This window comes from Sphingomonas sp. 1185, from assembly GCF_040544655.1.
In the GTDB taxonomy this organism is placed as follows: Bacteria; Pseudomonadota; Alphaproteobacteria; order Sphingomonadales; family Sphingomonadaceae; genus Sphingomonas.
Genome location: NZ_JBEPKL010000011.1, coordinates 1 through 57,671 on the forward strand (window position 1 = coordinate 1; position 57,671 = coordinate 57,671).

Consider the following 57,671-nt stretch of genomic DNA (forward strand, 5'->3'; position numbering starts at 1 on the left):
ACCCTGTACGCAAGCAGGTCAGGAACGGGATGCTGTCGCCCGTCGCGTTCGAACGGCAGCAGGTTTTGAAGGCAGAAGGCGTCTAGAAAACTAGGGGCTACTCAGGGGTACGATCTGCAGGATGCGACGACGGAGGTCGTGACGTTCGTGCCTCATGACGCGATCGGTCCACAGGCCCATGGTCCATTGCGGTTCCGTGTCGTTGGGAGCAGCGGCGCCAGCCGCTGGGCACCCCTTGGCACCGCCGTTCGCCTGCCGAACTTACAGGGCGTCCCCTGTGCCCCTGCGGCCGGCCGCAGTGCACGCTGAAAGGGAATAGCTGTTCCTGCTTCAGGCCATCGCCGCCAACGACCGCTACGAAGGGGCGCAGACGATCCCGGACGGCTGCACCGCATCGACCCTCGATACCGCCTTGCCGGAATCCTCAGCTCAGGTCTTATTCCGGAGGCTGCGGGATGCGACCGACGCAACGGGCATCGTGGCCATTCCACAGGATAAGGAAAAGTAAGTCGAACGGTTTGCGACGCCCCCAATCGCGCCATTACCCCGACAGGAACCGATGATCTATCGCCACATCACCACTACCAGCAGGATCAGCCCGACCATTCCGAGATCGCCTCATGGCGTCGTATTTATTACGCCGGACTGCCGCAACAAAACCTCTACCGCCATGGCGAGTTGTCGATCCCGATCGGTCCCGGTTTCACCCAGCGGGCGATCGACGGCGATGTCGACGGGGCGCGGGGCCATCTCCATATCTCGACCGGCAGCGTCCTGAATGCGGGTGTGCGGAACGCGCAACACCGATCCGTCAAGCAGCGTGATCCCGCTGGTGTAGATGATCCAGCCCGCCGTCGGCTGTCCGACCACCTTGCCGAGTCCGAGTTTGCGATACCCCTCGGTGAAATCCTCAGCATCCGACAGCGAGGATTCGTCGATGACGAGGATCGTCGGCTTGCCCAGCGCACGCTGCCCGAGCGCCTGACGGCTCGGCACGGGGAACAGGCCGCGCGGCGTCATGGTCAGGTAATTGGGACGGCTGAATACGTCGAGCGCATAGCCGTTGACAAAGCCGCCGTCATTGTGGCGGATATCGACGACGACCCCCGCCTTCGCCTGATTTGCCGCGTCGAGATCGAGATAGAGCTGACTGAGGGATTCCTCCGACATGTCCGCGATATGGACATAGCCGAGCCGCCCGCCGGACCAGCGATCGACCAGCGCGCGGCGGCTCGCCACCCACTGTCGATAGAGCAGGCCTCCCGCGACCGCCGTGGAGACGGGACGCAACGTCACGTCGCGCCGGCCGGTCGGCCCCGAAACCGTGACGCGGATACGGTCGCCGACCTGATGCTCGAGCAGCGCGTCGAGATTGGTGTCCGCCACGATCGGGACGTCGTTGACCGCCAGCAGCCGGTCGCCGACCCTGATGCCCTGCTCCACGGCCGCCGGACCGAGCGTCACGATCTCGCGCACGATCAGGCCACGCCCGGCCTCATAGGCCGCGCGATCGAACCGCAGGCCGAGGTCGCCGACCCGATCGGTCGGCGTGGCACCGGGACCACGCCACGGCCGGTTGATACCCGAATGGGAGGCGTTCAACTCGCCGATCATCAGGTTGATGATCCGCCGCAGCTCGTCCGGCGTACGCGCCCCGGCGGCATAGGGGCGGAAACGAGCGCGCAACGCCTTCCAGTCGTGCCCGGTGAAGGCCGGGTCGAAGAAATGGCGGTCCAGCGCGTTCCACGCCTCATCGAACACGACCAGCTTCTCGACGTCGAAATCCACATCCATCTCGGCGGTGACGGCGACGGGCTTCGGCTTGGGCGTGTCGATCGGTGTCGACACGGGCGTGCCACCGTCTAGATAGACCAGCGCCTTGCCATCCGCCGACAGCGCGGCGTCCCCCTTGGACTTGCCGGTGGCGGTCAACTGGCGCGCGACGGGCGGCTCGGTGGCGAGTTCGTCGAGGTCATAGCTATAGAAATTTTCTTGACCACGTTCGGCGGCGCGGAACACCAGCGTCTTGCCGTCCGGGGTGATGAGCGGGGACCGCGCGTTGAGGCCCAGCGGCAACGTCGTCGCCCGATCGCGCAGCCCGTCCCAATCGATGCGCGTGACCGGCACGACCGGCGTCGCGGCGAGTGTCGGACGGGCGGTGGAGCGACGCGTCGGCAGCGGCGTCGACGGCGCCTCCGTCGCCGGTGCAGGGGCCGGTGGCGCGGCGGGAGCGCCGGGCGGAGTACTCGGCTGGAATAGGCCGTTGAACACATCCTCGCGATATTTCGGGACATGCGGCAGCAGGTCGACGCGCACGATCCGCGACTCCTCGGACCGCTGCGACGTATCGAACAGGATGTAGCGGCCATCGGGCGACCAGGCGATCGCCCCCATCAGCCCATTGGCGAGGAAGCTGACCGGACGCGCCTCGCCGCCGGCGACGGGCACGACATGAACGTTGACGAAGGAGCGCTGGTCGCGGACCGGCACGGCGATCATCCGGCCATCGGGCGACCAAACCGGGTGCGCGGCATCCTCGTCCACCGCCAGCGCGCCGGTGAAGAGCGTATGGTCGACGGGCGCCCCCGTCCCGACCGTGACGACGTGCAACTCGCGATCGTCGAGCACATAGGCAGCGGAGCGGCCGTCGGGGGCATAGACCGGCACCGAAACGACACCACGCAGCGTCAGCGATACCTCTTTCCCGCTCGCCACGTCGCGCTCGGCCAGCAGCTGGTCGTCGCCGCGTTCGGTGACGTAGAGCAGGCGGCGCGAATCCGGCGACCAGACGACGTCGCTTTCCGCACCCGGACTGGTGGTGATCCGCTGCGCGACGCCGCCGTCCTTCGCGGGCGCGGCGAACACCTCGCCATGCGCGATCAGCGCCAGCTTCAGGCCGTCGGACGAGAGAGCTAGCTCGGTGAAGTCACTCAGGCTGCGATGCTCCCGCCCCGCCGAGGTGGTGGCGCCGCGCAGCGTGATCGGCACCGGCGCCGCCACGCCCGTCGCCGGATCGAACCGCCAGATGCCCAGATCACGCTCGAACACCGCCTGCCCGTTCGGCGCGTACGAGGGATAGAGCAGGCGCCCGTCGGTGAAGCGCGTCAGGGCACGCGGCGCGGCGCCACCCGCGACGTCGATGCGCCACAGATTCTCGGTGCCGCCCCTGTCGCTCATGACGGTGAGCGAACGACCGTCCGCGCTCCAGCTGGGCCAGGCATATTTAGCCGAAGCTGTCGCCAGCCGGCGATAGGCGCTTCCCTCCGCCACCGGCTTCAGCCAGATTTCGGTTTCGTCGATATGCGAATGGCCGTTGCGCCACCATTGTGTGTTGCTGATCCCGCGCGCGACGAGGGCGATCGTGCCGCCATCGGGTGAAGGGCTGGCCTGGAATTCGGAAAGATAGCGTTCGCGGCTGACCTCCAGCGGGGTGCCGCCGGTCGCCGCGACACGGAAGATGTCGGGCTGGCGCGCGACGTCGTTCACCGCGGAGGCGAAATAGAGCCATTTGCCGTCGCGGCTCCACGCATCGAGTTCCTCGTTCGCATCGGCGTAGGTGATGCGGGTGACGTGCCCGGTATCGAGGTCGAGCACGTAGATGTTGGCGGTGCCGCCGCGCGTGGAGGTGAAGGCGAGCCGATGGCCATCGGGCGAATAGAGCGGCCGCCCCTCGGTCGCCGGATCGCTGACCAGTGGACGGGCGACGCCGCCGACAGAGGACACTTCCCAGATATCGCCGCCGGAGACGAAGGCGATCTGCCGCCCGTCGGCCGACAGCGAAGGCTCGCCCATCGCGATCCTCGCCGCCGGAGCCGCAGGACCTTGCGCGCAGATCCCGGAGGCGAGCGCCGTGGCGCCAAACAGCCCGAGGGTGCGCAGGATCGTCTTCATCGTCGGTGTCTCCGGGAACGGAAAAAGGCGGCCGGGGCGGCGCGTCGCCACCCCGGCGCTTGGCACGTTGGTTAGAATTTGTAAGTCAACGCCGCGGCGAAGCTGGTCCCCAGATTGGGGTAGATCGACGCGTCGTAGATGCCCGAATGGATCAGGAAGCCGCGCGCCGGCGGCTTCGTGTCGAACAGGTTCATCACATTGACCTGCAGCCCCATGCGATCGCTGATGTCATAACCGATCGACAGGTCGTGATAGGTCTTCACGCCGGTGAACGGCAGGTCGAAGCGGCCGGGCGTAATGCCCTTATAATAAGTGATCCACTGCGAACCGAGGTAGCGCGCCTGCCAGGTGATCGAGAAGCGTGGCAGGCTGTAGGTCGCCGAGCCCAGCATGCTCCAGTTGGGATTGCCCAGCACCCCGTCCTGTCGCGTGACCGAGGACGGATCGTTCGCATCGGTGAAATAGCGCAGCCGGCTGAGATAGGTGCCGGTCAGGTTGAGCGTGATCCGGCCGGGCAGCGACGCGGCGATCGCCGAGAGGTTCCACCCGTAGTTGACGTTGAAGTCGATCCCGTCGGTGAGCAGCCGACCGATGTTCAGGTTCACCGCACTGACACTGGTCACCGCCTTGGTCGTAGGATCGCGGGTGATCGCGGCGCAATTGGGGTTGCTGGCGACGGATACCGCCTGATCGACGCAATTGTTGAGGATGGTCTGCGCCGGCACGTTGCCGATGGCGTTGCGGATGTCGACGTTGAAATAGTCGACCGAGATCGACAAGCCAGGAATACGCGGCGGGGTCAGCGTCATGCCGACCGTCCACGTCATCGCCGTTTCGGGATCGAGCTTCGGGTTGCCACCAAAGCGGCCAAGGATCGTCTTGCCGTTGGTGGGCGCATTATAGTTGGCGGGCACGCCCAGCGCGGCGCAATTGGTCGCGCGGTTCGGCGACAGCGACACCTGCAACGCGTCGCAGGGATCGTCGCCGAAGAAATAGCCCGCATTCGCCGGCGAGAACAATTCGCCAATATTGGGCGCCCGCACCGACTTCGACCGCATTGCACGGAAGCGCATCCCCTCGAACGGCGTGTACGATCCGCCCGCATTCCACGACCATTGCGTGCCGTTGGTGTTATAGTCCGACACGCGGAACGCCCCCTGCGCCGATAGTTCGCGACCGAGGACGAAGTCATTGAGCAGCGGCACGCGCAGCTCGCCGAACACTTCCTTCGTCACCACGACGCCGCTGACCGGGCTTTCCTGCGGATAGAAGGAATTGCCCGCCTGCACCTGCGCCGAGGGGAAGGTGCGCGCAGTATCGCGGCGATATTCGATGCCGGCGGCGGTCTGCACCGGCCCGGCAGGCAGCGTGAACAGCGTACCGGTGATGCTGGCGCCCCCATTCACCAGCGTCGAGGTCTTGCGATAGCGATCGTTGAAGCTGCTGTAGGCGATCGCCTTCGGATCGGCGGTGGTCAGGCCGAGAAGGTTAAGCGGCAGACAGCCGTTGGCGCGCGCCGTCGCGCTGGCGCATTGCGGGCCGTTCGGCCCTTGCACGACGTCGACCGATTCGAGGAAACGGTCCTGCAACCGGCCATTGAGCAGGCCGATATTGTCAATGTTGCTTCCGTACGCGCCGAACACGTTATACGACCAGCCGCCGCCCAGATCGCCGTCGAAGCCGGTGGTGAATTGCATCAGGTCGCGCTGGCTGTCGCTGCCGCGTCGCCCGAAATCATTGTTGTTGCGCGACAGGTAAAGCCCGTTCTGCCCCGCCTGTGCCAGCGCCGTACGAAGCGCGGTAGAGACATAAGGGTTGTTGATCGAGATGAAGGGCGGATCGTACTGGACGGGATCCTCCGGCGGCTGCCAGAAGCCCAGAACCTTGGTCTTCGCATAGCGCCCCTCGAAGAAGAAATGCGCCGCCGGGCTGAATTCGTAATTGACCAGCAGGTTCGCCACATAGCGCGCCGTCGGCAGCGAGAGATTGTCGTACTTCTCGAAGAAGCCGCCATCACCGCCGATCGACCGGCCGCCACGATTGCCGACAGCCCCGAAATCGTAAGGACGGAAGCTGCTGCCGTCATTCGCGAAGGTGTAGGGCGTGTTGCCGATGTAGAAGGTGCCGGGATCGTTGATCCCGTTGAAGCGGATGTTCGGTGCGTGGATGAAGGCCGGCCCCTTCGGATCGGGATTGGAGATCGTGTTCAGGCCGTTGCTGGCGTAGCTGCGGTCGACTGCCTGTACGCCCTCCACCCGGTCGTAGAAGCCCGCGAACGTCACGTTACCGCGCCCGCCGTCGAAGCTCTTGCCTGCGGTCAACGTCCCACCATAGGATTCGCCGTCACCGCGCGAGGTGATGCCACCGCGAGCCCGCACTTCCAGCCCCTCGTAGTTCTTCTTCAGGATCAGGTTGACGACGCCGCTGACCGCATCCGCGCCATAGACCGCCGAGGCACCGCCCAGCGATACGTCGGCGCGTTCGATCAGCGTCGCGGGGATGGTGTTGAGATCGACCGAGGAGGTCAGCGGCTCGCCCGGCACCTGGCGGCGGCCGTTGACCAGCACGAGCGTGCGGTTGGTGCCGAGGCGGCGCAGGTTGACGAGGTTCAGCCCCTGGCTGGCGGCATTGCCCTGCGAATTGGCGTCATTGAAGCCGACGCCCATCGACGGCAGGTTGTTGAGCGCGCGGCCAATATTCTCCTGCCCGCTGATCGCGATCTGATCGGCGGTCAGCGTCGTGACCGGCGCGATCGTATCTTCGCGTGTCTGCTTCAGGCGCGATCCGGTGACGACAATGTCGGGATCGGCGGCGGGACCGTCCTGCGCGGCGGCGGGCGCGGCGGTTTGCGCGGCCGCGGGTTGCGCCAGCCAGCCGGCCGCGAGCGCGGCCGCCGCAGCGGAGCGCAGCAAGATTGTGCATGCGGACGAGCGCGTCCGCGACGTGATACCGGAAATCATGGCTTCCCCCTTTTTCAGAATGCCGACGATTTCCTCCTGCAGATCGGATGCGGGCCATGTCTGCGCTGCCCCGTCGAGCCGATCGTGATGCAAGGACGTCGCAGCCCCGCGATCCGGGAATGCGATGACGAAAAAAAGTCAGAAGGTGGCGGTGGCACCCAGCCGGACGATGCGACCAAGATTGGGATAGAGCGCGGCGGCGCCGATCCCCTGGCTGGTCTGATAGCCGCGACGCGGCGGTGCAGCGTCGAACACATTGGCGACATCGAGCCGCAGTGTCGCTGACGCCAACCGCAGCGCCGCGCCCAGATCGTGATAGCTGCGCAACCCCGTGGCCGGACGGTCGATGGGAATCGTCTCGTCCCCGGTGATGCGCGCGCTGCCGATCAGCCGCGCCTGCCAGTCGAGGGTCAGGCGCTGGCTGCTCCATCGCGCGCCAAGGCTTGCGCGCAGGCGCGGATTGGGGAGGATGCCGTCGAGCCGCACGGCGGCCCCCGAAGCGGCATCGGCGGTGACGGCCAGCCGGCCGACCCAGGTCGCGGTGGCCGACAGGTCGACCGCACCGCCCGCTATGGCCGGGGTCACGCGCCAGTCCGCGGCGAGATCAATCCCGGCGGTGTCGATACGACCGATGTTGGTATAGAGCGCGCGCAGCCCGACGATCTGCCCGGAGGCGGCGTCCCGGCTGATCGCACCGCACGCCGCGGTCCGGCGTGGAGCGTCGGCGGCATCGACGCAATCGTTCAGCGTCGCCTGCTCGATCGGAAAGCCGATCGCGCGATCAACCCGGATATGCCAGCCGTCCAGCGTCACCCGCGCACCGCCCCGCTCCCAGCTGACGCCCAGGGTGCTGGTATCGGCGAGTTCGGCACGCAGCGCCGGGTTGCCGTCATAGGTGACGGGCTTGGCGATGCCGTTCTGCCCGTCGAGCGCGGCGGACAGGCCAAGCGCGTCGCAGCGGGCCGCGCGCACCGCCACCGCGTCCCGCCGAGTCGCGTCGCACGGGTCGGTGACGAAAGCATAGCCCTGCGCCGGCCCGCTGTAGAGTTCGCCGATATTGGGCGCCCGCACCGCACGCGAGCGCATCGCACGGAACCGCAGTGCGGCAACCGGCGCATAGTCCAGCCCGGCATGCCACGCCCCGGCCCAGCCCACGGTGGAATAATGGGACAGGCGCCATGCAGCGGTGACGGTCAGCCGGTCCACGCCAGCGCGGTGCATCAACAGCGGTGCGCTGATCTCACCCAGCGCTTCCGCGACGCCATAGCGCCCGGCGTAGGAGGGCACCTGCGGCAGATAGGTACCGCCGCGCTGCTGGATCGCGCTGGAACGGCGGTCGCTGATCTCCCGGCGTGCTTCCCAGCCGATCGTCACCTCGACCGGGCCCGCCGGCAGCGTCCACGGGCACCCGGTCATCTGGCCACCGAGGATCACCTGCGTCAGCGTCTCGCCGGATTGCGGCGCGATCGCACTCCACGCCACCGCGGCGGGATCGACCGGGCCGCTGCCGACGATATCGAGCGGGACGCAGCCTGCCGCCCGCGCGGTGGCATCGCGGCAGCGGATCGCGCCGGTGACGGGGTCGCGGACCGCGTCGATCGACTGGCGCAGGCGATCCACGTCGGCCAAGCCGATCGTCGTGATCGCGTCATGGCTGCGCCCCCAGCCGGCGTCGAGCGTGTAGCGCCAGCGATCCCCGACCGGCCCGCCCGCCCCTGCCCGCGCGGTCGTAATCAGGCGATGATTGACCGAGCCGACCCGCCCGAAAGCGTCCAGCACCTTGGCGACGTCGATCTGCCCGATCCTCGCGGCCCGCATCGCGGCGACTGTCGCATCGGGCAGGAAGGGATTGGCGGCCGTCAGCGACAGCGCGGCGCGATCACTGGGGAAGATCATCGGCTGCCATAGTGATCGCGTGGTGGTGGCCACGATCCGCAGCGAAGCGGCAAGACGATGCGCTCCCGCGTTGCGCCGCAGCGACAGGTCGGCGGCCGTGCGCACCAGACCCAGTCGCAACTGGTCGTAGCGTTGCGGCGCCAACCCGTCGCCGCCGATCTGCCGCCCGTCGCGCGCGCCGATCGCCCCGGTGTCATAGGGGCGTGCCGTGCTGCCATTGGCGGCGAAGACCGAACGCGCGCCGCCGATCGTATAGCTGCCCGCCGCATCAGCCGGAAGGAAGTGGATGCCGGGCAACGTCACCAGCCCCTCGCCCGACGCCGCACGGATCACGTCCAGCCCGTCGCTGGCATAGCCGCGGGCGCCGGCATTCACCGCCGCGATGCTGTCATGATAGAGGCCGCCCGAAAGGTCCCAGCCCGATCCGGCGACGTCGCTCCGCCCCCAGCGCAGCGACACGCCGCGCGTCGGGGCGTCGCCATAGCTCGACAGCGCGCTGGTGGCGTTCAGATCGATGCCGTCGACCGGACCATGGCGCAAGATGATGTTGACCACCCCGGCGACCGCATCCGCGCCATAGACCGCCGAGCCGCCGCCGGTCGTCACCTCGATCCGCTCAACCATCTGTGGCGGGACCGTGTTAAGGTCGACCGCAGACAGGCCACGGCGCGCGCCCACCTGACGCTGCCCGTCGACAAGAACTAGCGTTCGGGCGACCCCCAGCCCGCGCAGGTCGATCAGGCTGAGCCCCGCCCCACCCGACGTCTGGTTCTGGCTGCTCTGCAGGCCGAGGCCCGGCTGGATCGCGCCGATCCGCAGCAGGGAGGTGGCGAGATCGGCTTGCGCGGCTCCGTCCAGCTCGGCACGGCCCATGGTGCGGACCGGCATGATGGCATTGTTCGACAGCGCACCCAGGCGCGTGCCCGTGACGACGATATCCTGTGGCCGCTCGTCTGGCGTGACGGACGGCGGCGCGGGAGCCGGCGCCACGCGCAGCAACGCGACGGTATGTGCGCCGAGGAAGCGGGCTTCGTAGCCGGTGCCCTCCAACAGCCGCCGCAGTGCCGCCTGCGCCGACAGGCGGCCACGCACCCGGTGGCTGCGCACGCTGCGCGTGTCGGCCGCCATCACCACTTGGATACCGGTGCGCGCCGACCAGAGCGCCAGCGCGCGATCGAGCGGCTGCGCCTCGATCGCGGCGTCGCGGACCTGCGCATGGGCCGCCGATCCGGTGGCGGGCGAGAGCGCTGCCAGCATCACGCCGGAAACCGCCCACCGCATCATCCTGCGCGAATCGGCTCCGGCGCGTGCCGGGGGATGCCGCCGCCGCGGATGGTCACCGCCCAGACGCGGCAGCAACGCGGGGCGCGATCTCTACGCCGTCGCGCCGATACCGCACCTTTACCGGAAACGCATAGGGCAGCGCGCTCACCCATTCGCCGATCGCATCGGTGCGCACCGTGCCGCTATAGGGCAAGTGTGCGATCGCGGGATCGGCAAGGCGCAGCGGCGTGGCGGCATAGCGGTTGATGTCCGCGACCACATCTGACAGCGGTGCCCGGTTATAGCGCAAGAGGCCCGTCTGCCACCCGGTCGCCATGCCGGGTTCGATCGCACCCACCGTGCCGTGTCCGGCTCGATCGAACCGCACCTGTTGCCCCGCGCCCAGCCGCATCGCCGCCGCGCCGGGCACCGTCGCCTCCACCACGCCCTCCGTGACACCGATGGTGGTGGCGTCGGCGTGGCGGGTGACGGCGAAGACGGTGCCGATGTCACGGATCTCGGTGGTGCCCGCCTCCACGACGAAGGGCCGCGAGGCATTATGCGCGACCGTGAACAGCGCCTGCCCCGATACCAGCCGCACCGTGCGCCGGTCGTCAGCGATACTGGCGGATATTCGGCTGTCGGCGCCGAGCAAGATGCGCGATCCGTCCTCGAGCCGGACCGATCGCGTCTGCCCAAGTGCGGTCGCATAGACCTGCGCGACCGGCGCGCGGGGCGGCGCGGTCGGTATCAGTACGATGGCGACACCCGCCGCAACAGCCGCCGCCGCGACGACGCCCACCCTCCGACGGATAGGGTCCGATCGACGCAGCCACCCCGCGCGTGCACGACGCGCCAAAGCGACATCGGGCAACGAGGGTACATCATCGCCCAGCGGGATCGCAGCGGGATCGATCGCGCCGACGACGTGCCAAGCATGGATCACACGGGCCAGCGCGGCGCGATGATCGTCGGACCGCGCCTCGAACGCCACCAGCGCAAGCATCGCGTCGAGCGGCGCGTCATCAGCATGGACGTGCCCGAGCAACGACAGCGCCTCCGCCTCGAGCGATATGGCCATGCCCTCCTCATCCTCGTTCGCATGGCTCATGACGCGGCCCTCGCTTCCATCGCGCGGTATAGACGTATCCACGCCCGGTTCCGGGAATCCCGGTCAATCATGCGCGCGATCCTCCGCCGCGAGCGCCGCCATGCAATGCCGCATTGCGCGCAGCACATATTTGCGGACCATGCTTTCGGTCACCGTCATCTCGGCCGCGATCTCCGTATAGGACCGTGCCTCGAACCGGTGCTGGATGAAGGCGTGGCGGCAGCGTTCGGGCAGATCGGCGAGCGCTGCGCGCACCCGCGCAACCTCCTGCCGCGACGCGATATGGCGGTCGGCGGCGGGATCGCCATCGGGCAGGTCAATCACGGTCACATCGACTCGCTCCCGCTCGCGCCGCCGCTGCCGCTCGCGCAAGCGGTCCGACGCCAGATTGCTGGCGGTACGGAAAAGATAACCGCGCAGATCGTCGATCGGATCGATCCCGGCACGGGAGAACAGACGCGCAAACGCCTCCTGCGCGACATCCTGCGCCTCTTCCACCACCCCCAGCTTCAGGGTCAACATCCGCACCAGCAACGCCCCGTCGTCACGGAAAATCGATTCCAGCGTCGCAATCACGTGTCGGGATTTGTCCGGTTTCGTCGCCAACCTGCCTACTCTTGCCTCGCGCGATACGACACCATGAGCCGCCAGCCTGTCAATCGGCCGTCATAAGATGTCGGTCACCAGCGTTACATTCGCTGGTCGAAATAGAGGACGCGGCGTTGGTCGGTGATCTTCGCAGCACCCTTCCCGCCTCTAATTTCCAGCATTCGTATATCTCGGCTGAGGGGTGGTCTTTGACGTCCTCCCTGTTTTTCATCCAAGCTGAGTGAGAGTTTTCCGGCCCTTTTGAAGCTCGCAGGCAAGAAGCTGGGACATGAAGAAGAGGATGCGCAGTGTTTGGGCAGACCTCGCTCGCCTGACCGCCATCCAGCCCGCCAATCTGATCGCGTTACTCCAGGGACAGTATCCGGAGTAGCGCGGCCACGTTCGACGTAAAAACGTTTTCAATCTGGGGCGTGGCGATCTGATACAAACCAATCCGGTCGGAATGAAAAATCGAGAGGCCCAGCCTTAGAATTAACTCGCCCGAAACGAAAATGTGAGAAAACGTTTTCCAATGGGGCGTAAAGAGAAATGCATATGAGAAGAGCTCGTTTCAAATTATGCGTCGCCTTCGGGGCGGCGATACTGCCCCTATCCCCCGGTTGGTCGCGCGCGGTTGCGTCGGCGCCGCTAATGATCGCGCATGATCCGTCTGCGGTCGTGTCAGATCCGGCAGCGCCGCAGGTATCGCAACAAGCGACGAAGACGGTGCCTGTGGTCCTGGGGCAGAAGAAGAAGGGCGTCGAGACTTATCAACCCCTGGCCGATGACGGCGTCACCCTGGCGCTGAGCTATACCGGCGAGGCGGCGGCCAATGCGACCGGCGGTTTTGCACAGAAGGCGGCCTATACCGGCCAGATCTATGTCGGCGCCGATCTCGACTTCGAGAAGATCGCCGGGATTTCGGGCGGCGGCTTGCATCTGGCGATCACCAATCGCCACGGCCAGAGCCTGTCGCAGATCGCGATCGGCAACAACACCTCGGTCCAGGAGGTGTGGGGCACCCAGAACACGCATCTCGCCATCCTGACCTGGGAGCAGAAGCTGCTGGGCGGCGCGCTCGATATCGAGGCGGGCAAGAGTCAGGCGAACATCCATTTCCTGAACTCGCCCTATTACTGTAATTTCCAGACGAACTCGGCCTGCGGCAATCCGACCTTCGTCTTCAAGAACAGCAACTTCACCTATTTCCCGGCGTCGAGCTGGATGGCCAGGGCCAAGGTGACGGTGGCCGACCACTGGTTCGCCCATGCGGGCATCTATGAGGTCAATCCCAACCGCAAGCGCGCCGACGACCATGGCTTCAGCCTGAGCTTCAAGGGCGGCACCGGCTTCATCGTGCCGTACGAGCTGGGCTATGCGTCGGACTATCAGACCGACCGGCTGCCGCGCCACTATATCCTGGGCGGCTGGGTCGACCGGGGCGACTATGCCGATCCGCTGCGCGACGACCGGGGCGGCGTCGCGATCCTGAGCGGGCGTCCGGCGGCGACGCTGAAGGGGCGCAGCGGCATCTATGCGCGGTTCGACCAGATGCTGACCCGGCCGGACATGAACTCGCATCGCGGGCTGGGCGTGTTCGGCGTTGCGATGACCAACCTGTCGGGGCGCGTCGAGGAGCGGCATTTCCTGGAGCTGGGACTGCTCCAGACCGGCACGTTCCCGGGCCGCGACCAGGATACGATCGGCTTCGTCATCAACCAGCAGAGCTTCTCCGACCTGGCGATGACGCGAATGCGCGCGGCGCGGGTGGCCGCTGGGGGCGATGCGAACATCCGCCGCAACCAGTATATGATGGAGCTGGCCTACGGCGCGCAGTTCGGCCCGGCCGTCCGCATCTCGCCCAACGTCCAGTATATCCTGCATCCCGACCAGACCGGACTGCCCTTCCGCCGGACCAACATCCCAAACGCCCTGGTCTTCGGCTTCAAGTTCACCGTCGACGCGCCGACGCTGATCGGCCTGGCGCGGCGCGATTGACCGATGCGGCGTGATTTCCGTCCTCGATTACTTGCAGCGACCTGACGCATCAAAGTCCTGACTTCAGGCTCATCTACTGCATACCGTCAGCTAGCATCCCCCGTTTGTCCGGGTATTTTTACACATCCAAAAATCATTGCCGTGCGCGATCCATGATTGATCGCCGGTCACCCACTTCACCTGCTTATCAAGCAATATTTTCAACATATTCACTCAAGGGATTTGGTCATGCGGTTTACGATCAAGAACAAATTATCCCTGGCATTCGGCGTCAGCATCATGATGCTGACCGGAAGCACAATCTACAGCTACGTCAACCTTTCCGGTTTCAACCAGACGGTCAAGGCATTGCTGGACGGCCCCGCCGCGCGCAAGGAACATATTCAGATGATTACTGAATATGAGGTCCGGCCGACCCGTGGCCTTTATGACCTCATCAATGCCGCGACGCCGGAGGAGCGGCGCAGCTTGAAGGCCAAGAACGACGATTTCATCGCAAAGCTGATGACGGAAGCGAAGTGGCTTCAGGAGCATGCCGTCACCGGCGCGGAGCGGGAAAGCTGGGGCGGCGTCATCGCCGATGTGCAGAAGTTCAAGATCGCCGCCGATGGAATCTATGACCGTCTCGCATCGGGTGACGTCGCCGGCGCCGCGCAGATGAACGTGCAACAGGCACGGCCTCTGACCGACGATATCGAGAGGCTGATCACGCCCATCTTCTTCGACCAGCGCGATCAGATCGCCGCCGGCAAGGCGGCGGCCGATCAAGGCTATTCGTCGGCGGTCATCATGCTGACCATCATCGGCATCATTTCGGCGATCATCTCGCTGGCGGCCGCGGCCTGGATCGCGATCGGGATCGGTCGCGGGTTGAAGCGTCTGACCGAGGCGACGGATGCGGTGTCCGTCGGCGACCTCGATACCGAGGTTCGCGTCGACACCGACGACGAGATCAAGGACCTGGTCGACACCGTCAACCGAATGACCGCCAATCTTCGCAAGACCGCGGCCCTGGCCGACACGATCGCGACAGGCGATCTCAGCGCCGATCATCAGGCCCTGTCGGACAAGGACATGCTGGGTCATGCGTTGACCCGGATGACGGTCAATCTGCGCAAGACGGCGCAACTGGCCGATACGATCGCGGCAGGCGATCTCAGCGTCGATCACCAGGCGTTGTCGGACAAGGACATACTGGGCCATGCGCTGATCCGCATGACGGTGAACCTGCGCAAGACGGCGGGATTGGCGGGAACGATCGCCGAGGGCGACCTGACCGTCGATCACCAGCCGCTGTCGGACAAGGACGTCCTCGGCCAGGCGCTGGTCACGATGGTCGAGCGTTTGCGCGGGGTCGTCGGCAATACGACGCAGGCCGCCCAGAACGTCGCGGCGGGTACGCAGCAACTCTCGGCGACGGCGGAGCAGGTGTCGCAGGGGGCCACCGAGCAGGCGGCCGCCGCAGAAGAAGCGTCCGCGTCGATGGAGCAGATGGCCGCCAACATCAAGCAGAATGCCGAAAATGCCTCGCAGACCGAAAAGATCGCGCGTCAGTCCTCAGTGGATGCCGAGGCGAGCGGCGTGGCGGTCGACAAGGCGGTCGTCGCGATGCGGACCATCGCCGAAAGAATCTGTATCGTTCAGGAAATCGCGCGTCAGACCGATCTGCTGGCCCTGAACGCCGCGGTCGAGGCGGCGCGCGCCGGCGAACATGGCAGGGGCTTTGCCGTCGTCGCGGCAGAAGTCCGCAAACTTGCCGAACGCAGCCAGACGGCAGCGGCAGAGATTAGTTCGGTCTCGTCGGACACGGTCGCCACGGCGGCCCAGGCGGGCGAGATGCTGCAAAAGCTGGTGCCCGATATTCGGCGGACCGCCGAACTCGTGTCGGAGATCAGCGCCGCGTGTCGCGAGCAGGACATCGGCGCGAACCAGATCAACCAGGCGATCCAGCAGCTCGACCAGGTCACGCAGCAGAATGCGGGCGCATCCGAGCAGATTTCCGCCACGGCGGAAGAACTCGCCGGCCAGGCCGATGACCTGCAGGAGCGGATCGCCTTCTTCCGCATCGAAGACGATGGTGCCGCCGCGAAGGGCAAGAAGCCCGCAACCGCCCCGAAGGCCGCGAAAAAGAAGATCAAGGCCGCCGCGCGGCCGGGTTCGGTCGCCGATCGGCAGTCGCGGGTGCGGGGTTTCACCCTCGACTTGAGCCAGGGCGGGCCCGATGAAGACGATGATCAGTTCGAGGTCGCGGCATGACGGACGGGGGAAGCGCGCAATTCGTCGCCGCGCAGCACGTCGATCGGCACCGGTGAAGTCGTGACGGTACGTTCGCCGGTGCGCGTCCCGGTGACCACGATCTCATCGCCAGGCTCTGCCTGTTCGGTACCCGCTTGAGGCGCCGCCTCCTGTGCGGCGGCCGTGATGGGTGCAACGCTGGCCAGCAGCCCCGCCACGATGATCTTCATCCATCAACCCCCTTGCTGATCGGGCGGAACCTATTGGTGCTCGCCTCTCAAGCATATCCCATGCATTTGGTACGATTTGATAGAAATGATTGGGCGCGATCAAGCTCCAGTCTTCGCTCCCCGTCATTGCCAACCCGCTCCGAGGCCCGCTGCCGAAAACGACGATCGATTTCTCCCCCGACGCCTCTATCGTGACCGACCATGCCCAAGCTCATCGCCCATCTCAGACCCGTGACGCTGTTCGACATCGAGGGCGACGAAACGCCCTCGAAGCGCCGGCTGGCCGACGCCGGAGAGCGGCTGATGGGAACGCACGGCATCGACACGCCGTCCCTGCAGGAGATTGCGGCTGCGGCGGGTCAGGCGAACAAATTCGCGGTGCAATATCATTTCGGCGGGCGTGACGGATTGATCGATGCCATCGTCGCGATCCGGATGCGGCACATCGTCGCACGGCGCCAGGAATGCGTGCGCTTGGCCGAAGAACGCGGATTGATGGAGGATCTCAGCAGCTTGCTGGAGGCGGTGTTCCTGCCGATGTCGGAGCAGGTCGACGCGAACGGGCACCACAGCTACGCTCGGCTCTTGTTGCAATATACGACGCGGATCGGCTTCGATCCGCAGCGCCGCGATGATCCGTTCAATGCGCGACGGGGGCTCGCAGTGACCTTGATGGAGCGGATGGCCCGGCTGCTGAACCTCACGGCGCAGCAATTCGAACTCGGCTTCTCCCAGCAGCATTTTGCGATGATCGTCGGGCTCGCGGCACGCGACAATTTTGCTTTTCGCGGGCGCGCCGCGCTCTCGCTGGAAGAGCTGATCGATCAGACCATCGCCATGGCCGTGCCGGCTCTGCAGGCAGCGGCCCGGTTCGTACTGCAACGGGGCTGAGCCACCAGACGAAGCGAAAGTTGCATCCGCGCAACCAAAACCATCTTCAATCCCCATCAATCTAATAGGATAAGTGACAACACTTAATCCGCGCTAGATGCGTTCATGGGGGGAAGGTCGATGGCTGGTCGCCGATCCAAGGGAACACTTGCCGTCCCAGGCTTGGGATATGCTTGGCTATGGCGCGCGAGCACGCTTGCCGCCGCGCTCGTTCCCGCCGTCGTCCACGCGGCCCCGCCACAAGATCAGACGGGGCCGCAGAATCAGACGGGTCTGTCCGACATCGTCGTCACGGCGCAACGCCGCAGCGAAAGTTCGCAACAGGTGCCGATCTCGATCCAGACCCTGGATGCGAAGGCGCTCGACACGCTCGGCGCACGCCGCCTGAGCGACGTGGAGGTCGCCACGCCGTCCCTGTCGTTCGGCGACGGCAGCGAACAGGGGCGCACCGGCATTCGCGGCGTCATCGACTACTCGCGCAACGCCGGCTATGACTCGCGGGTCGGTATTTATGTCGACGGCGTCTATTACAGCCGGTCCTGGATGAACAACCTGACGCTGCTCGGCATCCGGCAGGTCGATGTGTTGCGGGGACCGCAGGGAACGCTGTTCGGCAAGGACACCGATGCAGGCGCGCTCTCCATCACCACGATCCAGCCGTCGAAGGCGCTGGGCGGCGAGATCAGCGCGGACATCGGCAATTTCGGCTATCGCCAGATCGCCGCGCGCAGCAACCTGCCGCTGAACGACGACCTCAGCCTGCAGCTCAGCGGCGCCCATGTGCAGAGCGACGGCTATTACCGAAACGTCCTGCTCGGCAAGCGCAACCAGGGCATCAACTCCGACGCGTTCCGCGCGCAACTCCGGCTCAACCCCAATGACGGGCTTGATGTCACGCTGGCGGCGGATTTCACCGACGACGACAATTCGACGCTCCACTACACCTATGTGCCCCCAGCGGGCAGCGATCCGTTCGAAATCCGATCCTATGTCGACGATGGTGCGCGTCGTCGGATGGGCGGCGTCTCGCTGACCGCGCAGAAGGACGTTGGCGGAGGATTCCAGGCCACGTCGATCACCGCGTGGCGATCGGGCCACCAGTTCCTGCACTTCAACAACGAAACCGGCCCCACGCCGATCCTGACCGCGGACCTGCGCCAATATACCAGCCAGTTCTCACAGGAATTGCGGATCGCTTCGCCACGCGAGCGCCGCTACGATTTCGTCGCGGGCGTCTTCTACTTCTGGGGCAACAACCGTGACCGGCAGGCACTGACCTTCGGCTCGGGGCTGCGCGCACTCGGCCTCGGCAGCGCCGTGGGCAAGGTCGCGACGCTCGGCACGTCGGTCAGCAGCGACTCCATCGCCGGCTTCTTCCAGGCGAACATCCGGCCGTCGTCGCTTGTCGAACTGTTCGCCGGTGCGCGGCTGACCCATGAGCGCAAACGGCTGAACGACATCACCACCGCCGACCCGACCGGGCTGTTCTCTGCCCCGATAAGCGGCTACCGCGATGCGCTCGCCAACACCTTCTTCACGCCCAAGGGCGGCATCAACCTGCATCTGAAGCGCAACGTCCTGTTGTTCGGCACGATCGGTCGCGGCTTCAAGAGTGGCGGGTGGAACGTCGAGGCGACCAGCCCCGCCGCCTTCGCCGCCGGCATCCGCTTCCGGCCCGAAACGGTGACCAGCTACGAAGTCGGGTTCAAGAGCGACTTTTTCGATCGCCGCGCCCGCGTCAACGTCACCGGCTTCTACGAGAGATTCGACGATTTCCAGGTCTTCACCTTCGTCAACGCCACCGTCGGCGGCCGCACGGTGCTCGCCAGCAGCCTGTCGAACGTCGGCAAGGTCTCGTCCAAGGGGATCGAGACGGAGATCGCGGTCATCCCCGTCACCGGCCTGACGCTGGCAGCCCAATATACCTACAACCAGAGCGTGTACGACCGGTATCCGGGTGGCGGCGGTACGGTGGGCAACACCGTACTCGATGCCGATGGTGTACAGACGCCCTATGCGCCGCGTCACAAGGCCTATGTGTCGGCCGATTACGAGACAGCACTGGGTTCGGGTCTGCTGCGCTTACAGGCACATGTCGGCTATAGCGTGCAGTCCTCCGAGAATTTCGACCCGAAGGTCGCGAACCCGGTGTATGGGAAAGCCTATTCCATTCCGGGTTACGACCTCGCCGATGCGCGGATCGGGCTGACGTCCGCCGATGGCCGGTGGCGGGCATCGCTATGGGGCCGCAACATCTTCGACAAACACTATATCCGCTTCGCCAATCGCACCGCGATCCTCGGCAATGCCGCGCTCCTCTACGGCACGCCGCGCACCTATGGCGCAACGCTCGGCTACACGTTCTGAGCCCGCTGGAGGGATCATCGTCATGACCAACCCCCGCCAGATGAAGCTGGGCGCCTTTATCATGGGCGTCGGCCATCATATCGCCGCGTGGCTCCATCCCTCGGTCGACCCGCGTGATCTGGTGTCGCTCGATCATTATGTTCGGATTGCACAGGCGGCGGAAGCGGCGCGGTTCGACGCCCTGTTCTTCGCGGACAATGTCGCCGCCCCGCCGCTATCGCCTTTGTCCGCGCAGGCCGCCCCGGTCTATTATCTCGAACCGTTGATGCTGCTCGGCGCACTGGTTCCGGCAACGGAGCGGATCGGGCTGGTCGCGACGGTGTCCGCGACCTACCTGCCGCCCTATCACCTCGCCCGAAAGTTCGCGACGCTGGACCATATCAGCGGCGGGCGCGCCGGATGGAATTGCGTGACGTCCGGCTCCGACGCCGAGGCGCGCAATTTCGGTCTGGACGCTCAGATCGGCCATGCCGAACGCTATGAGCGGGCCGCCGAATACATCCATGTCGTCAAGGCGCTGTGGGACAGTTGGGACGACGAGGCGCTGCAGTTCGATCAACCAGGCCGCCGCTTCTTCGACCCTGCCAAGGTCCGGGCGATCAATCACGACGGGCGCCACTTCCGCGTCCGGGGGCCGCTACAAGCCGGACGACCAATCCAGGGTCATCCGGTGATCGCGCAGGCCGGATCGTCGGCGGACGGCATCGCACTGGCGGCGGCCACCGCCGAACTCGTTTTCACCGCGCAACAGTCGCTGGATGAAGCGGTCGCGTTCGCCAACACGGTGCGGGAGCGCGCCGTCGCAGCGGGACGCGGCCGTGAGGACGTGCTGGTGATGCCCGGATTGATGCCCTTCGTTGCCGACACGCAGGAAGAGGCGCAACGCCTGCACGATGACCTGCAGGCGCTGGTCGATCCGCGGATCGCAATCGGGCTTGCTTCTGCGATGATGGGCGCGGACCTCGGCCAGTATCCACTCGATGGTCCCGTCCCCGACCTTCCGCCCACCGAGGGCTGGCAGAGCCGGCAGAAGCTGTTCTTCGACCTTGCCCATGCGGAGGGGCTGACAATCCGCGAACTGGCCGTCCGCGTTGCCGTCGCGCGCGGTCACAAGGTCGTCATCGGCACTGCTACGCAGATCGCTAACGAAATGGAGGCATGGTTCCGTGCCGGTGCAGCGGACGGGTTCAACATCATGCCGCCGACCCTTCCGTACGGACTGAACGACTTCGCCCGGCTCGTCGTCCCCGAACTACAGCGGCGCGGACTGTTCCGTACGGAATATGAGGGCGATACGCTGCGGGCGAACCTGGGGCTGGCCCGCCCGGCAGGACACACGTCATGAGTGCCCGCCCGCTCTATCGCGGTTGGCATATGGTCGGGGCGGTGCTGGCCGCCCTGATGCTCTGCGGGACCACAACCATCGTCGCGACCTTCGGGATCGTTACCGCGCATTTGACCCGTACCTTGGGCTGGACCCAGGGCGCGATGGCGACCGCGCTGTCGCTGTTCCTGCTCGCGACGACGCTGGCAGTGCCCGTGGTCGGCATCGCCGTCGACCGTTTCGGGTCGCGGCGCACGGCAGCGGCAGGCATTATCGCCTTTGCAGCACTGCTTGCCCTGGCCGGAGGAACGATCACCTCGCTGCGCGGGCTGATGCTCTTCTATTCCCTGTTCGGCGCAGTCGGCGCGTTCACCAATCCGATCGTCTACATCAAGGCCCTGTCCGCCTGGTTCGATCGCCGTCGCGGCTTCGCGCTTGGCCTCGCGGTCGCGGGCCAGGGTGTAGGCGGTGCGATCCTGCCGATGGCCGTCGAATATGTCAGCGAAGCCTTCGGTTGGCGCTACGCCTTCTATGCCCTGGCCGCTGCCTTGATTCTGTTCGTCCTCCCGCTGGTCGCCCTGTTCGTGCGCGACGATCCGACAGAGGCCGGCGTCCCCTTCGCGGATGCCGCTGATCCTGCCCTCATCGATCAGTCACAAGCACGTTCGGGCCTGACGGTCGCCCAGGCCCTACGGACCCGCGCCTTCTGGATCATCATCGCGGTTTTCCTGCTGTTCGGAATGACCAGCTACGCGCTGACCGCGAATTTCGTCGCGTTGATGCTGGAACGTGGGGCCGGCACGCTTCCGCAGATTGCGATGCTGTCGTCGCTCGCCGGCGTCGCGATGATCGCCGGCAGACTGGTATTCGGCTGGCTGCTTGATCGCTTCCCCGTTCCGATCGTAGGCGCGGGTGGCGTCCTGTGCGCAGCCGCCGCGTTAGCCATCCTGCTACGCGTAGACACCATCGGCATTGCCGCCGTCACGATGAGCGTACTGATGGGCATTGCGATGGGCGCCGAGACCGATCTCCTCTCGATCCTCGTGGGACGATATTTCGGGCAGCGCGCGATCTCGCGTATCTATGCTTGGCACAACGTCAGTTTCCTGCTCGGTGCCGCTATGGGACCGCCCCTGTTCGCCACGCTGCGCGGCCGTTTCGCCAGCGCGGACATCCCCATACTCACGCTGATAGCCTTGGTCATCCTGTCGGCAGCGCTGCTCTTGATGCTCAGGAAATCTGAGTGGCTAGTTGAACCTCAGCGTCCACTCCCCTGACCAGGCGTTCTGATTCGATAACTGGCTGGTGCTGTCAGTCTAATGCGAACCGCTCTCCGCCCGATACATCGCGGTCTTTGAGGGCACCGGCTTAGGTGTTTGATCCCGCAGTTTGTTGGTGCGATCCTTTCGTTGGAATGGAAGGATGTCGCATGGGACAGGTACGTCATGCATGCGTCCCGACCACGCATGACGCCCGAGCTGGGGGCGTTAAACAGATAGACCTATATACGCTAACGCCCCGTCACCGCGCCGTTAAAGCGTCCCGATTGGGATTCTTATGGGACCGCCATGGCGGTCCCTCTGAACCTTCTCAATCGGAAAATCCCCCAGCAACAATTGTTGCGATCAATTCGCAGAATGCATTATAGCTCCGCGCGCAATGCCGACGAACGCCGAAGCCCTGTCCCGTTTGCTGTTAGCGGATCGCGCACCGCTGATGCGGTGGGTTGCCCGCATCGTTGGTGCAGGACCGGCGGCCGAGGACGTCACGCAGTCCTTATGGCTTCGCGTCCAGCGCGTTGCGGACGATCCGCCGATTACGCACAAGCGCGCGTATCTGTACCGACTGGCATCCAATCTGGCACTCGACCACGGCAAGCGCGAGGCGCGGCTCCAGAGCGTTCATGAGGAAGCACAGGCGTTGTTGTGGGGTAGCGATCACGCACTGGCCGCAGATCGCACGATCCTCGCGCGCGATACGCTGAAGCGGATCAAGACCGGCATCAATGCCCTGCCCTCTCAAACCCGGCGGGTCTTCGAACTGCATCGATACGACCATCTCACCCAAAGGGAAGTCGCTGAGCGGCTGGGCATTTCCACCACAGCGGTCGAGAAACATATGCGGCGGGCCATGACAGTGATTTCCGCCTGCCGCGATGCCGATGATTGAGTCTCGGCGTAGCCGCAGGCGGGGTTGGGCAAGTGGCGGTACGCGCAGTCATAAAGACATGTCGGTACGGATGCCGGCACGGGGAAGGTTGTCGCACACATGACGGTGCCGCTGATCGACGGAGCAATCCTGGCGCGTGCAAGGGAATGGGTAAGGCTGTTGGCCTCGGGAGATGCCGATGCTGCCGACATCGCAGCCTTGAAGGACTGGCTGGGAGAGCGGCCCGAACACGCCCGCGCGTTCGAACGCGAGCGAGGCTTCTGGCAGGACTTGGAGGCCCATCGATCCCTGTTCGCGCCGCGCGCGATTCCTGCGACGAGGGCGCATGGGCGCGCGCCACATCGACTACGCCGGCCGTCGCGACGTTTCGTCGCAGGTGCCGTTGCGGCCTCGTTGCTGCTGGCCGTGACGGGGACGGATATCTTGCTCCGCCTGCAAGCGGACCATGTCACCGATCGCGGAGAGGTGCGGAGCGTGCGCCTGTCGGATCGCTCCACGGCGATGCTCGACGCGAACTCCGCCATCGCCGTCCACTATAGCAATACCGAGCGCCGGATCGAGCTGCTGCGCGGCCGTGTCTGGTTCGACGTCGCGCATGATGATGCCCGCCCTTTTCGGGTAGCCGCCGGCAGCGGTGTGATCGAGGACGTCGGTACCGCGTTCGAGGTCACGGAAGGACACACTACGCAGGTTGCCGTGTCCCAGGGCGCGGTCCGGCTCTTGGGCAGCGACGAACCGTCGGCGGTGACGCTGACGGCGGGGCAGCGGGCCGATTTGGCAGGTGGCATCGTGTCGTCCTTGCCTGCCGTCCTGCCCGGCCGGATCGCCGCGTGGCGGCACGGCGAGCTTCTGATCGACGATATGCCGCTCAATCAAGCCATCGCGCTTGCCGGACGCTATCGGCCCGGATTGACGCTGGTGTGGGCAGACCTGTCCGCCAAGCCGCACGTCAGCGGCGCGTTCAGGATCACGCAAGCCGACGAGGCTGTGATTGCGATGACGACGAACGCCGGCGTGAACGTCGCGCACCTGCCGGGTGCGATGATCCTCTACTGAAAAAATTCCATCGGCATGGGTTGGGTAAGTCGGGCCAGCACCAGTCTCATCCATGCCCCGCCGATGATAATGCGTCGCAGGGGCAGATGTCGCACGGGGCGACGTTCTTGCTTGGGGGATATATGTTTCTGCTGCCGTCGCGCTTCAGCCTTCTTCTCGCCGCCACGGCGTCCACCGCTATCCTTGCCACGCCGGTCGCAGCTCAAGCGTCATCCGAGCGCAGCTTCGATATTCCCGCCTTGCCGCTCAACGAGGCCGTGCGCCTCTTCATGCAGCAGTCGGGTGTTCAGGTAACCTATTCCAGCAATGACGGTGCTGGCATCAGGACGACCGCGGTGCGTGGTCGCCTGGCGTCGGCCGCTGCGCTCAGCCAGCTTCTCGGCGGCACCGGCCTGACCTTCCGCTACCTGACGGCCAACTCGGTCGCCCTTTCGCCAGCACCACAAGCTACCGGAAATGCCATCCAACTTGGCCCCGTGCAGGTGGAGGGACAAGGCGATACGATCGGCATCGCCGATCGCGGCCCCGCGACCGATCCGGGCAAGAGCGAGGGCGAGCGATCCTACGCGACGCCGATCGTCACGACGGCGATCTTCGCACCCAATGTGGGTGCGATATCGCGATCGTAGATGTCCTGCTTGTCCTTGAGCGTGCGCGGCTTGTTCAGGCGCTTGGCCCGCGAGGCGCGCCCTTCCCGCGCGGCCGTCATGTAGAGGGCGTGCGCACGGGCGACGGTCATCTCCGCCCGTGCCGCCGCCTCGCGAAGCGCCTCGCGCGGGTCGACGCCGGTCTCGACGTCATTATTAAGTTGCCGCGCCCACTCGCGGGCATCGCCGATCCGGTACGCGGGATAGCTGCCCAGCGTCATCTTCACCGTCACATCCTGATCCGGAAGGCGACGGCGATACTTCCAGGTCTTCTTACCGCGGGCACCGACCTCGATGACGAGGCCGGGCGTCTGCGGATCGGTGAGCGAGCCGGACTTCAGATTGTCCAAGCTGGCTGGGGTGAAAGGCTGTCTCGATGCCACGTTTCGAATCCCTCACGGGCTGCGAAGCGACACAAAAACGCGGGCACAAATCGGGCACAATAGGCGTCCGCATGAGGCCATTTCAGGCCGCATCCGTCCACATCCGAATTTTGTTGAACCGCGCTCAAGGTATTCACTTTACAGCCGAATCGAGTGATTCTGCTGGCTGGGGCGGCAGGATTCCCATCCCGACGCATCTGCGAGCTAAGTATTTGATTCCACCAGCGTGCAGGCACCGCCTGCACAGCCCATTGCTACAGTGCATTGGCACAATTTTCAATTGCGATTTGGACGGTATTGGGCGCCAGCAAGAGACGTGTCGGCGCAGTGGTGCATGCAGGAAGGCTTGTCCGTCGACGGCTGGTCCTTCCTGGCCGAAACAGCGAGGCAAGCGGACCGAAGCGCGGTTTAAAGTCCAGCGGTTCGTCCCGGCGCCTATGCCGGCAACAGCCCCACCGCGCGGTAGCTGGCGATCATCTTATCGAAGAGCGCGATGTCCGATCGGCCCCTTGCGAAGAGTTGTGCGCCGGCAACCGCCGCATAGATCGCCTTTGCCCTCGCTTCGCTTTCACCCGCTTCGACGACCTTGGCATCAACGAGCAGCTTGCCGAGCCACGCGACGTTGACGTCGGCGAAGCATTGCACCTCGGTCTTCACCGGATGGGGAAGATCGTCATATTCGGCGGCCATGAAGCTGGACAAGCAGATGCGGTTGTCGTTCGACAGCGAGGCCCGGAAAATCTCGGGATAGCGGCGTAGCGCGGCTAGCGGGTCGGGCGCTTCGTCCGCAATCGCATCGAGCTGCTCGACCGTGTCTTCCCAATAGCGCCGCGCCACCGCCGCGCCGAGATCGGCCTTGGTTGCGAAATGATGATGGATGCTGGGCGCCTTGATCCCGACTTCAGCCGCGATGTCCCGGAAGTTGAGGCCGTTATAGCCACGCGCCATCGCAGTCCGCCGTGCGGCGGCCAGCACCGCTTCCCTGGATGTTGAAACCGCCACTGCTCCACCCGTCTCGCCAACCCGACCAAGTGGTAGATAGACCTTGACGCCCATCACGCAAGCGCGCATTTGCCAGCCTACCGATCACTTGGTAGGTAAAACTATGATGTCGCAATCCCCGCCGCCGCCGATCACGAAGCTCCGCCTGTTCACCTCTCCCTCGGCGTTCCCCAATCCCCAGCGGCTGCGCATCTTCCTCCACGAAAAGGGCATTGCCGACCGCTTCGAAGAGCGGGTCTACGATATGTCGCCGGTGGGCGAGCAGCGGCAGTGGAAGCATCTGAAGATGAACCCGTGGGGTGAAACCCCGACGCTCGAACTGGCCGACGGCACCTTCATTTCGGAAACTGCCGCGGTCGTGCGCTATCTCGACCAGGCGTTTCCGGGTCGCCGGATCATGGGCGAGACGCCTGAAGAGCAAGGGCTCGACGCCATGTGGGACAACCGCATCTGGGTGCATATCCTCTACCGCATCACCACCGCGTTCCATGTCCTGCACCAGGGACTTGGCCCCAAGCTCGAACTGACCTCGAACCCGGCATGGGGCGAGCATTGCCGCAAGGAAGCGCTGGCGCATACCGCTCTAGTCGACCGGCACTTGGCGGATGGCCGCGACTGGCTGCTCGGCGGTGCCGAGCCGACCTTTGCGGACGTCACGCTGGCGACCGCGATCGCTTTTTCTAAGTTCGAGGTGAACGCGATGCCGCTCGACGAACGCTATGAACATATCGATGCGTTTTGGCAGCGGTGGCTGCGCCGCCCGACCTTCCTCGCCGCCTATACCGATCGCAGCAGCGGCGTGCCGGAACTGGATAACCGCCCGTAGCAACCGCTCGCCCCCAAATGCGGTTTGTGAGCGTTTGAGAGACACCCTGAGCCGGAGAGAAAAAAATGCTGTTTCACACGATGGTTGGATCGAACGACATCGAGCGATCGAAGCGCTTCTACGACAAGGTTCTGGGCACGCTTGGCGTCGGCGAACCTGCGCGGAATATCGCCGACAGCGGCCATACCCGGCTCATCTACAATAATGGCAACGGGACCAACTTCATCGTTAGCCAGCCGATCAACGACGAACCGGCGACCGTCGCGAACGGCAGTACCGTCGCCTTTTCGTGCAGCTCGCCCGAGCAGGTGAAGCAACTTCACGATATGGCGGTTGCCAATGGCGGCACCTCGATCGAAGCCCCGCCCGGCCCACGTCAGACTGCGTCCATGGGTACGATCGAACTCGCCTATTTTCGGGACCCCGACGGCAACAAGCTTTGCGGGATCCATTTCCCCAAATAATCGGGCGCATCGTATGATGGCCTGACCGTGTTGCCCGTCCCTGTCCTGGGCGGGCAACGCTTGGTCGATCTGTCGCGATGAGGATCAGACGAAACCGCCTGCCAGGGCGATGGGTCTGGTCAACCGCAGCAATGCTTATGCTTCTTACCCGATCCGCAAGGACATGGGTCGTTACGGCCGATCTTCGGCGCCGCAATCACATCCACGGCGATCGGCGTCACCTTGCCGGCACGCGCCGCGTGGAGGCGCTGGACCGTATCCGTAAGCTCGGCCACCGCACGATCCTGGAAGGCGTTGACTTCGACGCTGTCGAGCTCGCTTTCGCCTCGCGCGATCGCCATCAGCGCTTGAAGTCGGTGCCATGGATCGGCCCATTCGGCAGCGGCGGCCGCCCCGCCCCAAGCGTCTGGCCGCAACGCGATGGCGTCGGAAAAGCCGTCGACCCAATATTCCCACAGAATCTCGCCATCACGCCCGTCGACGTCGAGGATCGAGTGCAACCTGCCGCGGGACAGGTCGCGCGCGATCTCGTCACGCCGCGCCGCGACCGCCTTGACGAACCATTGCACGTCGAGCGGGTCCTCGAAGGGTGGAACGCCATCGACCTCGACGCCCCATATGACCGTCATCCATTCATCGACGGGGATCGGTTCGGGACAGACGATAAGCCCGGTAAGGAAACCGTCGAGTTCGGTTAGCAGCATCGGCTCTTCGACCGGAAGTTCCGCCAGCGCGCCATCGAGCCGCCGGAAGCGGGACGGCATTTTCCTCACAGGCTGATACCGCGTCGGCGCATCTGTTCCTCCGCCATGGCACGCAGCGGCGTCGGATCACCCGCGGCGAAAATGTCGGCGAAGTCCAGCAGATCCTCATCGCCCAACGCCGCCACCGCCGCCTCGATGGCAGCGAGGCGTTGAAGCTCGTGTTCCGTCCTGGCGGCGATGCGCTTCATGCGGGTTCTCAACATAGCGGTCCGGTAACAGGATCGGTCGGCTTTGACACCGCCCCGTTGAATGTCCCCAGGCATGATCTTGACGGACATGGATCGAGTACCGACGTCCATCGGCGTCAGGAGATGCATGATGGTGGAAGCACGATGGAACGGCGTACGGATCGCCGATAGCGACGATACGGTCATCGTTGAGGGCAACCACTATTTCCCCGAGCAGAGCGTAGACACCGCACTCTTGCGACCGAGCGGCACGACGACGGTCTGCCCGTGGAAGGGAACGGCGCATTATTACAGCCTGCACGTCGCGGGCGCCGACAATCCCGAAGCCGCCTGGTATTACCCCGACCCCAAGCCCGAAGCGGAAAACATTCGCGGACGCATCGCCTTTTGGAAGGGGGTCACGGTCGGCTGACCTGGCTGCGCCGCAACGGCTGCGCGCGGCGTCACGAACCGGAACTTGGGCCGATGCGCTGGGTCGAACGTTGATCGTCACATGAAGACGATCCGCTTTCCGGACGGTACGACCGTTCCTGCGTTAGGCCAAGGCACCTGGATGATGGCGGAAGACCCCGCCCGCCGATCGGATGAGATCGCCGCGCTGCGCGAAGGGCTGTCGCTCGGCCTGAACCTGATCGATACCGCCGAGATGTATGCCGATGGCGAGTCCGAGCGGCTCGTCGGCGAGGCGATCGCGGGTGTCCGCGACGAGGTGTTCCTCGTCAGCAAGGCCTATCCCCAGAATGCCTCGCGCGACCGGCTCTCGCGAGCCTGCGAGGCGAGCCTCGAACGGCTCGGCACCGACCGGCTCGACCTGTACCTGCTGCATTGGCGCGGCAATGTTCCGCTCGCCGAGACGGTCGAGGCGATGGAGCGGCTGTTCGCGGCGGGCAAGATCCTGCGCTGGGGCGTCAGCAATCTCGACACCGACGACATGGAAGACCTCAATGCGAGTGGTGGCGAGAGGTGCCAGACCGACCAGATTCTCTACAATTTGACCCGACGCGGCCCGGAATATGATCTGATCCCGTGGCTCGCGCAGCATCACATGCCGGTCATGGCCTATAGCCCGGTCGAACAGGGTCGCCTGGTGGCGCATCCCGACCTTTCCGCCATGGCCGAGGAGCGCGACATCACGCCCGCGCAGCTCGCCCTCGCCTGGCTGCTGGCACGAGACGGCGTCTTGCCCATCCCCAAGGCCGGATCGGTCGCCCATGTGCGGGACAATCGCGCCGCGTTGGACATCACGCTGTCCGAAGCCGAGTTGCACCGCCTCGACACCCTCTTTCCGCCCCCACGCGGTCCCGAACCGCTCGCGATGCTCTAGCCGCGAATGTAATCGACGAACGCTCGCAGCGGCGGCGGCACCAAACGGCGGCCAGAATAATAGAGGAACGGGCCGGAGAAGGATTGCCACCAGTCGGGCAGCACCGCTTCGAGCGCGCCGCTCGCCAGTGCCGGCGCGAGCCAATCCTCGAACAGGTGGATGATCCCCCCGCCCGCCACCGCGACATCTACCAACAGATCCACCGCGCCAGCGACGCTCGCGATGATCGGGCCTTGCGGCTCGATCCGGACGATCTCGCCGTCGCGCTCGAACTCCCAGGGGCTGGTCAGCACGCCGCTAGTGAAGCGGCCGCGCAGGCAGGCGTGATCGAGCAGGTCGCGCGGGTGCGCCGGCCGGCCGCGCTCCTCAAGATAGGCCGGCGCCGCGGCGGTCGCGAAACGCTGAACCCGCGGACCGATCGGCACCGCGATCATGTCCTGCTCCAGCCGTTCGTCATAGCGGATGCCGGCATCGCAGCCCGACGCGACCATGTCGACAAGGATATCCTCCGCCATGATCTCGACCTGGATGTCGGGATAGGCGGCGAGGAAGCCGGGCAAAATCGACGGCAGCACCAGCCGCGCCGCGCTGACCGGTACGTTGAGCTTGAGCGTGCCCGCCGGCCGGTCGCGGAACAGGTTCACGACGTCGAGCGCCGCCTCCACCTCGCCCAGCGCTGGTGCCAGCCGCTCGATCAGCCGCGTCCCCGCCTCGGTCGGCACGACGCTGCGCGTGGTGCGATGGAGCAGCCGGACGCCCAACCGCGCTTCCAGCCGCCGCACCGCTTCGCTCAGCGTCGAGGCGCTCGACCCGACGGTCCGCGCCGCGTCGCGGAAGCCCCGCGCCTGCGCGACCGCCAGGAATGCGTTGAGATCGGCAAGGTCCGCCTTCATCGTTCGGTTTTCCGTACAGCCCGTACGGATCACTCCGGCTTATCGCGATGATCCGCAAGCCGTATCTCGGGGCCAGCACAGGAGAACAACGATGACGATCGATCAGGCAGGCACCTATTCCTTCGCCGGGCGCAACGTGAAGCGGCTCGGCTATGGCGCGATGCAGCTCGCCGGACCCGGCGTGTTCGGCCCGCCGCGCGACCATGATGCGGCGCTCGCCGTACTTCGCGCCGCTGTCGAGGCTGGGGTCAACCACATCGACACCAGCGACTTCTATGGCCCGCACGTCACCAACCGACTGATCCACGAAGCGCTGTCCCCCTACCCCGACGACCTGCTGATCGTCACCAAGATCGGTGCGCGGCGTGCTGACGATGCATCCTGGCTGCCCGCGTTCGCGGCGGACGAGCTGGCCCGCGCGGTCGAGGACAATCTGACGAACCTCGGGCTGGAGACGCTCGACGTCGTCAACCTGCGCCTGATGTTCGATGTCCACGGGCCCGCCGAGGGATCGCTCGCCGCGCCACTGAAGGCGGTGGCGGATCTCCAGCGCCAGGGGCTGGTGCGCCATATCGGGCTGAGCAACGTGACGCCGACACAGTTCGAGGAAGCCCGCGACATCGCCGAGATCATTGGCGTCCAGAACCAGTACAACCTCGCCCACCGCAACGACGATGCCTTTATCGACGCGCTGGCGGCGGAGGGTATCGCCTATGTCCCCTTCTTCCCGCTTGGCGGGTTCAGCCCGCTCCAGTCGGCGGCGCTCTCCGACGTAGCCGCGCGGCTCAAGGCCACGCCGATGCAGGTGGCGCTCGCCTGGCTGCTCCAGCGCTCGCCCAATATCCTGCTGATCCCAGGAACTTCGTCGGTGGCGCATCTCCACGAGAACCTCGCCGCGGCATCGCTGACGCTGCCCGAGGATGCAGTGGCCGAACTCAATGCGATCGGCGGGTAATCAGGCCGGTCGGTTGGTCAGCACCGCGTCGAGCAGGCCGGGAAAGCGCCGGTCGAATTCGGCGCGGCGCAGCGTGTTGATCATCTCGCGTCCGGCCTGTGTCGTCTCAATCAGTCCCGCCCCGCGCAGCAGCCTCAAGTGGTTGGACAGCGTACTTTTTGGGATGGACTCGCACGGCGCGGCATCGGTGCAGCTCAGCCGCTCGGTCGCGGCAAGCCGCGCCACCATGGCCAGCCGATTGGGATCGGCCAAGGCATGCAGCGCCAGATCGAGCGGAACGTCTTCCAGCCGGGGATGGGTGAAGCGGGCCATGCGCCAGATATAGGGGACAACAGTTAATTTAATAGTTCGGTATTATTGAACTGTAGAAGCGTCACCCCATCTCTCGCCTGCCGACAGCGCACGACGGCGTGATCGCCGGCCAGCATTTCTGGAGAATATATATGTCGATTCTGGGCAGGACAGCACTCGTCACCGGCGGATCGCGCGGCATCGGTTCGGCCATCGCCAAGCGGCTGGCGGCCGACGGCGCGACCGTGGCGATCACCTATGCCGGTAATAAGGCCGCCGCCGCCGCCACCGTGGCGGCGATCGAGAGTGCCGGCGGCACCGCCTTCGCCTTTCAGGCCGATGCCGCCGACCCCACTTCGCAGCGCGCGGGCGTCGAACAGGCCGCCGCTGCCCTGGGCGGGATCGACATCTTAGTCCACAATGCCGGTGTCGCGGAATTCTCCACGCTCGCCGAGGATACCGACGAAACCTACGACCGCCAGTTCGGCGTCAACGTGAAGGGCCTGCACGTCGGCACCCGCGCCGCCCTACCGCACCTGCACGATGGCGGCCGGATCATCCTGATCGGCAGCATCTCGGGCGAGATGGCCTTCCCCGCCACCACGGTCTACAGCGCGACCAAGGCCGCCGTCGCGGCGCTGGCGCGCGGCTGGGCCAAGGATCTCGCGTCGCGCAACATCCTGGTCAACACCGTGCAGCCCGGCCCGATCGACACCGACATGAACCCCGCGGATAGCGAATTCGCCGGACAGGTGCTGCAAGCGATCCCGCTCGGCCGCTACGGCAAGGTCGAGGAGATCGCGGGGGCAGTGGCGTTCCTCGCCGGACCGGATGCGAGCTACATCACCGGCACCACGCTCAACATCGATGGCGGTGCGACGGCCTGACGGGTAGCATCAGCGTGCCGACCGCGAGAGCCGGCACGCTGATGGCTTTACATGTCCGCCGCGGTCGGGCGGACTATGACCTCGTTGATGTCGACACCCTCGGGCTGCTCCAGCGCATAGCGAACCGCCCGCGCGATCGCATCCGGGGTCAGCGACTTCTTCCGCCATCCCGTCAGCGCCGTGGCCACTGCCGGATCGGTGATGTCGTGGCCCAGTTCGGTTGCGACGACACCCGGAGAGATCAGCGTCGACCGGATTTCGTCATGCTCCTGCCGCAACCCCTCGGTGATGGCGCGCACCGCATGCTTGGTGCCGCAATATACCGCAGCGGTGGGCATCACCATGTGCGCGGCGACCGAAGCGACGTTGACGATATGGCCGCCCTTTTGCGCCACGAACCGGGGCAACACTGCGGCGATGCCGTTGAGGACACCGTGGATATTGACGTCCACCATCCGTTTCCACTCGTCCCGCTTCAGCGCGGCGAGCGGCGACAGCGGCATCACGCCGGCATTGTTGACCAGCACGTCGACGCGCCCGAACCGCGCTTCGGCGGCTTCCACGAAGGCGTCGAAGTCGGTGCCGTCCGTCACGTCGAGCGTTCGCCACGCGACGGTTTCGCCCAGTTCCTCGGCCAGTGCCTGCAAACGATCCCCACGACGCGCGCCAATGAAGAGGCGCGCGCCGGTCGCCGTCAGTTCGCGCGCCGTCGCCTCGCCGATCCCGCTCGAAGCCCCGGTGATGAGGACGACCTTGTCAATGCTGGCTGTCATGATGCTTTCCTTGCCTTGAAGTGACAGCCAGCAAGATGATGCCGCAGCGTCGGCCAGCGGTAGAGCGATCGTCCTAACGCTTTGCACGATCCTCCAAAACCCGCCCTGCCCGCTTGCGCATGTCGACGGGCTGGCGGATGACGGTCGGCATGGACCGGATCACCGAACTTGCTGCCGTCATCGATCGTCATGTCACCGGATCAGGCATTTGCACGACCGCGATGCCGCATGTGTCACTGATCCGGGCCGATCAACCAAGCACCCCGACGCCGGCTGTCTACCAGGCATCGCTTTGCCTGATAGCCCAGGGATCGAAGCGCGTCTCGATCGGCGACCATAGTGTCGTCTACGACCCCGCGCATTATCTCCTAGTCTCTGTCGACCTCCCGCTGGTCGGCCATGTGATCGATGCCAGCCCCGACCGCCCGTATCTCTGCTGCAAGATCGACCTCGATCCCGCGATGCTGTCCGACCTGATGGTGGCGGAGGGCGGCGCTGTGCCGCACACCGACCTGCCGGTTCTAGGCGTCTACCCCAGCGACCCCGACCTGATCGACGCCGCATGCCGGCTGGTCGGACTGCTCGACCGGCCGGACACGATCCGCGCCCTGGCACCCCTGATCGAACGGGAAATCCTCTACCGGCTGCTCACGGGGCCGCACGGACCGATGCTTCGCCACCTCGTGACAGCAGGTAGTCACCTCAACCAGATCAGCCGCGCTATCGCCGCGATCCGTCGCCGGTTCGACGCGGCGATCCGCATCGACGAGGTGGCCGCCGAGGCGGGCATGAGCCCCTCCTCGCTCCATGCGCATTTCAAGGCGATCACGCGCATGACCCCGCTCGAATATCAAAAGCAGTTGCGCCTGCAGGAAGCGCGCCGGCTGATGCTGGTCGGCGGCGCTACCGCGGGCACGGCGGGCTTCGCGGTCGGCTATGAAAGCCCGTCGCAGTTCAGCCGCGAATATCGCCGCCTGTTCGGCGCACCGCCGCGCCAGGACATCGAACGGCTGCACACCGCCCCTTCGGCGGGGATCGCCCTCTGATTTTGACCGACGCTAGCAATGATTCATCGCGGTGGTTGCGCCGAATGAGGCGCTCCGCTGGCGTTTGTCGCCGCACAAGCAGAATGACCCATGTGTGGACGGCCCTCCGTTGGCAAGTACGAGCATTCGCCTAGCGTTGCTGGTTGGTGCGGCCATGTGTCCGACCTGTTGGTGCGGCGCATGGTGCCGCTGGCCGTAATGCCATTCGCGCGTCTCGGGTCCCGATCAATTCCGCGCACTCGAGGTGCTTGGGTCATTTTGGGTTTTCCCAATCCGGCGGTTCAACCGGCTTATTGCATTAGCTCCTGATCGCCCTTTCCAACCTCGTCAGGCGCGGTCGCCCGCGCCGTGTTCCTTATACCGCCAGCGGCTCACGATACCGCTCACCGCTGGCCATCATCGCCCAGATCATGCGCGCGTTCTTGTTGGCGAGCGCAACCGCGGCGACCTTGGCCTTGCGGCGGGCAAGCAGCTGTACGAGCCACGGCCGCTTGGCTCCGTTGCGTTCGGCGTAGCGCACCACCGCCATGGCGCCGACGATCAGCATCTGCCGCAGGTACTGATGCCCGGCCTTGGTGATGCCGCCGAGCCGCTCCTTGCCGCCGCTGGAGTTCTGCCGCGGCACCAAGCCGATCCACGCGGCGAGGTTGCGGCCTGAGCGGAAGATCGCAGGATCGGGAACGGTGGCGACGATGGCGCTGGCGAGCAGCGGCCCCACGCCGGGTATCTCCATCAGCCGACGGCCAAGCTCGGTCTTGCGTGCGCTCGCCAGGATGCGGCGGTCGTTCTCCAGGATCTGCTCCTTCACGATGCGCAGCTGAGCCGCCAGCATCTCCAGGCAGAACCGCGCATCGACCGGCACCCGCTCGTCCGTCGGGTCGGCGATGACGTCGAGGAGCTGCTCAATGCCGTTCCTGCCGATCGGTGCCGCGATCCCGAACTCGGCCAGGTGCGCCCGCATCGCGTTCGACAGCTGCGTCCGTTGGCGATTGAGGATTAGGCGAACACGATGCAGCATCATCGCGCTCTGCTGCTCAGGCGACTTGATGCCGACGAAGCGCATGGTCGGGCGGGTCACCGCCTCGCAGATCGCCTCGGCATCGGCTGCATCGTTCTTGCCGCGCTTGACGTACGGCTTCACGTACTGCGCCGGCATCAGCTTCACGTCGTGTCCGAGCGCCACCAGCTCGCGTGCCCAGTAGTGCGAGGTTGCGCACGCCTCGATGCCGATCAGACATGGCGGCAGCCTGGCGAAGAACTTCAACATGCGCCCGCGGGTCAGCCGCTGACGGATCACTGCTGTGCCCTCGGCATCAACGCCGTGCACCTGAAACACGTTCTTCGCGAGATCGAGGCCTATAGTCGTGACGTTCTCCATCGTAGCTCTCCCTTCCGACTCTCCGCAGATCATCCTGCGGGAGGGGTGGAGAGCCGTCCACGTCATCAATTACGGACACTCACAGCGTCTTGAGCGAACCCCGCAACTGACGGACCGTAGGCGATCGGCGCAACAGGCTTCGACGCCGCCGCACCCGCCGCCTTTTAGGCCTGCTCTGGATCGACCTTCCGGGCTTTGACCGACGGCGAAACCGATGTGAGCGCCATGCCAAATGCGACTCCCGCTATGGGCCTCACGGCCACTCGCCCCATTCGTCCTGCTTGGCGGAAAGTGTGAACGGCTTGGCGCCATGCTGCAAGGTTGGGCTCAGCTCGTCGATCGGCATCGCGGGGCGATGATTTGTACTAAGCCCAAATCTTGGCGCTCTCGCTGTCGAAGAAAGTGTACTCCGCCTCCGAACCCGACGTCAGCTTATGCTTGGCGAGCAGCCCGGCCAGAGACCTCAGCTTTGCAGAATCGGGCCTGTAAACGCCAAAGTAAAGATGCTTGACGTCGGATCCAAAAATGGCGCGGTAGATGTGCGCGTCGTTCTCATCCGCACTGTGGCCGTACACGAACATCGTCGCCGGATTGTTAACGAGCATCTCGTAGCAGTGGCGCAGATACGACACGGAGTTGATCTTTCGCATCTTCTGCATGCTCGAGCCCTCCGCAACGTAGACCGGGAAGCGGCGTCCCTTGGCGATGGCATCGGTGATCGTCGCAATCACGCCCGATCCGCAATCGATTGCCTTGTCGATCTCGCCGACGGGGTTCTGGAATAGATGCAGGCCACCGTGCAGGTTGTAGATGTGGCAGTACGCGTCCCCCCGGAATGGCCCGTGGAACGCGCCGTTGGTCTTTCCCAGCCCGAAGCCGTCCTTCAGGGCCGACTTCTCCAGGTTCACCCAATACAGAAGCAGATCGTAGTTCAGAGAGAAGACGGTCTGGAAGTTGGACAGGAAGGCAGAACTGCTGGAATACTTGACACCGAGATCCTCGCGATGCGCGGGATGCGTCGCATTCACAGCCTCGACGAGCGCCTCCCGCACCTTCTGCGCGTCCGCCTCGATCTCGGCGGCGTGTGCGTCGTTTCCATAGGCGCGTTCGACCACGATGGCGCCTTCAAGCGCCCGGACGACCGCCTCGAAGTCGACAGTACCAAGCGTGTCGAACAGGGTGCGGATCGCCGTCCCGGGGACGAGACCCGACTTGTCCAGCAGGTTGGCATAGCTGAAATACTCTGCGGAAAAGCCGTTGCCGATGAGCAGCGCCCGGTCTTCGCCGTCCGTGCGGTTCAGAGCTTCCTCGAAATCAATCACGCTAGGCATCGCAACTCCCAATCCGTCGACCAATACGGTCCAGCCGACGCCAAGGGCGATGCCGTCATCGCGCACGCGGCACAAACGTGATTTCCGCCGGTCCGCCTCGCGACGACCTAAGTCGTCGGATCTGGACTTGCGGCTTACACCAACCGTAATCGAAGCGGGCCGCTCAGTTCCACGAGCGATGTGGTCGCTTGAGGAACCGACCGCGCCACCCTACACCTCCCAAGGAATAAAGCACCAACAATCCGCGCTTGGACTACACTTTCCATCGACGGACAAAGGTGAGCGCTTTACTATCGGCATCACGGCACGCCGCTCGAGGAATCCGCGTTGGGAACCAATGTACCGCCACTGACGAAGCAAAAGCCGGATGGGACGACATACACGCGCCGAGAGGATGTCGAAGACACTCTTGAACGACTTGTCGGACTTCCGCGATTAGAGGTCATCGCCGCCTTGAAAATCCGCGATGCCCACTCGCCGCTCTATGTGCAGTCGGAATGCATAGTCCATCTGATCCGGGCAACACGATCCGACAACGATCAGGCCTATTTCGGCGAACTCTATCGCGAGCTGATGCGGAGGATCACGGCCGTGCTGCCGCGGGCCGAGGGAGAGCGCGCAGGCACGTCGGAGAACGTGCATGCCGCCGACGCCCGGGATCGCGTCCGCGACCTATTCAACGAGAAGGTGAGCGTCGATCGCAAGGAGGGGAGCTCCGATCTCGACTATTACGAAGTGATGTTCGCCGATGCCATAGCCGCGCTCCGGAAGACGGCCATGAGGCGCGCCACGCGGTCGGCGGCCCGGAGCGAACGCATCGAGGCCGCCGACGACGGCAGCGAGCCATCGCTGGCCGTGGAGAGGGCCGTGGGCAGCCTGGACCTGAAGCAGGAACTGCTCTCCGAGGATCCGATTTACCGGTCCCGCGTGATCGCGGCGATACAAGCTCTACCAGACAAGCAACGCAGAGTGATTGAGATGATCCTTCAGGAAATGCCAATCGACTCTTCAGACGAGAGTGTGATGACCATCCGCAAGATGATCGGGGTCTCTTCCGAGAAGACCGTCCGTAATCGACGCAACGCGGCGTTCGATACAATACGCCAAGCGCTCGGGATCGGATCAGGCGATGAGTAACCACAACAAACTGAGCGACGAAGACGTCCTGCTGGCGTTCGCGGTGGAGCCGGAGCACGACCGCGCGATCCTCGAACGTTACCTGAAGTCCCATCCGCATCTGGCCGACGATCTGATCGACCTATCGCTCGACATGCGGCTCCGGCGGGCGGGTGACGGCGCCAGCACACCCGTCGACGAGGCCTGGGTCGAGGAATCTTGGGCGGCGTTCCAGGCAACAATGGCCACCAATGCCGGTGCAGCCGTCGTCGATCCCTTCGAGACTGCATCAAGCGAGGATCTCGTCGCACTCCGCCGGACGCTGGGCGTGCCCAGTGGCGTCATCCAGGGGTTCAGCACGAGGCTGGTGGACATCGCGACGGTGCCGGCGTGGATCGTCGATGCCGTCGCACGAGGCGTCAGGACCAGCGTCGGCGATCTGCGGGCGTTCATGACCGCCGGGCCCCGACTCGCGACAGACCTAAGCTACAAGTCAGATGAGGCCCCCACTGCAGCCACCGCCAAGATCACCTTCGAGGCGCTGTTGGTCCAGTGCCGGGTGAAGGACGACAAGCGTCGCGAGCTCCTGGAAGACCGGGACTGAATCGGTGGACGCGGTCGAACTCGCACGTCAGCAGGCCGCTGCGCTCCATGCCCGAGCGGTGTCCGAGGGTGCCGACCCATGGTCGCCGATATCGATCGTCAATGCGGTCGCCTCGATGCGCTGCCTCGACAACGAGGCCGTCGAGCCGGGCAGCGAGATCCTGGCTGGCGGGCGGGCGCAGTTCGATCCGAAGGGACGGGCGATCCGCTACGAGGACGCAGGCTCGGACTTCGAAAAGGCGTTCCTCATCGGACACGAACTCGGTCACGCAACTTTAGGCGATGACCGCATTGAGCACGTTGCCAAGGACGTGGATCCGACGCGTTCGTCCGAGGCCGCGCCCGTCGGCGAGGATCGTGTCGTCGACTATAGCCGCCGGCAGCGACGCGAGATCCAGATGGACCTCTTCGGACGCGAGCTGATCCTCCCGCGCGCTCGCGCGAGGTCCCTCCACCTCGAGGGGATGACCGCGACGGAGATCGCCGACAGGCTGGGCGCACCGTTCGACGTCGTCGCCATGCAGCTGCTCGACGCCCTGCTGCTTCCAGAAATCCAGCCTCCCGCTGCGGACCCGGCCAAGAAGCCTCCGAAGCCTCTGAATCCGGAGCAGGTCGATGCCGCGCGGCATCGCGGTGCGCCCTATCTCCTCGAAGCCGGCCCCGGCACCGGCAAGACCCAGACGCTGGTCGGCCGTGTCGCCGGGCTCGTCGAGGAAGGCATCGATCCCACGGGCATCCTGGTGCTCACCTTCTCGAACAAGGCCGCGGGCGAGCTTTCCGAGCGGATCGCCTCCATACACCCCGACGCGGCGTCGGCGATGTGGATAGGCACCTTCCACGCCTTCGGCCTCGACATCGTCCGCCGCTACCACAAGCAGCTGGGCTTCGCCGCCGAACCCCGCATGATGGACCGCAGCGAGGCGATCGCGATCATGGAGAAGGAATACCTGGCGCTCTCCCTGACGCACCATCGCGAGATCATGAATCCGGCCAAGCCCCTGAGGGAGATGCTCGGCGCGATTTCGCGGGCCAAGGACGAGGTCGCCGAGCACGAGCGCTTCACCGAACTCGCCCAGGCGATGCTCGACCACGCCGTGGATCCCGACGCGCACATGGCGGCGCAGCGGTGCATCGAGGTCGGCCTAGTGTACCGCCGGTACGAGGAGCTGAAGCAGGCGGCCGGCGCGGTCGACTTCGGCGACCTTGTGTCGTTCCCCGTCAAGCTGCTCGACACCGATCCCGAGGCCGTGGCGGTTCTGCGCGGCAAGTACACCCATGTCCTCGTCGACGAATACCAGGACGTGAACCGCAGCAGCGTTAGGCTCCTTCAGCTACTGACCGACGGGGGCAGGAACCTCTGGGCCGTCGGTGACGCCCGGCAGGCGATATACAGGTTCCGCGGTGCGTCGTCGTCTAACATGTCGCGGTTTGCGACCGACGACTTCCCGGGCGCCACCGGCGGCAGGCTCCGGCTCAACTACCGGTCGACGCCGGAAATCGTCGATGCCTTCTCAGCGTTCGGGCAGGGCATGCGCGCCGGATCGAACGACGCGTCACTCGGCGCCAACCGTCCCGCAAGCGGACACAGCCCAGAGCACGTGACGTTCGGCGACAACGACGACGAGGCGGACGCGCTGGCGGACGAGATCGAGCGCCGGTCGGCGGACACTGCGTTCCGGGACCATGCCGTACTCTGCTCGGGCAACGACCGGCTAACCCGCATCGGACGCGAGCTCGAACGGCGCGGCATCCCGGTGCTCTACCTCGGCAACCTGTTCGAGCGGCCCGAGATAAAGGACCTGCTCTCCTTGCTTTCGCTGCTGGTCGACCGGCGCGCGATGGGGCTGGTCCGCAAACCGACGCTCTCCGGGCTGGCGACCGGGTTGTCCCTCTCCGGCGCCACGGCTGTCGTCCAGCACCTAGGCAAGACCGATGCGGAACCGCTTGCCTGGACCCAGACGACGTGGGCGCTGCCCGAGCTATCCCCTGCGGATGCCACATCGTTGCGGGCCATTATCGCCATGCTCGATGGCTTCGGGATCTCGTCGCGTCCGTGGCCTGTACTTGCGCGCATCCTCCTCGACCGCACGCGCACCGCCGCCTCGATCGCCACCGCAGACGATGTCGCCAGCCGAGCGATGGGGGTGGCGATCTGGCAGTTCATGGGCTTCCTCCGCGCGGAGCGCGCGGGCCCCGGCCTGCCGGTCCAGCGCATGCTCGACGGCATCCGCCTTCTCGTGCAGCTCGCCGACGAGCGCGACCTAAGGCAGCTGCCCCAGGCGGCGCAGGGCATCGACGCCGTCCGCCTGATGACCATCCACGGCAGCAAGGGACTCGAGTTCCCGGCGGTGCACGTCATGGGGCTCAACAAGAACAGCCTGCCTACATCCTCCGCCACCCGCCGACCCACCTGTCCCGTTCCGGACGGCATGATCACCGGGGGCGAAGGGAACGAGAGCGGCACCATGGCGCTCGCCGCGATCGACCACGACCTGGAGCAGGAATGCCTATTCTACGTCGCCGCCTCGCGCGCGAGGGACAGGCTGCTCCTCTACTCCGCGACTCGCACCGCCTCGTCCGGGATGGGATCACCCCGTAGACGGGACCCGTCGCCCTTCATCGCGCGTCTCGGCGTTAACAAGATGCGGGCGGCGACACCCCGCACCGACCGAACCACCGATCCCGAAGCCGAGCCGCTGCCCGTCCGCATCGGCCCGCCGATCCGGATCACCACCGCCCAGCTCCACCTCTATTCACGCTGTCGCCGGCGTTACCTCTACACCCATATCCTGGGCGTGGGCGGAAAGCGCACATCCACGACCATCACCAGCATGCATGACATCGTGCGCTCCGTGATCGAAGACATTGCCGGACGGCAGCCCAATGCCGGGTCCGCATCCGAAGCCGCCATCCTGCTGGATCGGCTCTGGTCGGAAGGGCCGCTCGCCGGCGACGAATACGCCATCCACCGCGAGATCGCGGGCCTGCTCGTCCAGCGCTTCGTCGACCTGCGCGCTGGCGGCACCCTGGCTGACCCGGTGACACTGGAGACGCGCATCGGGGACGACATCCTCATCGCGATCCCCGACGATCTCATAACGAACTCCTCCGGTCAGCGCATCGCCAGGATGGTGAGAACCGGGCATCGGTCCTCGAAGACGGGGGAGGATATGGCGGACGCGGCCTTCCAGATCGCCGCCGCCGCATCTCTTCCGGGCTGCACCGCCGAGATCATCCATCTCGGTGACTCCAATCCCACCACGCGGGTCACGTTCGATCACAAGGGATTGGTTAAGCAGACGGAAAAGCTTTCGAAGGCCCTCACCGCAATCGGCGAAGGCCGGTTCGAGGCCGACCGCTCCGACCGCACATGCCCCTTCTGCCCGGCCTTCTTCACCTGTGGTCCGATCGTGGACGGCAGCCTGCAAAAAAGTTCCTGACCGGAATTACCGGTCAGGCCGCGCTGCCGGGATTGACCCTGTGAGACCGACGCAATCACGCCTCGGTCCATGGGAACACAATACACAATGTCCATCATCGAGAGCCACGACATCGACGATGTCGAACTCGCCGTGCAGCAGGATCGCCCGCTGCGCCCCGGCCGCTACCGCGTCTCCTTCGCCCTCGACGGGGTCGACTACAGTCCCATCATTCTCGACGATCCCGTCCCCCTCGGCCGCCAGATCCTGAAGGCCGCAGCGCTCAAGGACATCGATGGGCACTCGCTGTTCGTCATCACCCAGGAAAGCGACTTCGAGGACGTCCGCGCCGATGAAGAGGTCGATTTGCGCGATCGCCTCGCCTACCGGTTCATCGCGTTCAGCACGGACCCGCTCTACCGCCTCAAGCTTGACGACAGCCGCATCGTTTGGGGCCAGCCGAGCATACCCGAGTCCGTCCTGCGCTCGCTCGCCGGGATCGGCGACGACAAGGCGGTCTTCCTCGAAGTGCGCGGCGGCACCGACAAGCTGATCGAGGTGGGCACCCAGGTCGATCTCACCGCAGAGGGCGTGGAGAGGTTCATCACGGCCAAGACCAAGACCTCGTACTTCTTCTTCGTCAACGGCCAGCGTTACGAAACCGAGAAGAAGAAGCTCACCGGCGCGCAGATCAAGGCGATGGTGCCCGGCTGGGACGAGACCCACGACCTCGCGCTGGAAGGGCATGGTGACGAACCCGACCGCACGATTAGCGACGACGAGAGCATCAGCCTCGATCCGAAGCACGGCGTGCGCCGCTTCTCGTCGGTGCCCAAGGCGAACTTCGGCTGATGTCCGGGCCCGTCACCATGCAGCTGGAACAGCTGCGGGAGCGGTTCGGCGGAGTGGACGTCCGGCAGGTGACGAGCGACGTGATGCTCGTCACCGTGCCGAACGTCCGACTGCCGGAGGGGTGGTCGAAACCCTCGACCGCCATCCGCTTTATCATTCCGTCGGGGTATCCCTACGCGCTTCTAGACTGCTTCTGGACCGATGCCGACCTCACCCTACAGGGCGGCGGCCAGCCCCAGAACACCGGGATGAACCCGATCCCCGGCGTCACCGAGCCGTTGCTCTGGTTCTCCTGGCACCTGACCGCGCCCTGGAACCCCAACCGTGACACCCTCACCACGTGGATGAACGTGGTGATCAATCGCATGAAGGAAGTACGATGAGCGGCATCCGATTTCCGTCGCCGATCTACGACCAGCTCGCCGCAACGCTTCTCGACGCCCACGGCGTCGAAAGCTGCGCCATCGCCTATGCCCACTACGTCCCCGGTGCAGACGCGTGGATCGTCGCCGACGCCTCGCCCGTGCCGGACAGCGCCTACGATCGCCGGGACCGCATCTCCGCGGTGCTGAAGGCCGAGTATCTGCTCGAAGTCGCCAATCGCAGCCGGGTCACCGGTATGGCGGTGATACTCATCCACACCCACCCCGACTGCTCGATGCATCCCATATTCTCAGCGACCGACGACGGCGGCGAGGCCCAGCTCGCCCCCTACCTCGCGCGGCGCGGCGCACCCGTTCCCCACGCCGCGCTCGTCATCGGCGCCAACGGCTGCCGCGCCCGCCGCCTAGGATCGAACGACGAGATCAAGGTGTGGGAGGTCGGACGGCACCTCGCCCTGCATTCCCCCGGACCAGACTGCGTGGATCTGCAGCGCGAGGACCGGCAGGTCCGCGCGTTCGGCGAACCCGGCCAGCGCCTGCTGAAGAGCCTCCGCTACGGCGTCATCGGCGCCGGAGGCACCGGTTCGCTCGCCTGCCAGCAGCTCGCCCATCTCGGCGCGATGGACGTCACCGTCATCGACCCAGACGACGTCGAGACCACCAACCTCAACCGGCTGGTAGGTTCGGTGCCCGGCGACGTCGGAACGCCCAAGGTCGAAGTCGCGGCCAGGATGATCCGGGCCGTCAACCCCGAGGCGCACGTCACGGAGCTCCAGGCGGACATCGTCGACGCGCATGTCGCCGATCTCCTGCCCACCTTCGACTTCGTGCTCCTGTGCACCGATTCGCACGCGAGTCGGGCCGTCGTGAACCAAGCCGCGCACCAGTATCTCGTGCCGGTAATCGACATGGGGGTCAGTATCACGGCCTCCGACCGCGTCATCACGCACGTCACCGGACGCATCCAGATGATCGCGCCGGGACTGCCCTGCCTCACCTGCACCGGCGCGCTGGACGGCAAGGCCATTCTTCGCGAGCTCCAGACGCCGGAGCAGCGGGCGGCAGATCCGTACGTGCAGGGCGTCCACGAACCCCAGCCCGCCGTCATCTCCGTCAATTCGACCGTCACCTCGCTCGCGCTCACCATGCTGCTGGGGGCCGTCACGCCCGTGCCGACGCGTCCGCGCCACCTCGCCTACGACGGTCTGCGCGGCCGGGTGAGCGAGATGGCTGTCGCCAACCATTCGGGGTGCATCGTCTGCTCGACCGCCGGCGCGCGCGCCAAGGGATCGACCTGGCCGCTGCCCGTCCGCAGGGCATCTGCGAAGGGGGAAAAGGAATGACGGCGCCGGCAAGGATGCTCAACCTCGTCGGTGAGGCCGAGTATCGTGACGAAGCGGAGGCCAAGCTCGCAAAGCCCGGCGATGCCGCGCTGGTGGTCCGTGGGCGCACGCGTTCAGTGGTCATGGCCTGCCCTGACGGCTGCGGCGAGACCCTCGTCGTCAACCTCGACCCCCGCGCCGGCAAAGCTTGGCGCATGGACACCCGTGGCGAGGGCCTGACCCTGTATCCATCCGTCTGGCGTAACGGAGGGTGCAGGAGCCACTTCATCGTGTGGCGCGGTTTCCTCATCTGGTGCGATCGATTCACCTTGGGGAACCGGGAACCGCGATACGATCCCTCGATCGAGGAGGCTGTCCTCTCGGCGATGGACGTCTCCACACCCCTGACCGCCGAGGCGATCGCGTATGCGATTGATGAGCTCGTTTATGACGTCAATCGCGCAGCCAATCGTCTGGTAGGCTACGGTCTCGCCCGCAGCTGGAAGGAGAGCCACACTTGGTTCTTCGTCCGAGCCGATTAATCGGATCGATTGCGCCTCTCGCTCGAAAGAAAACAAGTGCTCGAACACCCCGCGCGAGACCGCTTTGATCAGCGATTGGGTACCACAACGGCCAAGTGCCCGCTCTGATGAGAGTCCGTTTACCGCCGCACGCCGCCGAAAACAGACAGATCGTTTTCCACCAGATCCGACGACATGCCTGCCTAACCAACCCCAACGACTGGATCAAAAGGTTAGATCGGGGTCAGCGCATAAAGGCCTTCGCCAACATATCGAACACTACGCGGCATCGTCTGATGCGCTTCAGATCCTCATGCATCACGATCCATATAGGCAGCGGCAGATCCAGCGCATCGATCAAAATCCGCACAAGCGCCGGATCACGCTCTGCGACGACAGTCTGGCAAATACCGATCCCGAACCCCGCCTGGATGGCCGCGAACTGTGCCGCGTCGCTGTCGACCCGCAAGGCGAACGCCGACCGGTCGATTCCCGGAAGGTGCCGAATGGCCGCGCGGATGAAATCCGTCTCGGTGTCGAAGCCAATCAGGTCGTGGCCGGACAGATCGGCCAATGTGTTCGGCACGCTGCGCCGGTCGAGATAATCGCGGCGTGCGTGGAAACCGAGACGAACATCCCCGACGTGGCGGGCGACCAACGCTTTCTGGGTCGGCTCGAACATGCGCACCGCAATGTCGGCATGGCGTTGGAGCAGATCATCGGGCTGATCGGATAGCGACAATTCGATCGCCAGCGCGGGATGCGCCCTGCGGAGATCCGCCAGGATCGGCGGCAGGTGCATGACGCCGACCGCTTGGCTGGCGCTGATTCGTACGACGCCTGAGACGGCATCCGGACCGCCGCTGCCCGATCGCCGTAGCGCCGCCGCGGCGGCCACCAGCGCATCGGCATGGGGGCGAAGCGACAGTGCATGATCGGTCGGTGACAGCCCTCGTTGCGAACGGAGGAACAGCTTGCCATCGATCGACTGTTCGAGCGCATCGATATGGCGGGCTATGCTCGGCTGCGTCATGCCGAGCGCCCGAGCTGCACCGGACAATGATCCCTCGCGCAGCACGGCGGCGAAGCTTCGATAGACGTCCCAGCTCGGTTCGTTGCTCATAGATCTGCGTATAGCGACTTGCCGCTTTTCAGCAATTTCCGTTGCATTGATCAGCCCCCATCATCGTCGCTGTCACGATGGAGGCGATGATGACACAGCGAACAGCACTAATTCTGGGTGCCACCGGAGGGATCGGCGGGGCGATGGCCCGTCGACTGCTTGCCGGCAACTGGATCGTCCGGGCCCTGATCCGAAGCGACACCGCGCACCTTCCCGAGCGATGCATCGGCGTGAGGGGCGATGCGCTGGACCCGGCTGGCGTGATTGCCGCAGCGACAGGGGCGGACGTCATCGTCCATGCCGTGAACCCGCCGGGCTATCGCGACTGGGAGAAACTGGTCCTGCCGATGCTCGACAGCACGCTGGCGGCGGCGAAGGCGAGCGGCGCGCGGATCGTGCTGCCGGGGACGGTCTATAATTTCGGCGCCGATGCCTTTCCGTCGATCGCCGAGGATGCCCCCCAGCATCCCCGCAGCCGCAAGGGCGCGATCCGCGTCAAATTGGAACGACGCCTGAAAGCCGCGGCCGACGCCGGCGATGCCAAGGTGCTGATCGTCCGCGCGGGGGATTATTTCGGCCCGGGCGCCGCGAACAACTGGTTCGGCCAGGGACTGATCGCGCTCGGCTCTCGGCCCCGCGTGATCCGTAATCCCGGAAAGCGTGGCGTCGGTCATCAATGGGCGTACCTCCCCGACGTCGCCGAGACGATGGCGCAGCTGCTTGACCGGCCCGACATGCCGGCCTTTGCGCGCTTTCATATGGACGGCCATTGGGACCCGGACGGCCGCCACATGGTCGAGGCGATCGCCCGCGTGCTCGGCGATCCCGCCGTGCCGATCCGCCCCCTGCCCTGGTGGCAGCTTCGCCTGGCCGCGCTGTTCGCCACGACGCCACGCGAGTTGATGGAGATGCGCTATCTCTGGCAGCAGCCGGTGCGCCTGGCGAACGATCGTCTGGTGGCGGAACTCGGGCAGGAACCCCGTACACCCCTCGACGAAGCGGTGCGGGTGACGCTGGCGGGCCTCGGCTGTCTCTGACGGCGGGTGACGTGGGGGCCGCCATCGGCTATACCAGCGGCGAGACCGAAGGAGCCACGACCATGAACGACCGGAAGATCAGCGCCACCCGCCCTGCCCTTTCCGTCCGCCACGGTGTTCATGTCGAACTTCCTCACTCTCTCCAACCTTTCCGCCGCCACGCCTGACGGCCGACCGCTCTTCCATGATCTGACCCTGTCGGTCGGTGCCGAGCGCATCGGCCTGGTCGGGCGCAACGGATCCGGCAAGTCGACGCTGCTGCACATCATTGCGGGCGAAGCGCTTCCCTCGTCCGGCACGTTCCGCCGCGCAGGGACGGTCGACCGGCTTGCACAGCTGTGGCATGACGGGGATAGCGTCGCCGAGGCGCTCGGAATCCACCGCCCGCTGTCGATCCTGGCAAGGATCGAAGCCGGGGATGGCACCGCGGCAGACTTCGACGCCGCTGACTGGACACTGCCGGCGGCGATCGATGCCGCGCTCGCCGATGTCGGCCTCGGCGGCATCGCCTTGGAGCGCCCGATGGAAAGCCTGTCCGGCGGCGAGCGGACGCGGGTCGGCATGGCCCGGCTGGCGATCGCCAAGCCCGACCTGTTGCTGCTCGACGAACCGACCAACAATCTCGACGCTGAAGGCCGAGCCGCCATCGAACGCTGGATCGCGGGCTGGCGTGGCGGCCTTTTGGTTGCCAGCCATGATCGCGCGCTGCTCGAAACCATGGATCGGATCGTCGAACTCAGCCCGGTCGGCATCCGTATCGTTGGCGGCGGCTGGTCAGCCTTTGCCGCTGCGCGCGATGCCGAACGGTCCCGTGCGGAGGCCGAACAGACCCGCACCGATGCCGCCCTTCGCACGACCCGCCTGACCGCTCAGTCCGCGCGCGAGGCCAAGGACCGACGCGACAAGGCCGGGCGCACCTTCGCTGCCAAGGGATCGGAGCCGAAGATCCTGCTCGGTGCCCGCGCCGAGCGCGCGGAGAATAGCGGGGGACAGGCCCGCCGCCTCGCCGAACGACAGAATGAGGAAGCCGTGCAAGCCCGCGACGCTGCCCAGGCGCGGGTTGAGGTGCTGATGCCGCTGACGATCGATCTGCCCGCCACCGGCCTGCCGTCACAGGTGGATCTGCTCGCGATCGAGCAAGCGACCGTCGCATATCGCGACCGACATTTCGGCCCCTGGTCGCTGACGATCTGCGGGCCCGAGCGTGTCGCGCTGAGCGGCCGCAACGGTGCCGGCAAATCGACCCTGCTCAGCCTCGCCAAGGGCGACCTCGCGGCGGCCAGCGGCACGATCCGCCGCCGCGCCGATCGGATCGCCATGCTCGACCAGCATGTCGGCTTGCTCGACGCCGCCGACACCATCGTCGGCAACCTGCGCCGCCTCCACCCCACGCTGGACGAAGAGGCGGTCCATGCCGCCTGCGCGCGCTTTGCTTTTCGCAACCGTGATGCCCAGCGGCTCGTCGGCACGCTGTCGGGCGGGGAGCGGCTGCGCGCGGGATTGGCCGCTGCGCTCTCCGGACCGCAGCCGCCCTGGCTGCTGATCCTCGACGAGCCGACCAACCATCTCGATATCGAGTCGATCGAGGTTCTGGAACGCGCGCTTCAACGGTTCGACGGAGCGCTGCTCGTGGTCAGCCACGACGCTCGCTTCATGAACGCGATCGGCATCGAGCGGTCCGTGGCCATCACCAGCATCAAAGAGGATGTCGCCGCGCCCGAGCTTGGTTAGGCTGGCGCGATGCAGCGTCTTCACATCGCCATCGCGGGCTGTGGCCCGGCGGGTCTCGCAACGGCGTTGCTGCTGCATCGCGACGGCCACCATGTCACACTTTTCGAGCGGTTCGATGTGCCCCGCCCGGTGGGATCGGGGCTGATGATCCAGCCGACCGGCTTTGCCGTCCTGCGCGAACTCGGGCTGGCCGACGCGCTGCTCGACCACGGTGCGCGCATCGATCGCCTCCACGGCGAGGCAGGAAGCAGCGGACGGGTCATACTCGACGTTCGCTATGCCGCGCTCGGCAAAGGCGCAGGGTTTGGCATCGGCGTCCACCGCGCAACCTTGTTCGCCGTGCTGCATGAGGCCGTCGCTGCCGAGCGGATCGCGATCGAAACCGGCTGCGCGGTGACGGGGAGCGAGACGGCAGCAGACGACCGCCGCTTCCTGCTGCTGGAGGGCGGTCGCCGCGTCGGGCCATTCGACCTGATCGTCGATGCGCTCGGCACGCGGACGCCGCTGGCGCCACCCTGCGGTCGCAAACTGGCCTATGGTGCGCTCTGGGGCACGTTGGACTGGCCCGCCGATGCCGGTTTCGATCCCGGCGCACTCGAACAACGCTATCGGCGGGCGAGCGTGATGGTCGGCGTCCTGCCCGTCGGGTGGTTTCCCGGCGCCCCGCGCCAACAGGCCGCGCTATTTTGGTCGTTGCGCGCGGATCGGCTGGCAGAATGGAGGACGGCCGGGCTCGACGTCTGGAAGGCCGAGGTATCCGCACTATGGCCAGCAACGCGAAGATTGCTCGACCAGATCCGATCAGCCGATCAACTCACCTTCGCCCGTTATGCACATCGTACGTTATCGACGCCTGCGGAGGCGGGCATGATCCACATCGGCGACGCCTGGCATTCGGCCAGCCCGCAATTGGGCCAAGGCGCGAACATGGCGCTGCTCGATGCCTATGCCCTGGCGTTGGCCTTGCGGCGATCACCGGATGTCGCAGCGGCGCTCGGTTCGGCGATCGCGATGCGCCGGCGGCATATCCACCTGTACCAGGCGCTGACCGCGCTGTTCACCCCCGTCTACCAATCCGACAGCCGGGCGATCCCCTTCGTGCGCGACCGCATCGTCGGGCCGTTGTCGAAGCTCTGGCCAGCCACCCGCATCCAGGCGGCCATGGTCAGCGGCCTCATCGGTAATCCGCTGAAGCCGCTGTTCGGTTAGCGAGCCCGCGCATCGGAATGGACAAATGCAGCGTGTGGTCTTCGACCAAGCGTTGGCCATCGCTCACAACGACCGCTAGTTCGAGGGGAGATAGGACTTTCTCATACCCTATACGGGCAAGACGGCGTATTCGGACACAGACGGCGAAAATATATCCGCGGCTGTCCGAATTCGCTGGCTCGTCCGTATAGGGTGATAGAGCTCGACCCGGATCAGTCAGGCGGCCTGCGCCCACAGCGTGCACTGCGCGGCGTCATATTGGATGTCCGTCCGCGTGACCTGTCGGTTCAGCCAGGCACTGGCGCGTTCGATGCCGTCGCTCAGGTCGTCGGCGGGCTTGCCGTCGATGTGCATGATCTCCCGCGGGGCGAGGCGGAAATGCCCGCGCACATGCGCCTGCGGCAGGATCAGCCCGCGGTTGCCCGCCTTCGACACCCACAGGCGGCAACCGCTCTGGATGTGGCAGCGGCCATCGCGCGGCAGGAATAGCGCGATGCCGGTTAGCGCCGGGGTCGGACGGTTGCGAAATTCGAGGTGCAGCAGATCGGAACTGGTTTCCACGGCATGGCGGCCCATCTCGATCTTGTCCTCGATCCCGAGCGCATCGCCGCCGGTGATGACGACGCCGGGCTTGAGCTTACGGTTACCGAGCAGCAGCTTGACGATGGCGCGGGTGACGGCGGCTTCAAAGGTCGTGGTGGTCATCATTCTATCTCCTTGTTTCATCCCCGCATCGGGGCCGTTCATCATGTCGTTCATCTCAACCCTGGTTCTCGCTGCGGCAGGCGCGCACAATCTGGGCGGCGGCGCACTCCAGTCCGGCGGCGCGGTCCCACAGGCAGTTCCAGGGCAGCCGGGTGCCGATCTCGACCCCGTGGCGGCCGAGCTTCACCGACAGCCCGCCACGAGCGGGCACCAGATGCAGCCCCTGGTCGCGGTCGCGAAAGAAACTGAGTTCTGTGAGCAGCAGCGGGCCGGTAATCGACCGCAGCGCGACGTCGACACGGACCGGGTCGATCGTCTCGGGGTGAAAACCATGCCTGATCAACATCGTGTCCCGCCTGCGGGTGTTGGCGCAGCGCAGCAGCGCCTGATCAAACAGCGGCTCGGTAACGGGGGTCATTGCGATGATGACGTTATGGTCGAGGCATTCGACCGCCCCGGGCAGGCCGGAGTTGCCGAAGAGCGGCGCGGGTTCGTCGCAGCCGATTGCGGCGAGGACATAGTTCATCAGCGCGACCGAGGCGCTCGGCAAAACATCGTGGATCATGAGAGACATGGGACCTTTGTGGACGTACGTGATCCCCGGACGGGCTGGTCCGGATCAGGCCCCTTCGATTTTCATTTGTCTCCAGGGCTTCGCTCGGCCCCGGCCGATCTTCCCTTCCTCACGCGGCAGCGGTCGCGGCCATCGCGAAAGATGGCGTTGCCGATCACGGCATAGCCCCAGTCGTCGAGCGTACGGGCGCTGTCCGCGATGATGCCGGAGCGATGGATCGCGGCAGCCGGGCAATAGACTTCAGCCATGGCCGGCACCCAGCCAGCGATGCTGCCGGCGGGCAGACGTTGCCACCATTGCCCGGCGATCAGGGCGGTCAGCAGCAGGATGGCGCTCACGCGGAAAACCAACGGAAAGCGGCGTCGCTTCATTTTCTTTCCTCCAGCAGATTGTCGCTGCCGGGAAGGGTAAGCATCTCGAAATACGTCGGATTGTTCAGGCAGAAGCGGCCCAGCTTGCCGCATGTTGCAGCAACCCGAACGGCGTTCCTGCACGGTGGGACTTGGTTCGTTAACGGGTTCCGCCTACACCAGCCACGTTCGTCAGCAGGCGGACCGAGGCGTGAGAACCTTGCTGTTAGTAGCCGTGCACCCGGCCCGAACCAGTTTCGGCCGGGAGGCGCACGCGGATGTCCAGGGCGCTTTCGGGCGCCTAAAGGCGTGCGCGCTCGTCTAACAGCGGGTTCTCAACTTCCGGCTTTCGGGTCGGCATCGCCTCGTCATCTGGGGCGGTGCCGTCGGCTGGGGAAGCCGATGCATCGCCCGACACGGGGGTGCGTATGGTTGCGGGACTTAGCCGCCAGCGGCGGAAAACATTTCAAACACCATCGGTGATTTCAGCAGCCATGCTGCTCGCGGCCTGTGCCGGTGGAGGTGGCGGCGTCGCTTCGTCAGGGTCGATCCCGACGCCTGCACCCACGCCGACGCCGAGCCCGACACCGACGCCATCACCCACACCGACCCCGCCGCCCAGCGCTGCGGATAGCGCCGAGTATAAGGCGTCTGCCGCTGTGGTCGGCGCGAAAGCGGCTTATGCCTATGACAAGGGCATCACCGGCAAGGGCGTGACCATCGCGGTCATCGACACTGGCATCGCCACCACCGGCGCCGAGTTCGCCGGCCGCATTTCGCCCGACAGCAAAACGTTCGAGAGCCGGATCGCGCGTTGCGCTACCTGTGCACCGGAGACGGTCACCTTCCCGCTCGACGATGTGCAGGGCCATGGCACCGAGGTCGCCTCAGTCGCGCTCGCCGCGAAAAACGGCTCCGGTGTGCACGGCGTCGCCTATGACGCCACACTACTCGCCCTCAAGATCGCCGCCCCCGATCTCGAGAACGTCACCGCCACCTCCGTGATCAAGGAGGCCGATGGCGCTAATCCGATGAATATCGCCCCGGCGATTGCCTATGCGGTGGAGAAAGGCGCGTTTGTCATCTCGCTGAGCCTGAACGGCGAGGCAGCCGGTCAGGCGGCGACCGACCAACGCAACGCCATGGACGGCGTCGTTAAAGCCGACCGGCTGCTCGTCCAGTCCGTCTCGAACTTCGTCGATGACAAGAGTGCAGCATTAGGCACCATCACCCGCAATTTCGTTGGCAACAATCTGGAAAACAGGGACAATTTCCTGTTCGGCATCCGCGTCGACAGCTCGCTGCGACCACCCAGCGGCAATGGCCTGCCCGGCGATCTTGCCGACCGCACGCTGGCGGTCGTGGCGGTGGACGTCAGCGTCGTGGGCAAGGACGGGCAACTGACCACCGTAACCGGCAACAGCTTTGCCGCCCCCGCCATTGCCGGGGCCGCCGCGCTGCTCAAGCAGTACTGGCCGCAACTCGGCGGCAAGGCGATCTCGCGCATCCTGCTCGATACCGCGACCGACCTCGGCGACAAGGGTGCCGACCAAGTCTTCGGCGCCGGCTTGCTCAACGTCGAGGCGGCGATGAAGGTGCAGGCCCCCGCCAGTGCCTTTGCCGCGGCCGACATGGTGCTGGCGCGCTATTCCTCGCTCAGCTTGTCGGCGCCGTTCGGCAGCGGCGGGCAGCTATCCGATGCCGTGACTCGCATGACGGTATTCGACCGCTATGGCCGTGACTTCGCCATGACCGGCAGCACCGGGCTACGCAGCCGGGGATCGGGGTTGATGGCGGGTGCGATGCTGGGGACGATCGATCCACCGTGGCTGGCCACCACGACCAACGACGTAAAACTGGGGTTCACCTCCGGCGCAACCGGACCATGGGCCGCGGCGCGGTCCAGCCGCCCGGCCACTTTCGCCTTCTCGCCTGCCGCAGGCCAGACCGTCAGCTTCAGCGCCAATGTCGCGGTCGGGCAAGGTGTTGGCATTGCCGGTTCTGCCCTGCGCGGTGTCGTCGCAGCACCGGTTGGCATGTCGTCATCGTGGAGCGGCGGTGGCTGGTCGGCGGGCTTTGCATCAGGCGCATTGCGCGATGGCCGCTCGGTTTTGCGCAGTGTCACCTTCGCGACGCCGCTAGGATTTGGTGTCGAGCTATCGGATCTGACCGAACGCGGTCAGGTGCTGGGCCTGCGCGGGCCGGCTGGCTTTGCCCTATCCGGCAGCCGGACGACGCTGACCACCCTGATGGCCAGCCGAACCGTTGCTGGCGTTCTGCTATCGGCACGGGCCACGGCTGCCACCATTCGGGTCGATGGCGGATCGGACCTGCTGCGCTTCACCGGTCCGATGACCGGCACCGCCTTCGCGCTCGACGCATCGCATCGTCTCGGCGGCGGTACCGTTACGCTCGGGCTGTCCTCGCCGCTCCGGCTCGAACGTGCCCGCGCGGTGGTCGAGGCACCCGTCGCCTATGACCTGATGACCGGCGTGCTCGCCACTCGCCTGACCAGCGTCGACCTGACACCGACCGCGAGAGAGATGGATGTCGAGCTCGGCTGGTCGGCTGCGCTGTCGCCCACCTCTTCGCTGCGGCTCGGCGTCGCCCATGCCTTCGACGCCGGGCACGTCGCCGGCGCGCAGGACACCGCCGGCTTTTTCAGCCTGACCCTCCGCTGATCCAGCATCACCACAAGGACATAGTCATGTACGATAGAATGATATTCGCAGCGTTTGCAGCCGGACTGCTTACCTTCGCCGCGCCCGCCTATGCCACCGATCCGGCGACCATGGACGTGGCCGGCATTCGGCTCGGCGACACGCCGCAGCAGGTGAAGGCGGCCCTGCAGCAGGCCGGATACAAGGTGAACGAGACGCGCAAGACCGAATCCTTCGCGCAGCGCGTCGCGGTCGAGGTCGCAAACCGTAAAGGTCTGGCGGCACCCAATCCCACCTATGCCGGGATCGGCACAATCATAGCCATTGGGCCACATCAGGAGCGTGCCGACATCCAATTCGCCCAAATCGCCAGCGGCGACAGCGTGTCGCGCATCGAGGTGACCATCCCAGGTACCGCGATGGGCGAAGCCGCGATGAAGGCACAACTCACCGCCAAATACGGCAAGCCCGATGCGGTGAAGGATCAGGGGCTTACCTGGCACTGGTGCGCGCCGCAGGCGGCGAAGATCTGCGGCATGACCTATACCGGTGGCGAACTCGATACGGCATGGCCGACGCTGCGGGGCAGCACCGCCATGGGCACCAATTCTATCATCCTGGAAGCGGGCACCGATGCCGATCGCCGCCTCAAGCAGGCGTTCGAGGCGGCCATACTGGCGCGGGCGCCCAAGACCGACCGGGCCGCGTTCTGACGATCGAACGGGGTGGCAGCAGCCACCCCGTCCATCTGATCAAAAGCCAAGTCGCGCCGATTTGCCGGGCTTGACGGCCACCTCCGCTTGCAGCCGTTCCACCAATTCTAGCGCATCCGCCGCTGGCCAGTGACGCAACTGGCGCGCGACCACCGCGAAGTCGCCGGGAGTCAGCCCCTCTACCATGCCAAGGCATGCCGGGGCGGGCTCTCCGAAAAAACGCAGGAAGGCGGCGGCGGCGCGCTCTGCCCCGAGCGGTTTCAGCCGGAGTTTGAAGACGAACCGCCGCAATGTCGCCGGGTCCAGCCCCGCCTCATGGTTCGTCGCCGCGACGACCGGCAACGGATGCAGGTCGAGCCACGTCAGCAGTTCGTTGACCTGTCCCACTTCCCAACTGGTTCGCGCCGTACTGCGGTCGAATAGCAGCGAGTCCGCCTCGTCAAACAACAGCACGGCCTCCCGCCGCCGCGCCTCGGCAAAGGCATCGGCGATCTGCGCCTCGGTCTCGCCGACCCATTTGGACAGCAGGTCGGATGCACGCTTGACCAGCAGCGGCCGGTCGAGCGCACGTGCGAGATGATGTGCAAATGCCGTCTTGCCGGTGCCAGGCGGCCCGGTCAGCAGCAGCGACACGTCGCTCGCGCCGCCATCCGCCATGGCCGAGAACAGGCGGTCGACCGGCCGATCGGTTTCGAACAGGTCGAGATCGAACGCCGCTGGGCCAGGGGGCGGCAACGTGCCGCCACGCAACGCGCGCACCAATGCCTCGGCTGCGACGGTGCCGCCATCCGTCTCGCCCGCCAGCTTGCCCGCACGCGCGGCCATGCGCAGGACGGCCGCCGTTTCCGGCGCGGCGTCGAGCAACGTGGCGAAGGCAGCACCGGGCGTCACCCGCTCCTCACGCGCCACCCGGTCGAGCATCGCCGCGGCCGCCGCCCGCGACGGCAGGTCGAGCCGCAGCACGAAGCTCATCCGCCGCAGGATCGCCGCATCGACATTGCCGATCGCGTTGGTCGTCCAGATCACCGGCACCGGGTTGGCCTCCAGCAGCCGGTTGACGAAGACCTTGCTGCCCTCGCGCCGACTGAACCAGTCGCCGCCCGCGGACGGACTGGCATCGCCGATCAGGTCCTCCATCTCGTCGAACAGCAGCACCGCTGGTCCCCGCCCGCCGAGCAGACGTTGTGCCAAGGCCAGCGCCGCGACGCGTTCCCAACGGCGGGGTTCCTCGCCGTCCTCGTCCGCCTCACCCACACCGTGCAACACCGCGCCTGCTGCCGCCGCCAGCGTACGCGCGAGTTCGGTCTTGCCGGTGCCAGGCGGGCCGTAGATCAGGATGTTGACCCCCGCCGCCGCCTCGCCCAGCGCACCGCGTAGCAGGCGGATGAGAAAGTCGATCGGTTCGACATGCGCAAAGGCGTCGAGCCCCAGCGTGGCCGCCTGCCGCCGACCGACCAGCGTATCGAGCATCGCCTCTTCGCTCGCCGGAGCCCGGTCGAGCAGACGTTGCAAGGTCCAGCGGATCTCGACATCCGCCTCACCCTCACGGGTTGCCGTGAAGCAGGCCAGGCCCAGCCGCGTGACCGCACCCCGCCGCGCCGCGCGGTCCGCGTCCTCGGCACCCGCCCCGGCCATCTCGCCGAGGAGTTGCGGCAGGTCATGCCCGTGACGGCTGAGCAATCGCGCCAAGGCACCGACGCGCGGCAGTCGGTCGCACGCGACCATCAGGCGCAGCAGCTCCGCATCGATCGGCGACAATCCCAGCAACTGCGCCAGCGTGCCCGCCAGTTCGAGCGCCTCCGCCCGCACCGGTCCCCCGCGCGGAGCAGTGAAACCGGCGAACAGGGTTTCCCAGTTCCATTCGCCTTCTATGTCGGGCAGCAGCCAGGGCCGATGCGGCTCCGCCCATTCCAGCAGCGCCTTGGCGAGCGGTGCCGTTGCGGGCAACGCGCCCGCCGTCCGGAGCATCAGGCCCCGGACGATATCCAATTCGTCCATGTCGTATCCACGCGTCTCTCAGGCCGACGGCGCAAGCGCGCGCGTCGACGTCATTCCTGTCGAAAAGGTGAGGTGCGGCGGGGGCGGATGCCGGCCCGCCGCCAACGTCGTGGGACGTTTACGCGAAAGGCCGGAGACCGCCGACCCGTGCACCGCAATAGGCGGCAAGGTCGAACACAGCATGTCTCCGTATGTCCCGCCAGTTGGTGCGGGCTCGCTGGGTT

The 57,671-nt window shown here is 65.7% G+C and carries 47 protein-coding genes and 1 pseudogene; 28 read left to right on the forward strand and 20 right to left on the reverse strand.

Annotated elements, in window-relative coordinates; genetic code table 11:
• Positions 1-618: 618 nt before the first annotated feature.
• The 5 genes from ABIC44_RS09490 to ABIC44_RS09510 all read right to left on the reverse strand — a co-directional run bounded on the left by ABIC44_RS09490 (position 619) and on the right by ABIC44_RS09510 (position 11,697).
• Positions 619-3,891, reverse strand: coding sequence for a S41 family peptidase (locus tag ABIC44_RS09490; RefSeq protein ID WP_354295092.1), 3,273 nt, complete (start codon positions 3,889-3,891; stop codon positions 619-621).
• Between the two features lie 71 nt (positions 3,892-3,962).
• Entirely contained in the window at positions 3,963-6,803 is a 2,841-nt protein-coding gene (locus ABIC44_RS09495) for a TonB-dependent receptor domain-containing protein (protein ID WP_354295093.1), read from the reverse strand.
• Between the two features lie 186 nt (positions 6,804-6,989).
• Positions 6,990-10,004 carry a TonB-dependent receptor gene (locus ABIC44_RS09500; protein WP_354295183.1) on the reverse strand — a complete coding sequence of 1,005 codons (3,015 nt, stop codon included), beginning with the start codon at positions 10,002-10,004 and terminating at the stop codon, positions 6,990-6,992.
• A 79-nt stretch (positions 10,005-10,083) separates the two neighbouring features.
• Positions 10,084-11,121: a FecR family protein gene (locus ABIC44_RS09505; RefSeq protein ID WP_354295094.1), complete on the reverse strand. Its 1,038-nt coding sequence runs from the start codon at positions 11,119-11,121 to the stop codon at positions 10,084-10,086.
• A 63-nt stretch (positions 11,122-11,184) separates the two neighbouring features.
• Positions 11,185-11,697: an RNA polymerase sigma factor gene (locus ABIC44_RS09510; protein WP_309694910.1), complete on the reverse strand. Its 513-nt coding sequence runs from the start codon at positions 11,695-11,697 to the stop codon at positions 11,185-11,187.
• A 663-nt stretch (positions 11,698-12,360) separates the two neighbouring features.
• Between ABIC44_RS09510 and ABIC44_RS09515 the strand changes: the two genes are divergently transcribed.
• Both ABIC44_RS09515 and ABIC44_RS09520 read left to right on the forward strand, forming a co-directional pair.
• A complete protein-coding gene (locus ABIC44_RS09515; RefSeq protein ID WP_354295095.1) occupies positions 12,361-13,707 on the forward strand; it encodes a carbohydrate porin in 1,347 nt (448 codons plus the stop codon).
• A 228-nt stretch (positions 13,708-13,935) separates the two neighbouring features.
• A complete protein-coding gene (locus ABIC44_RS09520) occupies positions 13,936-15,963 on the forward strand; it encodes a HAMP domain-containing methyl-accepting chemotaxis protein (RefSeq protein ID WP_354295096.1) in 2,028 nt (675 codons plus the stop codon).
• Here the strand turns inward: ABIC44_RS09520 and ABIC44_RS09525 are convergent.
• Positions 15,942-16,172: a hypothetical protein gene (locus ABIC44_RS09525; protein ID WP_354295097.1), complete on the reverse strand. Its 231-nt coding sequence runs from the start codon at positions 16,170-16,172 to the stop codon at positions 15,942-15,944. The genes ABIC44_RS09520 and ABIC44_RS09525 overlap by 22 nt on opposite strands.
• Before the next feature lie 201 nt (positions 16,173-16,373).
• Here ABIC44_RS09525 and ABIC44_RS09530 point away from each other — a divergent pair, with 201 nt between their 5' ends.
• The 7 genes from ABIC44_RS09530 to ABIC44_RS09560 all read left to right on the forward strand — a co-directional run bounded on the left by ABIC44_RS09530 (position 16,374) and on the right by ABIC44_RS09560 (position 24,608).
• Positions 16,374-17,063, forward strand: a complete 690-nt coding sequence (locus tag ABIC44_RS09530) for a TetR/AcrR family transcriptional regulator (RefSeq protein ID WP_354295098.1) — start codon at positions 16,374-16,376, stop codon at positions 17,061-17,063.
• Between the two features lie 162 nt (positions 17,064-17,225).
• Positions 17,226-19,430, forward strand: coding sequence for a TonB-dependent receptor (locus ABIC44_RS09535; protein ID WP_354295099.1), 2,205 nt, complete (start codon positions 17,226-17,228; stop codon positions 19,428-19,430).
• Positions 19,431-19,452: 22 nt separating this feature from the next.
• Positions 19,453-20,775, forward strand: coding sequence for an LLM class flavin-dependent oxidoreductase (locus tag ABIC44_RS09540; RefSeq protein WP_354295100.1), 1,323 nt, complete (start codon positions 19,453-19,455; stop codon positions 20,773-20,775).
• Positions 20,772-22,031, forward strand: a complete 1,260-nt coding sequence (locus ABIC44_RS09545) for an MFS transporter (RefSeq protein WP_354295101.1) — start codon at positions 20,772-20,774, stop codon at positions 22,029-22,031. Before ABIC44_RS09540 ends, ABIC44_RS09545 begins: the two co-directional genes overlap by 4 nt.
• Positions 22,032-22,413: 382 nt before the next feature.
• Positions 22,414-22,923, forward strand: coding sequence for an RNA polymerase sigma factor (locus tag ABIC44_RS09550; RefSeq protein ID WP_309694870.1), 510 nt, complete (start codon positions 22,414-22,416; stop codon positions 22,921-22,923).
• Positions 22,924-23,022: 99 nt separating this feature from the next.
• The gene (locus ABIC44_RS09555) at positions 23,023-23,979 is read left to right on the forward strand and encodes a FecR family protein (RefSeq protein WP_354295103.1); all 957 of its coding nucleotides are present in this window, start codon (positions 23,023-23,025) and stop codon (positions 23,977-23,979) included.
• 122 nt (positions 23,980-24,101) lie between these two features.
• Positions 24,102-24,608, forward strand: coding sequence for an STN domain-containing protein (locus ABIC44_RS09560; protein WP_354295105.1), 507 nt, complete (start codon positions 24,102-24,104; stop codon positions 24,606-24,608).
• On the opposite strand, the gene ABIC44_RS09565 is transcribed toward ABIC44_RS09560, so the two are convergent.
• Together ABIC44_RS09565 and ABIC44_RS09570 are read right to left on the reverse strand one after the other, a co-directional pair.
• Positions 24,542-25,009 carry an integrase arm-type DNA-binding domain-containing protein gene (locus tag ABIC44_RS09565; protein ID WP_354295106.1) on the reverse strand — a complete coding sequence of 156 codons (468 nt, stop codon included), beginning with the start codon at positions 25,007-25,009 and terminating at the stop codon, positions 24,542-24,544. The genes ABIC44_RS09560 and ABIC44_RS09565 overlap by 67 nt on opposite strands.
• 435 nt (positions 25,010-25,444) lie before the next feature.
• A complete protein-coding gene (locus ABIC44_RS09570) occupies positions 25,445-26,065 on the reverse strand; it encodes a TetR/AcrR family transcriptional regulator (protein WP_354295185.1) in 621 nt (206 codons plus the stop codon).
• A gap of 49 nt (positions 26,066-26,114) precedes the next feature.
• On the opposite strand from ABIC44_RS09570, the gene ABIC44_RS09575 reads away from it, so the two are divergent.
• The gene (locus ABIC44_RS09575) at positions 26,115-26,837 is read left to right on the forward strand and encodes a glutathione S-transferase family protein (RefSeq protein WP_354295107.1); all 723 of its coding nucleotides are present in this window, start codon (positions 26,115-26,117) and stop codon (positions 26,835-26,837) included.
• Positions 26,838-26,902: 65 nt separating this feature from the next.
• Complete coding sequence (locus ABIC44_RS09580; protein WP_354295108.1) at positions 26,903-27,301, forward strand: VOC family protein; 399 nt, start codon at positions 26,903-26,905, stop codon at positions 27,299-27,301.
• Between the two features lie 119 nt (positions 27,302-27,420).
• Here the strand turns inward: ABIC44_RS09580 and ABIC44_RS09585 are convergent, their stop codons facing one another.
• A complete protein-coding gene (locus ABIC44_RS09585; protein ID WP_354295110.1) occupies positions 27,421-28,065 on the reverse strand; it encodes a UPF0149 family protein in 645 nt (214 codons plus the stop codon).
• A gap of 5 nt (positions 28,066-28,070) precedes the next feature.
• A complete protein-coding gene (locus tag ABIC44_RS09590) occupies positions 28,071-28,253 on the reverse strand; it encodes a hypothetical protein (RefSeq protein WP_354295112.1) in 183 nt (60 codons plus the stop codon).
• Between the two features lie 130 nt (positions 28,254-28,383).
• On the opposite strand from ABIC44_RS09590, the gene ABIC44_RS09595 reads away from it, so the two are divergent.
• Together ABIC44_RS09595 and ABIC44_RS09600 are read left to right on the forward strand one after the other, a co-directional pair.
• A complete protein-coding gene (locus ABIC44_RS09595) occupies positions 28,384-28,665 on the forward strand; it encodes a DUF427 domain-containing protein (protein WP_354295186.1) in 282 nt (93 codons plus the stop codon).
• A gap of 81 nt (positions 28,666-28,746) precedes the next feature.
• Positions 28,747-29,577 carry an aldo/keto reductase gene (locus tag ABIC44_RS09600; RefSeq protein WP_354295113.1) on the forward strand — a complete coding sequence of 277 codons (831 nt, stop codon included), beginning with the start codon at positions 28,747-28,749 and terminating at the stop codon, positions 29,575-29,577.
• On the opposite strand, the gene ABIC44_RS09605 is transcribed toward ABIC44_RS09600, so the two are convergent.
• The gene (locus ABIC44_RS09605; protein WP_354295114.1) at positions 29,574-30,470 is read right to left on the reverse strand and encodes a LysR family transcriptional regulator; all 897 of its coding nucleotides are present in this window, start codon (positions 30,468-30,470) and stop codon (positions 29,574-29,576) included. The genes ABIC44_RS09600 and ABIC44_RS09605 overlap by 4 nt on opposite strands.
• Before the next feature lie 91 nt (positions 30,471-30,561).
• Here ABIC44_RS09605 and ABIC44_RS09610 point away from each other — a divergent pair, with 91 nt between their 5' ends.
• Positions 30,562-31,425, forward strand: a complete 864-nt coding sequence (locus tag ABIC44_RS09610) for an aldo/keto reductase family oxidoreductase (protein ID WP_354295116.1) — start codon at positions 30,562-30,564, stop codon at positions 31,423-31,425.
• On the opposite strand, the gene ABIC44_RS09615 is transcribed toward ABIC44_RS09610, so the two are convergent.
• On the reverse strand, positions 31,426-31,737 hold the full coding sequence (locus tag ABIC44_RS09615; RefSeq protein ID WP_058717012.1) for an ArsR/SmtB family transcription factor: 312 nt from the start codon (positions 31,735-31,737) through the stop codon (positions 31,426-31,428). It abuts the gene before it with no gap.
• Positions 31,738-31,868: 131 nt separating this feature from the next.
• Here ABIC44_RS09615 and ABIC44_RS09620 point away from each other — a divergent pair, with 131 nt between their 5' ends.
• Positions 31,869-32,603, forward strand: coding sequence for an SDR family oxidoreductase (locus ABIC44_RS09620; RefSeq protein WP_193754645.1), 735 nt, complete (start codon positions 31,869-31,871; stop codon positions 32,601-32,603).
• Between the two features lie 47 nt (positions 32,604-32,650).
• Here ABIC44_RS09620 and ABIC44_RS09625 read toward each other — a convergent pair whose 3' ends face one another.
• Positions 32,651-33,376: an SDR family oxidoreductase gene (locus ABIC44_RS09625; RefSeq protein WP_354295118.1), complete on the reverse strand. Its 726-nt coding sequence runs from the start codon at positions 33,374-33,376 to the stop codon at positions 32,651-32,653.
• Between the two features lie 149 nt (positions 33,377-33,525).
• Between ABIC44_RS09625 and ABIC44_RS09630 the strand changes: the two genes are divergently transcribed.
• Positions 33,526-34,422, forward strand: coding sequence for an AraC family transcriptional regulator (locus tag ABIC44_RS09630; protein WP_058717066.1), 897 nt, complete (start codon positions 33,526-33,528; stop codon positions 34,420-34,422).
• A gap of 355 nt (positions 34,423-34,777) precedes the next feature.
• On the opposite strand, the gene ABIC44_RS09635 is transcribed toward ABIC44_RS09630, so the two are convergent.
• Together ABIC44_RS09635 and ABIC44_RS09640 are read right to left on the reverse strand one after the other, a co-directional pair.
• On the reverse strand, positions 34,778-35,800 hold the full coding sequence (locus ABIC44_RS09635; RefSeq protein WP_354295119.1) for an IS110 family RNA-guided transposase: 1,023 nt from the start codon (positions 35,798-35,800) through the stop codon (positions 34,778-34,780).
• Between the two features lie 365 nt (positions 35,801-36,165).
• On the reverse strand, positions 36,166-37,197 hold the full coding sequence (locus tag ABIC44_RS09640) for a DUF4917 family protein (RefSeq protein WP_354295120.1): 1,032 nt from the start codon (positions 37,195-37,197) through the stop codon (positions 36,166-36,168).
• Between the two features lie 261 nt (positions 37,198-37,458).
• Here ABIC44_RS09640 and ABIC44_RS09645 point away from each other — a divergent pair, with 261 nt between their 5' ends.
• The 7 genes from ABIC44_RS09645 to ABIC44_RS09675 all read left to right on the forward strand — a co-directional run bounded on the left by ABIC44_RS09645 (position 37,459) and on the right by ABIC44_RS09675 (position 45,368).
• Positions 37,459-38,268: an RNA polymerase sigma factor gene (locus tag ABIC44_RS09645; RefSeq protein ID WP_354295121.1), complete on the forward strand. Its 810-nt coding sequence runs from the start codon at positions 37,459-37,461 to the stop codon at positions 38,266-38,268.
• Complete coding sequence (locus tag ABIC44_RS09650) at positions 38,261-38,851, forward strand: hypothetical protein (protein WP_354295123.1); 591 nt, start codon at positions 38,261-38,263, stop codon at positions 38,849-38,851. The genes ABIC44_RS09645 and ABIC44_RS09650 overlap by 8 nt, the downstream gene beginning before the upstream one ends.
• Positions 38,852-38,855: 4 nt before the next feature.
• Entirely contained in the window at positions 38,856-42,290 is a 3,435-nt protein-coding gene (locus ABIC44_RS09655; RefSeq protein WP_354295125.1) for a UvrD-helicase domain-containing protein, read from the forward strand.
• A gap of 87 nt (positions 42,291-42,377) precedes the next feature.
• Complete coding sequence (locus ABIC44_RS09660) at positions 42,378-43,121, forward strand: multiubiquitin domain-containing protein (protein WP_354295127.1); 744 nt, start codon at positions 42,378-42,380, stop codon at positions 43,119-43,121.
• Entirely contained in the window at positions 43,121-43,504 is a 384-nt protein-coding gene (locus ABIC44_RS09665; protein ID WP_058717020.1) for an E2/UBC family protein, read from the forward strand. The genes ABIC44_RS09660 and ABIC44_RS09665 overlap by 1 nt, the downstream gene beginning before the upstream one ends.
• Complete coding sequence (locus ABIC44_RS09670; RefSeq protein WP_058717021.1) at positions 43,501-44,847, forward strand: ThiF family adenylyltransferase; 1,347 nt, start codon at positions 43,501-43,503, stop codon at positions 44,845-44,847. Before ABIC44_RS09665 ends, ABIC44_RS09670 begins: the two co-directional genes overlap by 4 nt.
• Complete coding sequence (locus ABIC44_RS09675) at positions 44,844-45,368, forward strand: ubiquitination-like system serine protease family protein (protein ID WP_058717022.1); 525 nt, start codon at positions 44,844-44,846, stop codon at positions 45,366-45,368. The genes ABIC44_RS09670 and ABIC44_RS09675 overlap by 4 nt, the downstream gene beginning before the upstream one ends.
• Before the next feature lie 223 nt (positions 45,369-45,591).
• On the opposite strand, the gene ABIC44_RS09680 is transcribed toward ABIC44_RS09675, so the two are convergent.
• Complete coding sequence (locus ABIC44_RS09680) at positions 45,592-46,470, reverse strand: LysR family transcriptional regulator (protein WP_058717023.1); 879 nt, start codon at positions 46,468-46,470, stop codon at positions 45,592-45,594.
• A gap of 89 nt (positions 46,471-46,559) precedes the next feature.
• On the opposite strand from ABIC44_RS09680, the gene ABIC44_RS09685 reads away from it, so the two are divergent.
• From ABIC44_RS09685 to ABIC44_RS09695, 3 genes are all read left to right on the forward strand, one after another.
• A complete protein-coding gene (locus ABIC44_RS09685; RefSeq protein ID WP_058717067.1) occupies positions 46,560-47,507 on the forward strand; it encodes an NAD-dependent epimerase/dehydratase family protein in 948 nt (315 codons plus the stop codon).
• Positions 47,508-47,627: 120 nt separating this feature from the next.
• Positions 47,628-49,238, forward strand: a complete 1,611-nt coding sequence (locus tag ABIC44_RS09690) for an ABC-F family ATP-binding cassette domain-containing protein (protein WP_058717068.1) — start codon at positions 47,628-47,630, stop codon at positions 49,236-49,238.
• A 9-nt stretch (positions 49,239-49,247) separates the two neighbouring features.
• A complete protein-coding gene (locus tag ABIC44_RS09695) occupies positions 49,248-50,447 on the forward strand; it encodes an FAD-dependent oxidoreductase (RefSeq protein WP_354295129.1) in 1,200 nt (399 codons plus the stop codon).
• A gap of 216 nt (positions 50,448-50,663) precedes the next feature.
• Here the strand turns inward: ABIC44_RS09695 and ABIC44_RS09700 are convergent, their stop codons facing one another.
• The 3 genes from ABIC44_RS09700 to ABIC44_RS09710 form a co-directional block, all read right to left on the reverse strand.
• Positions 50,664-51,155: a hypothetical protein gene (locus ABIC44_RS09700; RefSeq protein ID WP_058717025.1), complete on the reverse strand. Its 492-nt coding sequence runs from the start codon at positions 51,153-51,155 to the stop codon at positions 50,664-50,666.
• Positions 51,156-51,207: 52 nt separating this feature from the next.
• Entirely contained in the window at positions 51,208-51,717 is a 510-nt protein-coding gene (locus tag ABIC44_RS09705) for a hypothetical protein (RefSeq protein WP_058717026.1), read from the reverse strand.
• A gap of 71 nt (positions 51,718-51,788) precedes the next feature.
• Positions 51,789-52,097: a hypothetical protein gene (locus tag ABIC44_RS09710; RefSeq protein ID WP_058717027.1), complete on the reverse strand. Its 309-nt coding sequence runs from the start codon at positions 52,095-52,097 to the stop codon at positions 51,789-51,791.
• 473 nt (positions 52,098-52,570) lie between these two features.
• Between ABIC44_RS09710 and ABIC44_RS19625 the strand changes: the two are divergent.
• Together ABIC44_RS19625 and ABIC44_RS09720 are read left to right on the forward strand one after the other, a co-directional pair.
• Positions 52,571-53,632 (forward strand): annotated as a pseudogene (locus ABIC44_RS19625) (S8 family serine peptidase); the annotation flags it as partial.
• Between the two features lie 1,235 nt (positions 53,633-54,867).
• A complete protein-coding gene (locus tag ABIC44_RS09720; protein WP_354295132.1) occupies positions 54,868-55,449 on the forward strand; it encodes a hypothetical protein in 582 nt (193 codons plus the stop codon).
• A 39-nt stretch (positions 55,450-55,488) separates the two neighbouring features.
• On the opposite strand, the gene ABIC44_RS09725 is transcribed toward ABIC44_RS09720, so the two are convergent.
• The gene (locus ABIC44_RS09725) at positions 55,489-57,447 is read right to left on the reverse strand and encodes an AAA family ATPase (RefSeq protein WP_058717030.1); all 1,959 of its coding nucleotides are present in this window, start codon (positions 57,445-57,447) and stop codon (positions 55,489-55,491) included.
• Between the last annotated feature and the right edge of the window lie 224 nt (positions 57,448-57,671).

Excerpts from the sequence above, each read along its gene's own strand:
- ABIC44_RS09560 (WP_354295105.1), top strand. The coding sequence starts at position 24,102 with ATGTTTCTGCTGCCGTCGCGCTTCAGCCTTCTTCTCGCCGCCACGGCG.
- ABIC44_RS09525 (WP_354295097.1), bottom strand. The coding sequence starts at position 16,172 with ATGAAGATCATCGTGGCGGGGCTGCTGGCCAGCGTTGCACCCATCACG.
- ABIC44_RS09725 (WP_058717030.1), bottom strand. The coding sequence starts at position 57,447 with ATGGACGAATTGGATATCGTCCGGGGCCTGATGCTCCGGACGGCGGGC.
- ABIC44_RS09605 (WP_354295114.1), bottom strand. The coding sequence starts at position 30,470 with ATGAAGGCGGACCTTGCCGATCTCAACGCATTCCTGGCGGTCGCGCAG.
- ABIC44_RS09625 (WP_354295118.1), bottom strand. The coding sequence starts at position 33,376 with ATGACAGCCAGCATTGACAAGGTCGTCCTCATCACCGGGGCTTCGAGC.
- ABIC44_RS09600 (WP_354295113.1), top strand. The coding sequence starts at position 28,747 with ATGAAGACGATCCGCTTTCCGGACGGTACGACCGTTCCTGCGTTAGGC.
- ABIC44_RS09710 (WP_058717027.1), bottom strand. The coding sequence starts at position 52,097 with ATGAAGCGACGCCGCTTTCCGTTGGTTTTCCGCGTGAGCGCCATCCTG.
- ABIC44_RS09530 (WP_354295098.1), top strand. The coding sequence starts at position 16,374 with ATGCCCAAGCTCATCGCCCATCTCAGACCCGTGACGCTGTTCGACATC.
- ABIC44_RS09570 (WP_354295185.1), bottom strand. The coding sequence starts at position 26,065 with ATGGGCGTCAAGGTCTATCTACCACTTGGTCGGGTTGGCGAGACGGGT.
- ABIC44_RS09585 (WP_354295110.1), bottom strand. The coding sequence starts at position 28,065 with ATGCCGTCCCGCTTCCGGCGGCTCGATGGCGCGCTGGCGGAACTTCCG.
- ABIC44_RS09630 (WP_058717066.1), top strand. The coding sequence starts at position 33,526 with ATGGACCGGATCACCGAACTTGCTGCCGTCATCGATCGTCATGTCACC.
- ABIC44_RS09550 (WP_309694870.1), top strand. The coding sequence starts at position 22,414 with ATGCCGACGAACGCCGAAGCCCTGTCCCGTTTGCTGTTAGCGGATCGC.
- ABIC44_RS09505 (WP_354295094.1), bottom strand. The coding sequence starts at position 11,121 with ATGAGCCATGCGAACGAGGATGAGGAGGGCATGGCCATATCGCTCGAG.
- ABIC44_RS09575 (WP_354295107.1), top strand. The coding sequence starts at position 26,115 with ATGATGTCGCAATCCCCGCCGCCGCCGATCACGAAGCTCCGCCTGTTC.
- ABIC44_RS09615 (WP_058717012.1), bottom strand. The coding sequence starts at position 31,737 with ATGGCCCGCTTCACCCATCCCCGGCTGGAAGACGTTCCGCTCGATCTG.
- ABIC44_RS09685 (WP_058717067.1), top strand. The coding sequence starts at position 46,560 with ATGACACAGCGAACAGCACTAATTCTGGGTGCCACCGGAGGGATCGGC.
- ABIC44_RS09660 (WP_354295127.1), top strand. The coding sequence starts at position 42,378 with ATGTCCATCATCGAGAGCCACGACATCGACGATGTCGAACTCGCCGTG.
- ABIC44_RS09635 (WP_354295119.1), bottom strand. The coding sequence starts at position 35,800 with ATGGAGAACGTCACGACTATAGGCCTCGATCTCGCGAAGAACGTGTTT.
- ABIC44_RS09620 (WP_193754645.1), top strand. The coding sequence starts at position 31,869 with ATGTCGATTCTGGGCAGGACAGCACTCGTCACCGGCGGATCGCGCGGC.
- ABIC44_RS09720 (WP_354295132.1), top strand. The coding sequence starts at position 54,868 with ATGGACGTGGCCGGCATTCGGCTCGGCGACACGCCGCAGCAGGTGAAG.
- ABIC44_RS09705 (WP_058717026.1), bottom strand. The coding sequence starts at position 51,717 with ATGATCCACGATGTTTTGCCGAGCGCCTCGGTCGCGCTGATGAACTAT.
- ABIC44_RS09590 (WP_354295112.1), bottom strand. The coding sequence starts at position 28,253 with ATGAAGCGCATCGCCGCCAGGACGGAACACGAGCTTCAACGCCTCGCT.
- ABIC44_RS09555 (WP_354295103.1), top strand. The coding sequence starts at position 23,023 with ATGACGGTGCCGCTGATCGACGGAGCAATCCTGGCGCGTGCAAGGGAA.
- ABIC44_RS09515 (WP_354295095.1), top strand. The coding sequence starts at position 12,361 with ATGATCGCGCATGATCCGTCTGCGGTCGTGTCAGATCCGGCAGCGCCG.
- ABIC44_RS09520 (WP_354295096.1), top strand. The coding sequence starts at position 13,936 with ATGCGGTTTACGATCAAGAACAAATTATCCCTGGCATTCGGCGTCAGC.
- ABIC44_RS09540 (WP_354295100.1), top strand. The coding sequence starts at position 19,453 with ATGACCAACCCCCGCCAGATGAAGCTGGGCGCCTTTATCATGGGCGTC.
- ABIC44_RS09690 (WP_058717068.1), top strand. The coding sequence starts at position 47,628 with ATGTCGAACTTCCTCACTCTCTCCAACCTTTCCGCCGCCACGCCTGAC.
- ABIC44_RS09490 (WP_354295092.1), bottom strand. The coding sequence starts at position 3,891 with ATGAAGACGATCCTGCGCACCCTCGGGCTGTTTGGCGCCACGGCGCTC.
- ABIC44_RS09700 (WP_058717025.1), bottom strand. The coding sequence starts at position 51,155 with ATGATGACCACCACGACCTTTGAAGCCGCCGTCACCCGCGCCATCGTC.
- ABIC44_RS09675 (WP_058717022.1), top strand. The coding sequence starts at position 44,844 with ATGACGGCGCCGGCAAGGATGCTCAACCTCGTCGGTGAGGCCGAGTAT.
- ABIC44_RS09680 (WP_058717023.1), bottom strand. The coding sequence starts at position 46,470 with ATGAGCAACGAACCGAGCTGGGACGTCTATCGAAGCTTCGCCGCCGTG.
- ABIC44_RS09500 (WP_354295183.1), bottom strand. The coding sequence starts at position 10,004 with ATGCTGGCAGCGCTCTCGCCCGCCACCGGATCGGCGGCCCATGCGCAG.
- ABIC44_RS09695 (WP_354295129.1), top strand. The coding sequence starts at position 49,248 with ATGCAGCGTCTTCACATCGCCATCGCGGGCTGTGGCCCGGCGGGTCTC.
- ABIC44_RS09665 (WP_058717020.1), top strand. The coding sequence starts at position 43,121 with ATGTCCGGGCCCGTCACCATGCAGCTGGAACAGCTGCGGGAGCGGTTC.
- ABIC44_RS09580 (WP_354295108.1), top strand. The coding sequence starts at position 26,903 with ATGCTGTTTCACACGATGGTTGGATCGAACGACATCGAGCGATCGAAG.
- ABIC44_RS09545 (WP_354295101.1), top strand. The coding sequence starts at position 20,772 with ATGAGTGCCCGCCCGCTCTATCGCGGTTGGCATATGGTCGGGGCGGTG.
- ABIC44_RS09595 (WP_354295186.1), top strand. The coding sequence starts at position 28,384 with ATGGTGGAAGCACGATGGAACGGCGTACGGATCGCCGATAGCGACGAT.
- ABIC44_RS09650 (WP_354295123.1), top strand. The coding sequence starts at position 38,261 with ATGAGTAACCACAACAAACTGAGCGACGAAGACGTCCTGCTGGCGTTC.
- ABIC44_RS09610 (WP_354295116.1), top strand. The coding sequence starts at position 30,562 with ATGACGATCGATCAGGCAGGCACCTATTCCTTCGCCGGGCGCAACGTG.
- ABIC44_RS09670 (WP_058717021.1), top strand. The coding sequence starts at position 43,501 with ATGAGCGGCATCCGATTTCCGTCGCCGATCTACGACCAGCTCGCCGCA.